At 66.0% G+C, this 57,501-nt stretch carries 53 protein-coding genes (2 of these 53 only partly in view); 33 read left to right on the top strand and 20 right to left on the bottom strand.

Annotated features, from left to right (window positions below; all coding sequences use genetic code 11):
• The 4 genes from NX862_RS15850 to proS form a co-directional block, all read right to left on the bottom strand.
• Positions 1-293 carry the 5' portion of an ABC transporter permease gene (locus tag NX862_RS15850; RefSeq protein WP_264494910.1) on the bottom strand. The gene continues 985 nt to the left of window position 1, outside the view, so 293 of the gene's 1,278 nt are visible here — the first part of the coding sequence; the start codon lies at positions 291-293; its stop codon lies beyond the left edge, outside the window.
• 137 nt (positions 294-430) lie between these two features.
• Positions 431-1,081, bottom strand: a complete 651-nt coding sequence (locus NX862_RS15845) for a ThuA domain-containing protein (RefSeq protein ID WP_264494909.1) — start codon at positions 1,079-1,081, stop codon at positions 431-433.
• A 73-nt stretch (positions 1,082-1,154) separates the two neighbouring features.
• Positions 1,155-1,700, bottom strand: coding sequence for a VPLPA-CTERM sorting domain-containing protein (locus tag NX862_RS15840; protein ID WP_264494908.1), 546 nt, complete (start codon positions 1,698-1,700; stop codon positions 1,155-1,157).
• A 245-nt stretch (positions 1,701-1,945) separates the two neighbouring features.
• Complete coding sequence (proS, locus tag NX862_RS15835) at positions 1,946-3,283, bottom strand: proline--tRNA ligase (RefSeq protein ID WP_264494907.1); 1,338 nt, start codon at positions 3,281-3,283, stop codon at positions 1,946-1,948.
• Between the two features lie 151 nt (positions 3,284-3,434).
• Between proS and NX862_RS15830 the strand changes: the two genes are divergently transcribed.
• The 7 genes from NX862_RS15830 (at position 3,435) to NX862_RS15800 (ending at position 13,060) form a co-directional block, all read left to right on the top strand.
• The gene (locus NX862_RS15830; RefSeq protein WP_264494906.1) at positions 3,435-5,204 is read left to right on the top strand and encodes a methyl-accepting chemotaxis protein; all 1,770 of its coding nucleotides are present in this window, start codon (positions 3,435-3,437) and stop codon (positions 5,202-5,204) included.
• 1,187 nt (positions 5,205-6,391) lie between these two features.
• Positions 6,392-7,507 carry an AI-2E family transporter gene (locus tag NX862_RS15825; protein WP_264494905.1) on the top strand — a complete coding sequence of 372 codons (1,116 nt, stop codon included), beginning with the start codon at positions 6,392-6,394 and terminating at the stop codon, positions 7,505-7,507.
• On the top strand, positions 7,504-8,160 hold the full coding sequence (locus NX862_RS15820; protein WP_264494904.1) for an HdaA/DnaA family protein: 657 nt from the start codon (positions 7,504-7,506) through the stop codon (positions 8,158-8,160). The genes NX862_RS15825 and NX862_RS15820 overlap by 4 nt, the downstream gene beginning before the upstream one ends.
• Positions 8,161-8,188: 28 nt before the next feature.
• Positions 8,189-10,357, top strand: a complete 2,169-nt coding sequence (locus NX862_RS15815; protein WP_264494903.1) for an RNA degradosome polyphosphate kinase — start codon at positions 8,189-8,191, stop codon at positions 10,355-10,357.
• An 86-nt stretch (positions 10,358-10,443) separates the two neighbouring features.
• Positions 10,444-11,973 (top strand): Ppx/GppA family phosphatase, encoded by a 1,530-nt coding sequence (locus NX862_RS15810; protein WP_264494902.1) that lies wholly within the window; start codon positions 10,444-10,446, stop codon positions 11,971-11,973.
• Positions 11,973-12,578, top strand: a complete 606-nt coding sequence (locus tag NX862_RS15805; protein WP_264494901.1) for a VOC family protein — start codon at positions 11,973-11,975, stop codon at positions 12,576-12,578. Before NX862_RS15810 ends, NX862_RS15805 begins: the two co-directional genes overlap by 1 nt.
• On the top strand, positions 12,575-13,060 hold the full coding sequence (locus tag NX862_RS15800) for a GNAT family N-acetyltransferase (protein WP_264494900.1): 486 nt from the start codon (positions 12,575-12,577) through the stop codon (positions 13,058-13,060). Before NX862_RS15805 ends, NX862_RS15800 begins: the two co-directional genes overlap by 4 nt.
• 88 nt (positions 13,061-13,148) lie before the next feature.
• Here the strand turns inward: NX862_RS15800 and NX862_RS15795 are convergent, their stop codons facing one another.
• From NX862_RS15795 to NX862_RS15770, 6 genes are read right to left on the bottom strand one after another with little or no spacing between them, the layout of a single operon-like run.
• Entirely contained in the window at positions 13,149-13,724 is a 576-nt protein-coding gene (locus NX862_RS15795; RefSeq protein WP_264494899.1) for an NYN domain-containing protein, read from the bottom strand.
• A 32-nt stretch (positions 13,725-13,756) separates the two neighbouring features.
• Positions 13,757-15,103 (bottom strand): ABC1 kinase family protein, encoded by a 1,347-nt coding sequence (locus NX862_RS15790; RefSeq protein ID WP_264494898.1) that lies wholly within the window; start codon positions 15,101-15,103, stop codon positions 13,757-13,759.
• A gap of 4 nt (positions 15,104-15,107) precedes the next feature.
• Positions 15,108-15,980, bottom strand: coding sequence for an alpha/beta fold hydrolase BchO (gene bchO, locus NX862_RS15785; protein WP_264494897.1), 873 nt, complete (start codon positions 15,978-15,980; stop codon positions 15,108-15,110).
• A 1-nt stretch (position 15,981) separates the two neighbouring features.
• A complete protein-coding gene (locus tag NX862_RS15780; RefSeq protein WP_264494896.1) occupies positions 15,982-17,622 on the bottom strand; it encodes a magnesium chelatase subunit D in 1,641 nt (546 codons plus the stop codon).
• The gene (bchI, locus tag NX862_RS15775) at positions 17,619-18,659 is read right to left on the bottom strand and encodes a magnesium chelatase ATPase subunit I (protein ID WP_264494895.1); all 1,041 of its coding nucleotides are present in this window, start codon (positions 18,657-18,659) and stop codon (positions 17,619-17,621) included. Before bchI ends, NX862_RS15780 begins: the two co-directional genes overlap by 4 nt.
• Positions 18,656-19,291, bottom strand: coding sequence for a spheroidene monooxygenase (locus tag NX862_RS15770; protein ID WP_264494894.1), 636 nt, complete (start codon positions 19,289-19,291; stop codon positions 18,656-18,658). Before NX862_RS15770 ends, bchI begins: the two co-directional genes overlap by 4 nt.
• Before the next feature lie 195 nt (positions 19,292-19,486).
• On the opposite strand from NX862_RS15770, the gene NX862_RS15765 reads away from it, so the two are divergent.
• From NX862_RS15765 to tspO, 3 genes are read left to right on the top strand one after another with little or no spacing between them, the layout of a single operon-like run.
• Positions 19,487-21,028 carry a phytoene desaturase gene (locus tag NX862_RS15765; protein ID WP_264494893.1) on the top strand — a complete coding sequence of 514 codons (1,542 nt, stop codon included), beginning with the start codon at positions 19,487-19,489 and terminating at the stop codon, positions 21,026-21,028.
• Positions 21,025-22,026 carry a 15-cis-phytoene synthase gene (gene crtB / locus NX862_RS15760; protein WP_264494892.1) on the top strand — a complete coding sequence of 334 codons (1,002 nt, stop codon included), beginning with the start codon at positions 21,025-21,027 and terminating at the stop codon, positions 22,024-22,026. The genes NX862_RS15765 and crtB overlap by 4 nt, the downstream gene beginning before the upstream one ends.
• 55 nt (positions 22,027-22,081) lie before the next feature.
• Complete coding sequence (gene tspO, locus NX862_RS15755) at positions 22,082-22,543, top strand: tryptophan-rich sensory protein TspO (protein ID WP_264494891.1); 462 nt, start codon at positions 22,082-22,084, stop codon at positions 22,541-22,543.
• Here the strand turns inward: tspO and crtC are convergent.
• Entirely contained in the window at positions 22,540-23,361 is an 822-nt protein-coding gene (crtC, locus tag NX862_RS15750) for a carotenoid 1,2-hydratase (RefSeq protein ID WP_264494890.1), read from the bottom strand. The two genes, tspO and crtC, sit on opposite strands and share 4 nt — an antisense overlap.
• Entirely contained in the window at positions 23,358-24,908 is a 1,551-nt protein-coding gene (crtD, locus tag NX862_RS15745) for a 1-hydroxycarotenoid 3,4-desaturase CrtD (protein ID WP_264494889.1), read from the bottom strand. Before crtD ends, crtC begins: the two co-directional genes overlap by 4 nt.
• 99 nt (positions 24,909-25,007) lie before the next feature.
• Here crtD and NX862_RS15740 point away from each other — a divergent pair, with 99 nt between their 5' ends.
• From NX862_RS15740 to NX862_RS15675, 14 genes are all read left to right on the top strand, one after another.
• Entirely contained in the window at positions 25,008-25,865 is an 858-nt protein-coding gene (locus NX862_RS15740; protein WP_264494888.1) for a polyprenyl synthetase family protein, read from the top strand.
• Positions 25,866-26,966: a methyltransferase gene (locus NX862_RS15735; RefSeq protein ID WP_264494887.1), complete on the top strand. Its 1,101-nt coding sequence runs from the start codon at positions 25,866-25,868 to the stop codon at positions 26,964-26,966. It begins immediately after the preceding gene.
• 87 nt (positions 26,967-27,053) lie between these two features.
• Positions 27,054-27,980 carry a chlorophyll synthesis pathway protein BchC gene (gene bchC, locus NX862_RS15730; RefSeq protein WP_264494886.1) on the top strand — a complete coding sequence of 309 codons (927 nt, stop codon included), beginning with the start codon at positions 27,054-27,056 and terminating at the stop codon, positions 27,978-27,980.
• Positions 27,977-28,978 carry a chlorophyllide a reductase iron protein subunit X gene (locus NX862_RS15725; protein ID WP_264494885.1) on the top strand — a complete coding sequence of 334 codons (1,002 nt, stop codon included), beginning with the start codon at positions 27,977-27,979 and terminating at the stop codon, positions 28,976-28,978. The genes bchC and NX862_RS15725 overlap by 4 nt, the downstream gene beginning before the upstream one ends.
• A 54-nt stretch (positions 28,979-29,032) precedes the next feature.
• Positions 29,033-30,502 carry a chlorophyllide a reductase subunit Y gene (gene bchY, locus NX862_RS15720; protein ID WP_264494884.1) on the top strand — a complete coding sequence of 490 codons (1,470 nt, stop codon included), beginning with the start codon at positions 29,033-29,035 and terminating at the stop codon, positions 30,500-30,502.
• A 97-nt stretch (positions 30,503-30,599) separates the two neighbouring features.
• Positions 30,600-32,105 carry a chlorophyllide a reductase subunit Z gene (gene bchZ, locus NX862_RS15715; protein WP_264494883.1) on the top strand — a complete coding sequence of 502 codons (1,506 nt, stop codon included), beginning with the start codon at positions 30,600-30,602 and terminating at the stop codon, positions 32,103-32,105.
• Complete coding sequence (gene pufQ, locus NX862_RS15710) at positions 32,102-32,311, top strand: cytochrome PufQ (protein ID WP_264494882.1); 210 nt, start codon at positions 32,102-32,104, stop codon at positions 32,309-32,311. The genes bchZ and pufQ overlap by 4 nt, the downstream gene beginning before the upstream one ends.
• A 203-nt stretch (positions 32,312-32,514) precedes the next feature.
• Entirely contained in the window at positions 32,515-32,664 is a 150-nt protein-coding gene (gene pufB, locus NX862_RS15705) for a light-harvesting antenna LH1, beta subunit (protein ID WP_264494881.1), read from the top strand.
• A 13-nt stretch (positions 32,665-32,677) separates the two neighbouring features.
• Positions 32,678-32,863: a light-harvesting antenna LH1, alpha subunit gene (pufA, locus tag NX862_RS15700; RefSeq protein ID WP_264494880.1), complete on the top strand. Its 186-nt coding sequence runs from the start codon at positions 32,678-32,680 to the stop codon at positions 32,861-32,863.
• 62 nt (positions 32,864-32,925) lie between these two features.
• Complete coding sequence (gene pufL / locus NX862_RS15695; RefSeq protein ID WP_264494879.1) at positions 32,926-33,774, top strand: photosynthetic reaction center subunit L; 849 nt, start codon at positions 32,926-32,928, stop codon at positions 33,772-33,774.
• Entirely contained in the window at positions 33,767-34,690 is a 924-nt protein-coding gene (pufM, locus tag NX862_RS15690; protein ID WP_264494878.1) for a photosynthetic reaction center subunit M, read from the top strand. Before pufL ends, pufM begins: the two co-directional genes overlap by 8 nt.
• Before the next feature lie 10 nt (positions 34,691-34,700).
• Positions 34,701-34,916 (top strand): RC-LH1 core complex protein PufX, encoded by a 216-nt coding sequence (gene pufX / locus NX862_RS15685; protein ID WP_264494877.1) that lies wholly within the window; start codon positions 34,701-34,703, stop codon positions 34,914-34,916.
• Positions 34,917-35,155: 239 nt separating this feature from the next.
• Positions 35,156-37,069, top strand: a complete 1,914-nt coding sequence (gene dxs / locus NX862_RS15680; RefSeq protein WP_264494876.1) for a 1-deoxy-D-xylulose-5-phosphate synthase — start codon at positions 35,156-35,158, stop codon at positions 37,067-37,069.
• A gap of 110 nt (positions 37,070-37,179) precedes the next feature.
• Positions 37,180-37,758: a hypothetical protein gene (locus NX862_RS15675; RefSeq protein WP_264494875.1), complete on the top strand. Its 579-nt coding sequence runs from the start codon at positions 37,180-37,182 to the stop codon at positions 37,756-37,758.
• Here the strand turns inward: NX862_RS15675 and bchJ are convergent.
• The 8 genes from bchJ to NX862_RS15635 all read right to left on the bottom strand — a co-directional run bounded on the left by bchJ (position 37,740) and on the right by NX862_RS15635 (position 46,274).
• On the bottom strand, positions 37,740-38,279 hold the full coding sequence (gene bchJ, locus NX862_RS15670; RefSeq protein ID WP_264494874.1) for a bacteriochlorophyll 4-vinyl reductase: 540 nt from the start codon (positions 38,277-38,279) through the stop codon (positions 37,740-37,742). The two genes, NX862_RS15675 and bchJ, sit on opposite strands and share 19 nt — an antisense overlap.
• Entirely contained in the window at positions 38,280-39,902 is a 1,623-nt protein-coding gene (bchE, locus tag NX862_RS15665) for a magnesium-protoporphyrin IX monomethyl ester anaerobic oxidative cyclase (RefSeq protein WP_264494873.1), read from the bottom strand.
• A 99-nt stretch (positions 39,903-40,001) separates the two neighbouring features.
• Entirely contained in the window at positions 40,002-40,532 is a 531-nt protein-coding gene (locus tag NX862_RS15660) for an isopentenyl-diphosphate Delta-isomerase (protein WP_264494872.1), read from the bottom strand.
• Entirely contained in the window at positions 40,529-41,710 is a 1,182-nt protein-coding gene (locus NX862_RS15655; RefSeq protein ID WP_264494871.1) for a geranylgeranyl diphosphate reductase, read from the bottom strand. The genes NX862_RS15660 and NX862_RS15655 overlap by 4 nt, the downstream gene beginning before the upstream one ends.
• Position 41,711: 1 nt before the next feature.
• The gene (locus NX862_RS15650) at positions 41,712-42,992 is read right to left on the bottom strand and encodes a BCD family MFS transporter (protein WP_264494870.1); all 1,281 of its coding nucleotides are present in this window, start codon (positions 42,990-42,992) and stop codon (positions 41,712-41,714) included.
• A 1-nt stretch (position 42,993) separates the two neighbouring features.
• A complete protein-coding gene (gene chlG, locus NX862_RS15645; RefSeq protein WP_264494869.1) occupies positions 42,994-43,881 on the bottom strand; it encodes a chlorophyll synthase ChlG in 888 nt (295 codons plus the stop codon).
• Positions 43,882-43,995: 114 nt separating this feature from the next.
• On the bottom strand, positions 43,996-45,399 hold the full coding sequence (gene ppsR / locus NX862_RS15640; RefSeq protein ID WP_264494868.1) for a transcriptional regulator PpsR: 1,404 nt from the start codon (positions 45,397-45,399) through the stop codon (positions 43,996-43,998).
• 56 nt (positions 45,400-45,455) lie between these two features.
• Positions 45,456-46,274 (bottom strand): hypothetical protein, encoded by an 819-nt coding sequence (locus NX862_RS15635; protein ID WP_264494867.1) that lies wholly within the window; start codon positions 46,272-46,274, stop codon positions 45,456-45,458.
• A gap of 277 nt (positions 46,275-46,551) precedes the next feature.
• Here NX862_RS15635 and bchF point away from each other — a divergent pair, with 277 nt between their 5' ends.
• From bchF to puhB, 9 genes are all read left to right on the top strand, one after another.
• Positions 46,552-47,046, top strand: a complete 495-nt coding sequence (bchF, locus tag NX862_RS15630) for a 2-vinyl bacteriochlorophyllide hydratase (protein ID WP_264494866.1) — start codon at positions 46,552-46,554, stop codon at positions 47,044-47,046.
• Positions 47,043-48,308 (top strand): ferredoxin:protochlorophyllide reductase (ATP-dependent) subunit N, encoded by a 1,266-nt coding sequence (locus NX862_RS15625; RefSeq protein ID WP_264494865.1) that lies wholly within the window; start codon positions 47,043-47,045, stop codon positions 48,306-48,308. The genes bchF and NX862_RS15625 overlap by 4 nt, the downstream gene beginning before the upstream one ends.
• A complete protein-coding gene (gene bchB, locus NX862_RS15620; RefSeq protein ID WP_264494864.1) occupies positions 48,305-49,864 on the top strand; it encodes a ferredoxin:protochlorophyllide reductase (ATP-dependent) subunit B in 1,560 nt (519 codons plus the stop codon). The genes NX862_RS15625 and bchB overlap by 4 nt, the downstream gene beginning before the upstream one ends.
• On the top strand, positions 49,854-53,390 hold the full coding sequence (locus NX862_RS15615; protein WP_264494863.1) for a magnesium chelatase subunit H: 3,537 nt from the start codon (positions 49,854-49,856) through the stop codon (positions 53,388-53,390). The genes bchB and NX862_RS15615 overlap by 11 nt, the downstream gene beginning before the upstream one ends.
• A 13-nt stretch (positions 53,391-53,403) precedes the next feature.
• Positions 53,404-54,294, top strand: coding sequence for a ferredoxin:protochlorophyllide reductase (ATP-dependent) iron-sulfur ATP-binding protein (gene bchL, locus NX862_RS15610; RefSeq protein WP_264494862.1), 891 nt, complete (start codon positions 53,404-53,406; stop codon positions 54,292-54,294).
• Positions 54,294-54,956, top strand: a complete 663-nt coding sequence (gene bchM / locus NX862_RS15605; protein ID WP_264494861.1) for a magnesium protoporphyrin IX methyltransferase — start codon at positions 54,294-54,296, stop codon at positions 54,954-54,956. Before bchL ends, bchM begins: the two co-directional genes overlap by 1 nt.
• Positions 54,953-56,362: a PucC family protein gene (locus NX862_RS15600; RefSeq protein ID WP_264494860.1), complete on the top strand. Its 1,410-nt coding sequence runs from the start codon at positions 54,953-54,955 to the stop codon at positions 56,360-56,362. Before bchM ends, NX862_RS15600 begins: the two co-directional genes overlap by 4 nt.
• A gap of 15 nt (positions 56,363-56,377) precedes the next feature.
• Entirely contained in the window at positions 56,378-57,148 is a 771-nt protein-coding gene (gene puhA, locus NX862_RS15595; protein WP_264494859.1) for a photosynthetic reaction center subunit H, read from the top strand.
• A gap of 65 nt (positions 57,149-57,213) precedes the next feature.
• Positions 57,214-57,501, top strand: partial view of a photosynthetic complex putative assembly protein PuhB gene (gene puhB / locus NX862_RS15590; RefSeq protein WP_264494858.1) — the start only. 330 nt of this gene lie beyond the right edge of the window; 288 of the gene's 618 nt are visible here — the first part of the coding sequence; the start codon lies at positions 57,214-57,216; its stop codon lies off the right edge, out of view.

Raw genomic sequence — 57,501 nt, 5'->3', positions numbered from 1 at the left:
CGCAAACGCTCGGTCAATGCGTCGTAATCGGTGAAGCCCTTGATCAGGTTGCCATTTTCGTCGATTTGACCCGAAGGATAGATCGTGACATGGGCATTGGCCCCCAGGATCGTGTCCACGAATTCCGCGCGAAATCCGGCCCGCACCGCCAAGGTCGCCACCAGCGCAAAGACCGCGAGGGTGATCCCCAAAAGCGTGATCCAGGTCATGACCGACACCCCGCCCTCGGCACGGCGCGCCCGCAGATAGCGCCAGGCGATGAGGAATTCGAACCCCGCAAAAGGACGTGTCATGAGGCCTCCATTTCGCCGAGACCTTGGCCGCAAAGCGCGCGAAAGGTCAAGCGCGGCGCCATAAAGCCCGCGTGACCCTCGCGTTCATCTGGTCATGACCATAGCGGGCAGGCCGTCCCATCGGTCCAAATAAGCGCTCAGCGCGCCGCCCAAAGCATGCCCCTGCGCAGCATTTCGCGGGGGGCGCCATGGTCGATGACATTGGCCTGATGACCCAAGGCGTTGTAGTAGACCCGTCCTTTGCCCCAGGATTTGGTGAAGACCACCGGCATGGCCACGGGGCCATTCGCCGCATGCGGGCCCTCGACCAAGGGGAAGTCGCAGACCGCATGGACCTTCACGGCCGGGTCGACATGCAGGTAATATTGCTCGGTCTTGACGGCGAAATCGGCGATCCCGGCCACCACTTCATGCGACGAGGTCACACGCACCTGGTAGTCCACCCCGTCATTGCCCGGATGGGCCACCCATTGCGCGCCGGTCATGAATTGCCACAGCACGTCGTTGCGGAAGGCGTCGCACATGCCACCATGGCAGCCGGCAAGACCTGTCCCGGCCTCGACCGCATCGGCGACGGCCTGGGATTGCTCTTTGGCGATGGTGGACATGGTCCAGACCGGAACGATCAGGTCAAAGCTGCGAACCCGCTCCGCATCATCGAAACAGGCGAGTGTGTCATGCACCTCGACCCCAAAGCCCGCGGCCCTCAGGTCTTCGGCGAAAAGTGCCGCGACCTTTTCGGGCTGATGCCCGTCCCAACCGCCCCAAGTGATCAATGCCTGTTTCATATCTGCCTCCCTGGCTTGGGCGCAGAAGACGCGGAAACAGCAGCAAAGGCAATATGGACATGGCCCCGGCGGTTCAGGACTTCTTGCGACGGCGCAAAAGACCAAGGCCGGCAAGTGCCGTGGCGAGCAGGCCGGCGGCAGCGGGAACCGGTATGGCCTGGATGTTGAGCGTGATGGTTTCGCTGTTGCTCAGGGTGGAGACATAAGTGCCCTTGACCAGTCCGAGGCTTGCATAACTTCCAAGGAAGGTGGCCGTGCCGCCAAAGGCGCTGCCGCTGACGTAAGTATTGGAAACGCCGAGCACGTTGTTGGAAAAAATCGCGAGAGCATCCCCCGTGGAAACACCACTCGCGATCGACGTCGAGCCAAAGCTTGGCAAGGTCCCACCCAGGAAGACGTTGACGGTGTTGTTGAAGGCAAGGATCGCACCGTAGCCGGGTCCCAGCAGGGTCCGGGGATTGGTGTCAGTCGCAGAGAAGGTCAGGCTATTGGTGTTCAGCGAGCCCGAATAGTCGAAGACGACATTTCCGCCGATCTCTGCGGTCGAGATGACCACAGAGGCCTGGGCCGGAAGGGCAAAGAGCGCGAGGCTGGCGACGAGAGATTTGATGACATTCATGGGACCAGATTCCTTGCTAACGGTCTTTACGATAACATCGGGCTTGCCATTTGTATCATGTTTTATTGGGCGCAGCCGCAAGCGGCGACCACCAAACCGCGAAGCACAACATTTGGAGAGAAATAGGGCTGATCCGTCTCGATTTCCGCCGGGCTGTCGCTTCACCCAAAGGAGAAGGGGAGGACTTGCGCCCTCCCCTTCACGCCATTTCTCCGGGACCTGCGATACCGCAAAACCCGGTTGTTTCAGCGGCCCGCGTAGATTTCCGCGATGCGGGCGACGGCGGCTTCGGGGGTCAGTTCCTCCGAGACACCCGTGCGGCGCGAAGTCAGTTCCACCACGCCATTGGCCAGGCCACGCGGCCCCACGGTGATGCGCCAGGGCAGGCCGATCAGGTCCATCGTTGCGAACTTGGCCCCTGCCCGCTCGTCGCGGTCGTCGTAGAGCGGCTCGAGGCCCTGGGCCAGCAGCGCCTTTTCCAAGCTTACACAGGCGGCATCGGCGGCCGCGTCGCCCTGCTTCAGGTTCACGATCCCCACCGGGAAGGGCGTGACACCCTCGGGCCAGATGATGCCCTTGTCGTCATGGTTGGCCTCGATGATCGCGCCCAACAGACGCGAGACGCCGATGCCATGCGAGCCCATCTCGACCGGGACCTTCTCGCCCTTGTCATTGGTGACAGTGGCGCCCATCGCTTCGGAATATTTGGTGCCGAAATAGAAGATTTGACCCACTTCGATGCCGCGGCCCACTTTGCGGTGCGCTTCGGGCACGGCGTCAAATGCCTCCGCGTCATGGGTTTCATCGGTGCGGGCATACAAAGTGGTGAACTCGGCGCAGACGCCGGCCACGGCAGTGCGGTCGTCGTAATCGACCTCGCGCGCGCCCAGTTTCAGGGCGGTGACGCGGTCGTCATAGAAGACCTCGCTTTCGCCGGTTTGCGCCAGAACGAGGAATTCATGCGTGTTGTCGCCGCCGATCGGGCCGCTTGCCGCGCGCATCGGGATGGCCGTCAGACCCATCCGCTCATAGGTGCGCAGATAGCTGACCATGTGGCGGTTATAGGCATGCAGCGCCGCATCGCGGTCGACGTCGAAGTTGTAGCCGTCCTTCATCAGGAATTCGCGGCCGCGCATCACGCCGAAACGCGGGCGCATCTCGTCGCGGAACTTCCACTGGATGTGATAGAGCGTCAGCGGCAAGTCCTTGTAAGAACTGACATGGGCGCGGAAGATGTCGGTGATCATCTCTTCGTTCGTCGGCCCATACAGCATCTCGCGGCCCTGGCGGTCCTTGATGCGCAGCATCTCTTGGCCATAGTCGTCATAGCGCCCGCTTTCGCGCCAGAGGTCGGCCGGTTGCAGCGTCGGCATCAACAGCGGGATGTGACCGGCGCGGACCTGCTCCTGGTGGACGATCTCCTGGATGCGGTTCAAGACGCGCAGGCCCAGGGGCAGCCAGGAATAGATGCCGGCGGTCTGCTGTTTGATCATCCCCGCCCGAAGCATGTAGCGGTGCGAGACGATCTGCGCCTCGGCGGGATTTTCTTTCAGGACGGGCAGGAAATAGCGCGACAGACGCATGGGGACCTCCGAGGTTTGGGCATGTTCCTATCGGGTAAGGGGGGGGCAGGCAAGCGGGGCGGGCATTAACCGGACCTCAATTTCTTTGGCTCATCTTGCAGCCTGTGGCCTGATTGTGGTGTCGGTGGAGGCTTTGGTGCAAGGTAAGAGCGTGAAATCATCCCCTGGTCTGTCGTTGCGCATGCGGTTGCGCCTGGCGGGGTTCGTGACCTTGGTCGGGTTTGCCTTCACGGCAGTGGCTGGTTACGTCGGCCTGACCCATTCCGCGGTCGGCCTGGACCATTCCTCGCTGTCGACGCGGGCGGTGATGCATTCGATGACTGGCGACATGATGCATGACGCTTTGCGCGCCGATGTTCTGACGGCCATGATCAAAGGCCCGATGGGCACGGCCGAGGCGAAGGATGCGCTGTTGGCAGAGACGGAAACGCACGGGCAAACCTTCATCACAGAGATGGCCGCGCTGAAGTCCCTGGCTTTAGATCCGGCGATCCTGGCCGAAGTCAACGCGATCGAACCGGTCGTGCAGCACTACACCAAAGTGGCGAACACCGTGGTCGCGGGCGCGCTGAAAAAATTCGGCGGCGGGGATACCGCAATGCCCGATTTCGAGGCCACATTCTCTGATCTCGAGGCGAAGATGGGGGCCTTGGGCGAACAGATCACCCGCGTGGGGGAAACGTCGCGCAACACGGCCACCGATACGATTGCCTCTTCACTGACGGCGATGCTGGCTGCGGCGGCTTTCTCGGCCTTGATCCTGATCGGGTCGAACTGGGCGCTTGGGCGGTCGATCTCGCGGCCCCTGGTCAAGGTGCGCGATGATCTGCGCGCTGTGGCCCAGGAAACGATGGGGGATCGCGCCGAAGAGGGCGCGCAGAAGTCCGAGGACGAATTGGCGGGCATCGGGCGCTATCTGGCCCTGGTGGCCGCCCGCTTGCGCGAAGCCCTGGACATGGAAGACCGGATCAGCCGTTCGCAGGCCGAGACACATTCCGTGGTGACATCCTTGTCGGTCGGCCTGTCGCAACTGTCTTCGGGCGATGTGACCCATGCGATTCATGATCCTTTCCCGGCCGAATACGAAGGCTTGCGGGTGAATTTCAACCAGACCGTGACGCGGCTGTCGGACCTGATCCGCCGGGTGATTTCCTCGTCGCGCTCGATCCGCGAACAGTCGGACGAGATCAACGCCGGGGCCGAGGATCTGTCGCGCCGGACCGAGAACCAGGCCGCCACCCTGGAAGAGACCGCCGCCGCGCTGGACGAGCTGACGACTTCGGTCAAATCGGCCGCCAATTCCGCGCGCGAGGTCGAACAGATCGTGCAATCGGCGCGCCGCGAGGCGGAGGAAAGCGGCAAGGTCGTGGGAACGGCTGTCGAGGCGATGAACGGCATCGAACGCTCGTCCGAGCAGATTTCCCAGATCATCGGGGTGATCGACGATATCGCCTTCCAGACCAACCTTCTGGCGCTGAATGCCGGGGTCGAGGCGGCACGGGCGGGCGAGGCGGGGCGTGGTTTCGCGGTCGTGGCCTCGGAGGTGCGGGCCTTGGCGCAAAGGTCGTCGGATGCCTCCAAAGAGATCAAGGCGCTGATCAGCTCTTCGTCCCAGCTTGTCGGGCGCGGGGTGGATGCGGTGGGTTCCGCGGGTCAGGTGCTGAACTCGATGGTGACACGGGTGGGCGATATCTCTCAGCTGGTGTCCTCGATCGCGGGGGCAGCGCAGGAGCAGTCGATCGGCTTGGGCGAGGTGAACCTTGGCGTGACCCAGCTGGACCAGGTGGCGCAAAAGAACGCGGGGATGGTGGAGCAATCCATGCTGGCCACGCAAAAGCTGCGCAACGAGGCCGTGGCGCTGGACACGATCATGAGCCAGTTTTCGACCGGAAGCGCCCGGCAGTTGCGCCAAGCGAGCTGAGGAGCCCGGGGCAGGAAGTTACTGGGAAACGCGGCACCGGACCTTGGGCAAGCTTCGCGTTCTGCGCCCAAGTCGCGGTGACTTCGGCGCGACAAGGTCCGCGCGCCCAAGGTCCGGATGGACGCCGCCCGCGCGCCTTGCGCATCTCGCCGCCGCCAGCTTTTGCCAAGCCCCGGTCGGTTGCAACATGCAAGCCGTGTGGATTGCCTTGCCGTCAGGCACCGCCGTGTTCGTGCGGCAGCACCAGCGCCAGGGACAAGGAAAACCCAACCCTTGAGCCGCCGCCTCTGTCTTGCAGCAGCGCCGCTTCGCCAAGGTCGGCAGATCGCCGCACCCTGCCCCGTAGACCCGTCTCAAGCCCTCGCCCCCCCCCCCGGCGCGAGAGCCCCCCCTGACCGGGCTCAGCTTCAACCACAACCTCAAGCCCGCGCACCCCCGCGCGGGAGTCACGGCTGACGGGCCTGCGAACATGGCGGGGCAACCGCCCTCGCCCGCCCGCGGTAAAGACCCGCATGACAACCGATAGAGGCCCAATCTCTATCAGCCCTCGCGCCCCAGCGCGCAAGACCCTCTGCCCCGATCAACGGCCATGGATTTCGCGACCCTTTCCCGTTTCGGCATAGGTCCCACTCACGTCAGGTCGCCAAGGTCCCCAGTCCAACCCCCCCAAAGGCGCCGCCGGCACAGGTCCTCCATCTCCGCCCGCCTCTTGGCGTCAAACACCGTAAGGGTGGTGGTCGTCCCCCGCAACGTCCCTGTTCCAGCGCGGGAACAAGGTGGTGGCGGGGGGGATCGTCGCCGTCCCCGCGACGTCCCGGCCCTCGCGCGGGAGCCGGCCTCCCCTCACCACCCGCCTGCCCAAGGCCCGACCGGCGCCCCCCGTCTTCGCCCCTTTCCCCAACCATTTCGTGGCCTTCGTGCGAGAACCGGTCGGCGGGCTGACCGCGGTTCAAGGGGATCTGCAACGTCCCGGCCCTCGCGCGGGAGCCGGCCTCCCCTCACCACCCGCCTGCCCAAGGCCCGACCGGCGGAGGCCTGCCCGGCAAAGCCACCGCGGACCACCGCCCCCGCCTGAATTCACCGCAGGCCTTGACCACAAGCCGCGGTCTTCCCATCTTCCAACCGCGCCCTTGCATCACGCCGCGCCCGAGGCGATATCTCCCCCATCGCCAACCGGAGGGCCCCAGGTGCCGATCACGCTTCACGGACGTTTCTGGGCTGTTGCCGCCCTGATCTTCTTCCTCGCCCTCTGGTATCTGGGCGAGGTCATGGCCCCCTTCCTGGTCGGCGGCGCCATCGCCTATTTCCTTGACCCCGTCGCCGACCGGCTGGAACGGCTTGGCCTGTCGCGCATCACCGCCACCACGCTGATCACGCTGGCGGCGCTTATGCTTGTCATCCTTCTGGTGCTTGCCATCATCCCGACGCTGGTGGGCCAGTTGACCGCGCTGATCAATGCCGCGCCCGAGATCTTTGCCAAGCTTGGCACCTGGCTTGTCACCCAATTCCCCGAGCTGACCGACAGCACCTCGACCATGCGTCAGACCCTGGCCGAGATCGCCCAGGCGATCCAGGCCAAGGGCGGCACCCTGGCGCAAGGCGTCATCGCCTCGCTGTTGTCCGTCGTCTCGGCGCTCTTGTTCATCGTCATCGTCCCGGTCGTGGCGTTTTACCTGCTGGTCGACTGGGACCACATGATTGCGCGCATCGACAGCCTTTTGCCCCGGGCCCATGCCCCCGTCATCCGCGACATCGCTGGCCAGATCGACCGGGTCCTGGCCGGTTTCGTGCGCGGTCAGGTCACGGTCTGCCTGGCGCTTGGCACGTTTTACGCCTCGGCGCTGATGCTGGCGGGGCTGCAATTCGGCCTGGTGATCGGCGCCATCGCGGGGGCCATCACCGTCATCCCCTATATCGGCTCGCTGCTTGGCGGCGCCCTCGCCATCGGCATCGCGCTCTATCAATTCTGGGGCGACTGGCTGCAAATCGGGTTGATCGCCGCGATCTTCGGCCTGGGGCAGTTCATCGAAGGCAATGTGCTGACCCCGCGCCTTGTTGGCAAATCGGTCGGCCTGCACCCGGTCTGGCTGATGTTCGCGCTGTCGGTCTTTGGCGGGCTTTTCGGCTTTGTGGGGATGCTGGTGGCGGTGCCGCTTGCGGCCACGATCGGCGTCCTGGCCCGGTTCCTGATCGCGCGCTATCAGGCCAGCCGGCTTTACAACGGCGACCCCGAAGACCAAACCCCCGCAGACCAAGCCCCCCAAGACCGGGCCCCCCAAGCCAAGGATGGGGACGTCACTTGAGCGGACAACTGGCCTTTGACCTTCCCGCGCTGCAGGCCTGGGCGCGGGAGGATTTCGTGATCTCGCCCGGCAATGCCCTGGCGTTGGCCACTTTGGACGCCGGCGCCTGGACCAATCGCCGCCTGGTGCTGACCGGACCGCCCGGCTCGGGCAAGACGCATCTGGCCCATGTCTGGGCCGCGGACCAAGAGACGATCTGGCTGGACCCGCGCGACCTTGGCCCCGCGCTGATGGTGCTGCCGCCCGAGGCGCGGGTGGTGATCGACGATGCCCACCGCGTCACCACCCCCGAAACGCTGTTTCATCTGTGCAACCGGCTGACCCAAGGCGCGCTTCTCATGACCGCGCCGCTGCCGCCGCGGGACTGGGGCCTGACCCTGCCCGACCTTCTGTCGCGCCTGCAGGCCTCGTCGCTGGCCCGGATCGAGCCGCCGGATGATGACCTGCTTTCCGCCATCCTGGCCAAGCTTTTTGCCGACCGCCAGGTCGAAGTGCCGCCGAACCTGATCCCCTATCTTCTGCCCCGCATGGAACGTTCGGTCGAGGCCGCCCGTCGTCTGGTGGCCCATCTTGATGCGCGGTCCCTGGCCGCCCACCGCCCCATAACCCGCGCCTTGGCCGCCGAGGTTCTGGACACTTCCCCCGAGGAATGAAACACTTGCCGCCAAAGATAGGCGCAAGATGACCCAGGCTGATTTCCTCAAGGCTCCCTTCCCCGAGCCCACCGCTTACCCCCCCGCCGAAACCGCTGGCCCGCGGCGTTTTTTCAACCGCGAGCTGTCCTGGCTGGCCTTCAATTGGCGCGTGCTGGACGAGGCGTCGAACCCCGCCGTCCCCCTGCTGGAGCGTTTGCGCTTTCTGTCGATTTCTGCCACCAACTTGGACGAATTCTATACCGTTCGTGTGGCGGGGCTGATGGCCCAGGTCCGGAATGGCAATGCGACGCTGTCCGATGATGGCCGCACGCCGTCCGAACAGCTGGTGCTGATCCACGAAGACGCGCGGCGGCTGATGGCGATGCAGCAATCGGTTTACACCAAGCTGAAGCGCGAGATGGAGACCCAGGGCATCACCATCCTGACGCGGTCGAAACTGACCGCGCGCGACCTGAAGGTGCTGGAGGAAAACTTCCTCTCCAAGGTCTTTCCGGTCCTGTCGCCCCTGGCCATCGACCCGGCGCACCCCTTCCCCTTCATCCCCAACACCGGCTTTTGTCTTGCGCTAGAGCTGGAGCGTCTGTCTGACCGCCGCAGCCTGAAGGCGCTGCTCCCGATCCCCCAGCAGATCGCGCGCTTCGTCCCCCTGCCCGGCAAACCCGGCGAACACCGGTTTTTGCCGCTGGAGGAGCTGCTTCTTCTGCATCTGGACATGCTGTTTCCCGGCTATACCGACCGCGGTCATTGCATGTTTCGGGTCTTGCGTGACAGCGATCTGGACGTCGAAGAGGAATCCGAAGACCTGGTGCGCGAGTTTGAAACCGCGCTGAAACGCCGCCGTCGGGGCGAGGTGATCCGCCTGAAACTCTCGACCGGCGCGCCGCCCGAGTTGCGCGCGCTGATCATGGAAGAGCTGGGGGTGTCCAAGAACGAGATGGTCGAGGTCCGCGGCCTTTTGGGCGTGGCCGACCTGAAACAGCTGGTCCTGTCCTCCCGCCCCGACCTGCTGTGGCCGCCCTTTACGCCGCGCGTGCCGGAACGGGTCAGCGACCACAACGGCGACATCTTTGCCGCGATCCGGCAAAAGGACATGCTGCTGCACCACCCCTATGAGACCTTCGACATGGTGGTGCGGTTTCTGGAACAGGCCGCGCGCGACCCGAATGTGCTGGCGATCAAGCAGACGCTGTATCGCACCAGTCACGACAGCCCCATCGTTTCGGCCCTGTGCGAGGCGGCCGAGAATGGCAAGTCGGTGACGGCACTGGTGGAACTGAAGGCGCGCTTCGACGAGGCCGCCAACATCTTGCAATCCCGCCGTCTGGAGCGGGCCGGCGCCCATGTGGTCTACGGCTTCATCCACCTGAAAACGCATGCGAAAATCTCGACCGTGGTGCGGCGCGAGGGAGACAACCTTGTCACCTATACCCATTACGGCACCGGAAATTATCACCCGATCACGGCGCGGATCTATACCGATCTGTCGCTGATGACCTGTGACCCGGGGCTTGGCCGCGATGCGACCAAGGTCTTCAATTACCTGTCGGGCTATGTGCAACCGCAAGGCCTGGAGAACTTGGCGATTGCGCCGATCAACCTGAAATCCAGCCTGTTGCAGATGATCGCAGCCGAGGCGGACCACGCCAAAGCGGGCCGTCCGGCAGAGATCTGGATCAAGATGAACTCGCTGTTTGAACCCGACGTGATCGACGGGCTTTATGCGGCCAGTCAGGCCGGGGTGAAGATCTCCCTCATCATCCGCGGCATCTGCGGGTTGCGCCCCGGCATCAAGGGCCTGTCCGAGAATATCCGGGTGAAATCGGTCGTGGGGCGGTTTTTGGAACACAGCCGCATCGTCTGTTTCGGCAATGGCGCGGGCTTGCCGTCGAAATCGGCGCGGGTCTTCATGTCTTCGGCCGATTGGATGGACCGCAACCTGTCGCGCCGGGTGGAGACGCTGGTGGAATGTCACAACCCCACCGTGCGCAGTCAGATCATGGGGCAGATCATGGCCGCGAACCTGGCCGATGAGGCCCAGGCTTGGGTCCTTGGCCCCGATGGCGCCTATATCCGCGACCTGAAACAGGGCGACCGCAGCCTGTTCAACTGCCATCGGTTTTTCATGGAGAACCCCTCGCTGTCGGGCCGCGGCACGGCGGGGGCCAAGGATGCGCCGAAACTGGCCGGCGCGTAGGGTGGGGTTCACCCCTCCCTACGCAATTGACCGGGCCACGCCCATGGGCCACACCTTAACCACGACGTCCAATGGAGAATCGCCTCGTGATCATTCGCAACCCGCAGGCGCATTGGGACCATTTCGGCGGCCATCTGTTTGACGACCCCAAGGTGCGGGCGCTTTCTCGGGTGGGCGTGGTCGATGTCGGTTCGAACTCGGTGCGGATGGTGGTCTTTGACGGCGCCGCGCGCTCGCCGGCCTATTTCTACAACGAAAAGATCCTGTGTGGCCTGGGCAAGGGCCTGGCCGAAACCGGCCGCCTGAACCCCGAAGGCCGGGTGCGCGCGCTGATGGCCTTGAAGCGGTTCGCGCTTTTGGCCAAGGGCATGGGGATCGAGAACATGACCGTGGTGGCCACCGCTGCCGCCCGCGAGGCCGAGGACGGTCCCGACTTTCAGGCCGAGGTTCTGGCCCAGACCGGGCTAAAGCTTTGGGTCGTCGATGGCGACGAAGAGGCGCGGTTGTCGGCTCAGGGTGTGCTGTTGGGTTGGCCCGATGCCAAGGGCGTCGTTTGCGACATCGGCGGCAACTCGATGGAGCTGGCGCGCATTTCGGGTGGCAAGGTCGGCCGGCGTGCGACCTCGCCGCTGGGGCCGTTTCGGCTGATGCAGGTCAAGGGCGGCCCCAAGGAACGCGCGGCGCATATCGCCAAGGTTCTCAAGGTCTTGGCTGATGAAGTTAAATCGGAAGGTGAGCGGATTTACCTGGTCGGCGGGTCCTGGCGCGTCATCGCCCGGCTGGATATGGAGCGGCGCAGCTATCCCCTGACCGTGCTGCACGAATACCGGATGCAGCCCAAGCAGATCCTGGACACGATCGCCTGGATCAGGTCGTCGGACCTGGCGCTTCTGCGCGCCCGCACCGGGACTTCGACCGAACGGATGGACCTGGTCCCCCTTGCCTGCGAGGTGCTGGAGCAGCTGATCGCGGTCTTGAAGCCGACCGAGTTGGACATCTCGGCCTATGGCATCCGTGAGGGCATGCTGTATGAGGTCATGCCCGAGCAACTCCGCGCCCGCGACCCCTTGATCGAGGCCGCGCGGATGGCGGAACTGACCTCCTCGCGCCTGCCCGGCACCGGGAAAAAGCTGTATGATTTCCTGTTGCCGATCTTTCCCGAGGCCACGCCCGACCGGTTGCGCCTGATCAAGGCCGCTTGCCTCTTGCATGACACGACCTGGCGCGCGCATCCCGATTACCGCGCCGAGGCCTGTTTCGACAATGCGACGCGGGCGAACCTGGGGGGGCTTGACCATCCGGGGCGGGTGTTTCTGGGGCTGGCGCTCTTGCACCGCTACAAGAATTCGCGGTCGGGCAGCCGGATGGAGAGCCTGTTTCGCCTGCTGTCGGACGATGACATCCAGGAGGCCGAGGTTCTGGGCAAGGCGATGCGCTTTGGCGCGATGTTTGCCGCGGGCGATCCGGCCGAGGCGGGCCGTCTGGACTGGAACCCGAAAAAGCGCGTGCTGGAATTGCAGTTGAATGACATGGGGCGGGATCTTTACGGCGAGGTGGCCCAGGCGCGGTTCGGCGCCTTGGCCTTGGCGCTGCGGTCCGAGGGAAAGGTGATGTGATGTTGCGGTTTGACCATATCGCGATTGCGGCCGAAAGCCTGGAGGCGGGGGTGGCCTGGGTCGAGGACCTATTGGGTCTGCGCCTGGCGGGGGGCGGCAAGCATCCCACCTTTGGCACCCACAACCGGCTGATTTCGCTGGGGGATCTTTACCTGGAAGTCATCGCGATCGACCCAGAGGCCGCCCCCCCCGGGCGGCCTCGTTGGTTTGATATGGACCGCTTTGCAGGCCCGCCGCGGATCACCAACTGGGTCTGCGAAAGCGACAATCTGGCCGCGGATCTGGCCCGGGCGCCCAAGGGCACCGGGACGCCCCTGGCGCTGTCGCGCGGCGATTACCGCTGGCGCATGGCCGTGCCCGAGGATGGCCGCCTGCCCTTTGACGGCGCCTTTCCCGCGCTGATCCAGTGGGACGGCCCCCATCCTGCGCAGGCCCTGCCCGACCAAGGGCTTCGCCTGCAACGGCTGATGATCGGCCATCCCCAAGCCGAGGCGCTGGCCCAGGCGCTGCATCTGGCCGATGACCGGGTCGAAATCGCCCACTCCCCCGTCAAGACCATGACCGCCGTCTTCGACACGCCCTTTGGCCAAAGGAGCCTGGGATGATCCGTCCCGCCACCGTGCTGGATGCGCCCGCCATCGCCGCGATCTGGAACCCCTGGATCGAGGGCTCGGCCATCACCTTCAACCCCCTGGTCAAACGCCCCGAGGATGTTGCCGACCTGATCATCGCGCGCACCACCGCGGGCCATGGGTTTCTGGTGGCCGAAGAGGGGGGCGAGATCCAGGGCTTTGGGTCCTATGCGCAGTTCCGCGCGGGCCTTGGCTATTCCCGGACGATGGAACACACGATCATCCTGGCCCCCACAGCGCAGGGCCGGGGTCTGGGCCGCGCCCTTTTGACCGCGCTTGAGGCCCATGCGACAGAAGAAGGCGCCCATCAGATGATCGCCGGCGTCAGCGCGGAAAACGCCGCGGGCATCACCTTTCACCTGGCGATGGGCTATGCCGAGGCCGCCCGCATCCGCGACGCCGGTTGGAAGTTCGGCCGCCACATGGACCTTGTCCTGATGCAAAAGTTTCTGTGACCCAGGCCCCGGGGTATACAACGGGCTAGGCAAGTGGACCCAGCGCCACAAGCGTTTTGCTGAAAGGTCGCAGGCGTTGGCCCTGCGTTCAGGCCACGCGGTCCAGGTCGACCCAGGGCCGCCCCTCGCGGAACCCGCCCAGGATCAGGCGGCCGGGCTCGTCGACCTCGGGGAAAGCCTCGGCCCAGTCGCGATAGCGGTCGCGCGTCACGATGGGCGCCTGCCTGCGCCGCGAGAGCTCTAGCAAAAAGCGGTCGGCGGGCTGGCCTTTGGGCACAACCAGCACCTGTTCGGTGGGCAAGCCCAGGCAGCGCGCCATGTAAAAGTCGTCGCGATACTGGCCGAACAGCTTGTAGCCCGCATTGGCGTCAAAAATCACGCCGGGCGTATAGCCCTTGGCGGTCAGTTCAGAGACCACCAGCTGCAGGCTGGCCAGCTGCGGCGCATTGTCCTGCCAATGCATGACGTTGGACCCATCGACCAGGACTTCGATCCGGCGCCTGCGGGGACGCTCTTTGGCCCGGCTGTCACGGGCCAGGGTCTCCCAGCGTTTGACGGGTCTGGGGCGGGCGCGACGCTCGGTCTGGCGCGGGCGGCGAAAATGATCGCGCCACAGCAGGAAGCACAGCGCCGCGAACAGCAGGATCGAAACGAGAAAAACCATGGGGAACCAAATGCTTTGCGGTCCCTTTCAACCTAGGGGTGACTTGCACTCCCGTCAACCATCCCGGTCCTGTGCCGCTGCAGCATCTGCAACAGCGGCAATTCCGCCCCCATCCGCACGCACAAAAGCGCCATGCCGCTGATCTTGCGCTGGACGAACAGCGTTTCGGCGGGGGGCAGGACCCAGGCGGCGCGGTCGGCGCCGATGCCTGTCGCCTCGGTGCGCAGGCGGGCGACAAAGCTGCGGTCGGCAAAGGCAAAAAGCGCGGGGCTGGCGGCGATATGGGCCAAAAGCACCGCGATCATCCGGTCGATGGTCGCCCCATGGCGCGCCAACAGCGCGGGCGAGGCAAAGCCCATGGCCAAAAGCGCGGCTTTGATCGCGGCAGGGTCACGGTCCAGCCCCGCCGCCATCAGCCCGCGATAGCCCGCGGCCACCCCCGGCGCCACCTCGCGCGCGGCGCCGAAATCCAGCAGCACGATCCGCCCCGTCCCCGCCTGCCAGCGGTAATTCGCGAAATTCGGGTCGGTCTGCATCAGGCCAAAGTCGAAAAGCTCTGCCAGGACCAGATCCAACAACGACTCCAGCGCCTTTTGACGGCCAGGCGCGGTCGCAAGCGACTCGATCGGACCGCCCAGGATGAAATCCATCGGCAAGACGTCGCGCGTGACCAGGGCGTCATGGGGCTGCGGCACGATGAACCGGTCATCGCCCGCCAAAAGCGCGCCATAACGCCGCATCATGGCGGCCTCGCGCAGGTAATCCGCCTCTTCGTGCAGCTGGCGTTTCGCCTCGGCCAGAAGCGGCGCGATGTCCAGACCCGCGGGCAGCAGGCCAGACATCCGCAGCAGGGTCGCCACATTGTCGATATCGGCGTCAATCGAGGCCCTAACGCCCGGATATTGCACCTTGACCGCAAGGTCGCGCCCATCCTTCAGCCGCGCCCGGTGGACCTGACCAATCGAGGCCGCGGCAATCGGCACCATGTCGAAGCTGGTGAAGTTCTGCCGCCAATCCGGCCCCCAGGCCGTCGACAGCACCTTTTGCAGCTGGCCCGCGGGCATGACATGGCCATCGTCGCGCAGCCGGGCCAGGATCGCGGTCAGCTCGGCCGGCAGCAGGTCGCCCGCATCCAGCGACAGCATCTGCCCCAGTTTCATCGCAGCCCCGCGCAGCCGCGACAGCTGTTCCGTCACCCGCAGCGCATTGGCGGGCGTCAACAGCAGGTCCGACAGCTGCGGACGCTCGCCTTTGGCCAGGCGCCGCAGCCCCTCGCCCAGAACGCCGCCCGCGACGCCGGTTGCCAGTTGACCAAAGGCCGCAAGCCGCGCAAGGCGGGCTTGGGGGACGGAGCGGGAGCGGTCGCCGGGTTTTGCCATGCGCTTAAACTGGGGCGAAAGCGGCCATTGGCAAGTGGGGCAGGATCAGGGCGGCCAGCCCATCCTGGGCCTCTTCCTGCGGCAAATGGCCGCCTTGGGGCAGCAGAGTGTAACGGCACCCGGGGATAAGGGCGGCGGCGTCCTCGGACACTTTGGGCGGCACGGCGCGATCCTGGGCCGAGGCGATCAGCCAGACCGGCACCCGAAGCGCCGGCAGGCGGGACAAAAGCGGCGCCAGTTGCCACCCCGCCATCATGGCCAAAGTCCCCGCGACATGGCCCGGGTCCTGCACCAGCGTCAGATATTGCCCCCGCCCCTCGGCATCCAGGGGCGACCCCGTCCCTGCCAGAAGCCGCGCCACGGTGGCAGGCCGCCCCCAAAGCCCCGAGGCCATCCGCGCCGCAAAGGGCGCCGCCGCCAGCGTCCGGGCGATGGCGGGGAACAGCACCGCCGCCAGCCCGTCAAAAGACCCCAGCGCCGCGTTGATGCCCACGACCTGCAGGGGGCGCATCTCGGCCAGGCGCAGCGCAATCGCGGCCCCCGCCGAATGGCCGATCACCGCGACAGGGGCCGCGCCGATATGGTCCATCAGCCGCCAAAGGTCCTCGGCCATGGCGTCCAGCGTCATGGCGTGAAAGGCGCGGCTGGCGCTGAAGCCCTGGCCCGGCAGGTCAGGGATGATGACGCGAAAGCGCGCCTGCAGCCCATCAGCCAGACGGCGGAAGGAATGGCCCGAGGCGCCGGTGCCATGCAGCAACAGCACGACGGGCGCATCCTTGGGCCCGCGCTCGACCAGCCACCAACGATGCGGCGCAAGCGTCACGCGGCGGCCGAACTCCGCTTGCGGCCAGTTTTTGGGAGGGGTCTCACGGGTCATCTCAGTCCGGCAGCGCTGCGGTCAGGGTGCGGGCCAGTGTCCCGGCCTGGGCCCGCGGCAGGGCCAGATACCGCGCGCCCATCGTGGCCGCCAGCATCGCAAGCTCCGGCTGCGGGCGCTGGCTGACATCCAGCACCAGACAGGCCAGACCCGCGGCGCGGATCGCCCTTGCGGCCTGCAGCGCATCGACCTCGGCGCCTGCGCGCCCCGGGCTCCCGGCGCGGTCAATGTTGCCGCGCCCGTCGGTCAGCACCGCCAGCATGGGCGTCATGCCGCGCCGCCGCGCCTGAAGCGCGGTCGCAAGGCCCAGGTCCAGCCCGGCGGCCAAGGGCGTGCCCCCGCCCCCCGGCATCCCCGCCAACCGCGCCTTGGTGCGCGCCAAGGACCGCGTCGGCGGCAAAAGCAGCTCTGCCCCCGTGTTGCGAAACGACAAAAGCGCCACGTGATCGCGTTTCACATAGGCCTCGGCCAAAAAGAGTTCGACCGCGCCCTTGGCCTCGGCCAGACGCGCCACCGCTGATGACCCCGAGGCATCCAGCGCAAAGATCAACAGCCGGTCGGATTGTTCAGCCCTGCGCCGGATGCGCAAGTCTGAAGGCCGCAGAAGCAGCGCCAGGGGCCGCGGGTCCTCGGCCCGGCGCAGGCTTTGCCACGGTGCCGCGGCGCGCAACGTCGCCAACAGGTCCAGCGCTGCCGGGGTCTCGGGCCGGCCAGGGCGCGCCGACAGGGGGCGGCCATGGCGGTTGCCGGATTTGACCTGACCCGCCCCCTTGCCACCCTGCGCCATCCGCGCGGGGCCTTGGGCCAACCGCTCCAGCAGGCCGGGCGGCAGTTGAGCGCGGGTGGCCGCGATGATCATGTCCGACAGCGACAGGTCCTGCGGTTCGCCCTTGGCCTCGGAGGGTGTATCGTCAGGCATATCGGGCGGCATCTCGGGTTCCGCATCGGCCTCGTCCACAGGGCGCGCGCGGTGGGACAGCGCCAGGGCCGCGGCCTCGGCCAAATGCGCCGCCGTGGCAAGGGCGACGCCGTCCAAAGCCGCAAGCGCCCGCGCCAGCGCAAGGGCCGCCAAAAGCCCGCGCAGGGGGGCAATCCCCAGGGCCTGCGCGGCCCGCACCAGATCGGCAGCGCCGCCCTGGGGCAGTTCGACCAAAGGCAGACCACGGCGGGCCGGGTCAAGGTCGGGCAGCACCAGATCTTCGGGCGGGGCGGTCGACAGGTCCAGGAATATCCCCATCCGATCCGCCAGCGCCGGGGCCAGCGCCTCGTCGGGACCCGCACTTTCGTCCAGCGCCACCAGCGCATGGCGGCCCTGATCCAGCGCCTGCGCCAGCCGCGCGGCCAGGCCCGGCCCCACGCGTTCGGCCATGGGCACGATCAACACGGCGGGGTTCGACAGGATGCCGGGTCGCGTGATCCGCCGCCCGGCCTGCAGCGTCAGCGCCAGGTCCATGCCGCCCTGCAGGGCCTCATCCTGGATCGCCGGATGGATGCGGCGCTGCGGCAAAGGCAGCGCCCCGGTCAGCGCGCCAAGCACCTGATCGCGCAAGGGCGAGGCGCGACCATACAGCCACAGCCCGCCCAAAGCGCAGGGGTCCAGCGCAAAAGCGGCCAGCGCCCGGGACAGCGGTGTCTCGGTCACGGCAGATGCTCGGCCAGGATGCGGCTGATGCGGGCGCCCTGCCCCGCCTCGTCCAAGGGGTCGCGGCGCAGGCGGTGGGTCAGGACCATCGGGGCCACGGCGCGCAGATGGGCGCGGGTGACTTTCGCAGCCCCCTCCAGCGCCGCCATGGCACGCGCGGCCTTCAGCAGCGTCAGTTCGCCGCGCAAGCCATCGGCGCCGACCGCCAGACAAAGCGTCGCGCAGTCATAGAGCACCGGCGAGGGCGCCTCGATCGCAGCAATCCTGGCGCGGGCGGCCAGGATGCGGGCGCACAGGGCGGCATCCTCGGCCCCCCAGGCGGCGGCGAAGGCTTGCGGATCGCGGTCATAGGTGTCGCGGCGGATCAGGACCTCGACACGTTCCTTCGGCTCGCGCGGGGTCGTCACCTCGACCGAGAGGCCGAAACGGTCGATCAGCTGGGGGCGCAGTTCCCCTTCCTCGGGGTTGCCTGACCCCACCAGCACAAACCGCGCCGGATGGCGGATCGACAGCCCGTCGCGTTCGACCACGTTTTCGCCAGACTGCGCCACGTCCAGCAGCAGATCGACGATGTGATCCTCCAGAAGGTTGACCTCGTCGATATACAGAAAGCCGCGATTGGCCCGCGCCAGAAGCCCCGGCTCATAGGCCTTTTCGCCGCGCGAAATGGCGCGTTCGATGTCCAGGGCGCCGACCACCCGATCTTCGGTCACGCCCAGGGGCAGATCGACCACCGGCGTCGGTTTCTTCACCAGGGTCAGGTCGGTGACGCGCGCCCAATCGGGCACCATATCGACGCGCGGAGAGTTCACCGGGCAGCCCGCCACCGCCTCGATCATCGGCAGCAAAGCGGCCAGGGCGCGCACGGCGGTCGATTTCCCCGTTCCGCGGTCGCCAAAGATCAGCACGCCACCCAAGGCGGGCTCGACCGCCGCCAGGACCAGCGCCTGTTTCATCGCCTCTTGGCCGACGATGGCGGAAAACGGATAGGTTGGGCGGCGCGAAAGGGGCGCCAGTTGCGGTGCGGCTTGCGTCATGCCGGTATCCTTTCGCAGAGGGGCGCGCGGCCGCCCCAGGTTCCGTGATCTTCCACAACCTGGAAGCGGGCATAGAGTTCCTCAGTAAACCAGCCGCCCTGACGCACCTGCGCCACGGCCGAAGCATGGGGGCCGGGGGCATGGGCAAAGCGTGTCATGGCGGCAAGGTCGGGCCAGATCGAGAACGTGACCTGGTGCAGCAGCGGCACTTCCCCGAGGCCGATCTTGAACAGAACATCGGGATTGGCGGCGATGCGGTCGCCCACTTCCGGCACGCGGGCCCAAAAGGCGGGCAGGCTGCGGGGCCGCAGGCTGGCGCGGGTCAGGACGGCAAAGGGGCCTTGCGCCGTGGGGTCAGGGGTGGCGGCAAAGGGCTGCGCCCCGCCCCAGGTGCCTCGCGCCGACAAGGGCCGCAGCAGCACCGACCAGGCCTCAACGGCGCGGGCGCGCCAGCGGGTCCAGAGGGGGGAGTTCAAACCAAGGCGGGCGGCCTCCAGGCTCTCCCACCCCGCCAGGATCGCCCAGACGCGGCCATCGGGGCGGAAGGCGAAACCATGGCCCGACCCCGCCCCGCAGAGTTTCGCGAAGGTCAGGCCGGGGGTGGCGGCAAGCGCGCCCCGGGCCAACCCCATGCGGGAAAGCCCCCAAAGCCGGGAGCCCGCGCCCTCATGGGCGAAAAGGGTCAGACTGGTGGTGGGAATGGCGCTTCCCCTCGGTTGTGTCAGATTTATCTTACAGTCCTTTTGCCGATTTGAAAGGGAAATCCCGGATTTTCCATGACGCATCGAAAGAGTTGTAAATTGAACTGGACAGTTTATCATCCAACCATGCGCCATTCCCCCACCCATCCCGACCCGTCCTCTGCCATCGTCATCGGCGCGGGGCTTGGAGGCCTTGCCGCCGCCATGCGCCTTGGCGCGAAAGGCTACCGCGTCACGGTGCTGGACAAGCTGGACCGGCCCGGCGGGCGGGGATCGTCCATCACCCAAGGCGGCCACCGATTCGACCTTGGCCCCACCATCGTCACGGTGCCGGAGGGCCTGCGCGACCTCTGGGCCGCCTGTGGCCGCGATTTCGATGCCGATGTGAAGCTGGTGGCCATGGACCCGTTCTATGAGATCCGCTGGACCGATGGCAGCCGCTTTGCCCCCCGCGCCGACGATGCCGCCAACCGGGCCGAGGTCGCGCGTCTGGCCCCCGCCGATGTCGCGGGCTTTGACAAGTTCCTGAAGGACGCCGAGGCGCGCTATCACTTCGGCTATCAAGACCTTGGCCGCAAGCCGATGCACAAGCTGATGGACCTGATCAAGGCCCTGCCCCGCTTTGCGCTTTTGCGGGCCGACCGGTCGGTCTATGCCCATGCGGCCTCTCGGGTCCGCGACCCGCGGCTGCGGTTTGCGCTGTCGTTCCACCCGCTCTTCATCGGCGGCGATCCTTTTCATGTGACCTCGATGTATGCCCTGGTCAGCCATCTGGAGCGCGCTTTCGGCGTCCATTACGCCATGGGCGGGGTGCAGGCGATAGCTTCGGCCATGGTGCGGGTGATCCAGGCCCAGGGCGGTCAGGTCCTGCAAAACCACGAGGCCGACGAGATCCTGGTGGAACAGGGCCGCGCGGTGGGCGTCAGGATGCTGGACGGGACCGAGATGCGGGCGCCGGTCATCGTGTCCAATGCCGATGCGGGCCACACCTATGGGCGGCTGTTGCGCGGCCACGACCGCCACCGCTGGACCGATGCGAAACTGAAGCGCCAGCGCTGGTCGATGGGGCTTTTCGTCTGGTATTTCGGCACCAAGGGAACGCGGGCCAAATGGCGCGACGTGGACCACCACACGATCCTGGTCGGCCCCCGCTATCGCCCCCATATCCGCGACATCTTCCAAAAGGGCCGCCTTGCTCCGGACATGAGCCTTTATGTCCATAGGCCTTCCGTCACCGACCCGTCCTGCGCCGGTCCGGGGGATGACACCTTCTATGCCCTGTCCCCTGTGCCGCATCTGGGCCACGGCGGGACCGATTGGGAGACCGAGGTAGAGCCCTACCGCCAAAAGGTGCAAAAGGTGCTGGAGGAACGCTTGCTTCCGGGCCTGGGCGATCACCTGACCGAAAGCCTGTGCTTCACGCCCAAGACCTTCGAATCGCGTTATCTCTCCCCCTTCGGCGCGGGGTTCTCGATCGAGCCGCGCATCCTGCAATCGGCCTGGTTCCGCCCGCATAACCTGTCAGAGGAGGTGCCGGGCCTGTATCTGGTGGGCGCCGGCACGCATCCCGGCGCGGGCGTCCCCGGCGTGATCGGCACGGCCGAGATCATGGCTCAGGTCGTCCCCGACGCCCCCCGTTTCGACCGTATAAGGATGGCTGCAGAATGATCGCCCCCGCCGACCTGGAAACCTGCCGCGCCATGATCCGCACCGGGTCGCGGTCGTTTCACGCGGCCTCTCACCTTCTGCCCGCCCGGGTCCGCGATCCGGCCTTGGCGCTCTATGCCTTTTGCCGGGTTGCCGATGACGAGGTCGACGAGGGCTCTGACAAGGCAGGGGCGGTCCTGTCCTTGGGCGAACGTCTGGACCGCATCTACCGCGGCCAACCGCGCGACCATGCCCCCGACCGGGCCTTTGCCGCGGTGGTGGCGGATTTCGACATGCCCCGCGCCCTGCCCGAGGCTTTGCTTGAGGGGCTTGCCTGGGATGCCCTTGGCCGGCGCTATCAGACGCTGTCGGGGGTGTTGGATTATTCGGCGCGGGTTGCGGCCTCGGTTGGCGCGATGATGTGCGTGCTGATGCGGGTGCGTGAGGCCGATGCCCTGGCCCGCGCCTGCGACCTGGGCCTTGCCATGCAGCTGACCAACATCGCCCGCGATGTCGGAGAGGACGCCCGCGCAGGCCGCCTGTTCCTGCCGCTGGATTGGCTGGCCGAAGAGGGGATCGCGGTCGATGCCTTTTTGGCCGATCCGCGCCCCTCGCCGGGCCTGGCCCGTGTCGTGGCGCGCCTGCTGCAGGTGGCCGAGGTGCATTACCGAAAGGCCGCCTCGGGCGTCAGCCGCCTGCCGCTGGATTGCCGGGCGGGGATCTTTGCCGCCGGCCACATCTATGGCGCCATTGGTCATCAGGTGGCGGCGCAGGGTCATGACAGCGTCACCACCCGCGCGCGCACCTCGGGTCGGCGCAAGCTGGCCTTGCTGGGGCTGGCGGGGGTGCGGGCGGCGCTGTCGCCGGTGCTGATGGCGCCGGCCAGGCTTCATGCGCGCCCGGCGCTGGAGGTCGATTTCCTGGTTCAGGCCGCAGCCCAGCATCCCCGCGCTTCGCGCTCGGAAACCTTGATCGGCGTCCTGGCCCAGTTGAAGGCGCAAGACCGCAATCCCGCGTGACCCCTTGGTTTGGCCAGGATTTGCGCCTATGTCCAAGGGGAAAGCGAGGTGCCCCATGGACCTGACCCTGTTCTTCACCCATCTGGCCGCTTGCGGCGCCGCAGCCACGACCGGCGCGATGTTTCAGCCCGGCACCTGGTATGAGGGGCTGAAAAAGCCAAGCTGGACCCCGCCGCGTTGGGCCTTTCCAGTGGCCTGGACGACGTTTTACCTGCTGATGAGCGCCGCCGCCGCAAGGGTCGGCGTGACCGAGGGCGCGGGTCAGGCGCTGGCCTTCTGGTCGGTGCAGATCGCCTTCAACACGCTGTGGACGCCGGTGTTTTTCGGCCTGCGCCGGATGCGGGCGGCGCTGGTGGTCATGGGCTTTCTTTGGACCTCGGTTGCGGCGACGACGGTTGCCTTTTTCGGTCAGGATATCTGGGCGGGGCTGATGTTCGTGCCCTATCTGGTTTGGGTCACGGTGGCGGGCGCGCTGAACCTGTCCGTCCTGCGGCTGAACCCCGAAGAGGCGCGCTAGGCCTTTCGCGGCACCCGCAGCGCAATCATCGGCTTTAGCCAGGGCCAGGCATAGCGGTCCAGGTCCAGGGCCTCATGCATCCCCTGCATGGTCTCGCCTTGAAGGCTGACCTCGACCGCGGCCCGCGAATAGAACGGCGCATCCAGCAGCATGGCTTTTTGGCGCGGCTTGGTGCCCGGATCGGCCCGGGTTTCGCGCGGCAAAAGCCAGCCGGTGCGCGGCAGGCGGGTCAGGGGCGGGGCGGCAATCGGCGTCACCACGCCGTCCGAGGTCTGCACCGCCAAGGCAAGCGTCGACCCATCGCGCCGCAGCCCGTCATAAAACACCACCGAGCGGTCCTTTGCGGCATAGCGCCCCCAGGTCCAGCGGCGGAAATCGGCCTCCAGCGGGCGGGCGCCGAAATTTGCATCGAAATAGCCGTGACCCTGCCAGGACTGCCCGCCCAGTTCGACCGTGATGCGGCTGACCGGGGCAAAGGGGCGCCAGATGTGGTGGGCGGCGGCGTCAAGCACGGCCTCTGTTTCGGTCACGGCCTGAGGCGTCAGGGTGATGCGGCCCTTGACGCGCCCGAACAGGGGCGGCGCCCCCGCCTCGTCGATGTCGATGACCAGCGCGCCCCCGGTCCAATGCATCCGGCTGGGGCCGATCTGCAGCGTATCGGCACTTTGGCGCAAGGCCCCCGCGCCGCGGTCGGTCATGGTGAAGCGCGGCACCCCACCGCCGCGGGTCACGACATTCAGGCAGACGTGGTTGTCCGGCCGCCCTCGCCCCGACCAATGATACCAGGGCGAAAACACCGTGCCGATGAAACCGATCACCGAGACGGCGCGCGTCCCGTCGTCCGAACATCCGTCGACATACCACCAGGCGTAACCCCCGGGCGGCGGTCTGACCCGGAAATCCGGTCCTTCCAGATCACCTCGACCGCGTGCTTGCCGGAGAGCAGCGCCATCGGCACCCCCGCCCCCGGATGCGCCCCCCCGCCCGCCAGATACAGCCCCGCCACCTGCGTCCGCGCCCCCGGACGCGAAAAGGCCGCCAGCGTCGCCTCTGGACTGGCCCCATAGATCGCCCCGCCCGAGCCCGGATAGGCCCGCGCCAGTTTGGTCGGCGTCAGAAGATGCGGCATCCCCTCGGGCGTCAGGGTCAGGCCAAAGCGCTGCAGCGCCGGAAAGGTCCTGTGACGACATGTCTCCTCCTCTGCCGCGGGGGCGGCTTGGCCTGCGGGGCCGTTCATGATGATCTCGAATCGTTCAAGCGGGCCGGGATGATGGCCGGGTAAACGGTCCTGGGCGCATAGGTAAAGCGTGGGCTGGGTGGGCATTTCGCCCCGCGCGATGGGGTCCCATTCGGCGGCGGGGTCGGCGGTGAAGAACACATTGTGATGCAGCAAAGCGCGCCCCTCGGGCCGGGCCGCCAGCGCCCAGACCCAGGCCGACAGGCTGCGCTTGGCGGCCTTGCCCGTCAGCGCCCCCCGCCCCGCGCTGCCCAACAGGCCCTGCCGCAGTGCCTCGGGGTCGCCAGCAAAGACGCAGGTCGTGGCGGGGATAAAGCGCCCGCTTTCAAGTTCGACCCCCTGCACGCGGCCTTCGTAAATGCGGATGCGGCTGGCGCGGGTGGCATAGAGCGGGCGCACCCCCAAGGCCTCGGCCGCGCGGGCCAGCGCCAGGGCCAGGGCCTGCATCCCGCCCTGGACGGCATGGACGCCCTCGGCCTCGACCCGCCAGATCAGCGCAAGCACGGCAGGCGACAGGGCGGGGGTGCCGCCGACATAGGTGGCATAGCGCCCAAACAGCTGCACCAGGCGCGGGTCGCGGAAATGTGCCTGGAGCAGGCTTTGCAAACTCAGCCCCGGCCGCAGCGCGGGCCAAAGCGCGGGCCTTTGGGCGACGGCGGCCATGACCCCCAGAACCGAGGGCCGCGCGCGCAGCAGGATCGGCGGGGCCAGCGCCTTGGCCAGCCCCTCGGCCAGGCGGTCAAAGCGGACAAAGGCCGCGGCCTCGGCCGGGCCCGCAAAGGCCGCAATCGCCTCGGCATTGGCCTCGCGTGAGGGGGTCAGGTCCAGCTGGCCGCCATCGGGCCAGAAATGGCGGGCAAGGTCGGGCAAGGCGGTCAGGGCAACCTGATCGGCCATGGACTGACCGGCCAGCGCGAAAAGTTCGGCCGCCAGATGCGGCCAGGTCAGGACCGTGGGCCCGGTCTGCGCGGGCCCCGCAGGCGTCGGCACGGCCCGCGCCTTGCCGCCCGGCGTCTCGCCCGCCTCGATCAGCGAGACCTTCAACCCCAGGGCCGCCAGCCGAATGGCCGCAGCCAGGCCCCCAAAACCCGCCCCCACCACGACCACCTGATCCTCTGCCGTGTGCATTTTGGCCCCTGTCACCCTCATCTGACAGGTTAGTGTAAATTTCAGTTTACACAAGTGCGGCCCTGCGGCACAGTTGCCTGAACCCAAGGAGGGCCGCCCATGTCCGTCGAACTGCGCATCGAACAGGCCCTGAAAGAGGCGCTGGCCCCGACCCGGACCGCGCCCCCTCGCCTGGCCGAGGCCCTGCCCTATGCCGTCTTTCCCGGTGGCGCGCGGGTGCGTCCCACGATCCTTCTGGCGGTGGCGCTGGCTTGTGGCGACGACCGGCCCGAACTGGCCAATGCCGCCGCCGCCAGCCTGGAGCTGATCCATTGCGCAAGCCTCGTGCATGACGACCTGCCCGCCTTTGACGACGCCGACACAAGGCGCGGCAAGGTGACGGTCCACCGCGCTTTTTCCGAGCCGCTGGCGATTCTTGCGGGCGACAGCCTGATCGTCCTGGCCTTCGAGACCTTGGCCCGCGCCGCCCTTCATGCGCCCGACCGCGCTTTGGGGCTGATCGGGACGCTGGCCACGCGGACCGGCGCGCCGCATGGCATCTGCGCCGGTCAGGCCTGGGAAAGCGAAACCGCGGTCAACCTGTCGGATTATCACCGCGCAAAGACCGGCGCGCTGTTCATCGCCGCGACCCGGATGGGGGCGATTGCGGCGGGCCATGACCCCGAGCCCTGGGACGAATTGGGGTCGCGGATCGGTGAGGCCTTTCAGGTCGCCGATGACCTGAAGGACGCGCTGGGAACCGAGGCCGAGACGGGCAAGCCCGCGGGCCAGGATGCGGCCCTGGCGCGGCCCAATGCGGTTGCGCGGCTGGGTGTGACGGGCGCGATGCGGCATATGGAGGACATCCTGTCTGGCGCGATCTCCTCGATTCCGTCATGTCCGGGAGAGGCGCGTTTGGCGCAATTGGTCACGGCCTATGCCCGGCGCCTGACCGGGCAACCGGTCCTGCATCCCTGAATGGACGGCGGGCACCCTGTCGCTCCCAGGCCGCAAAGCCCCTGGGTCCGTCTTGCGCTTTCGCAGCGTTTTCATAAGCTTGCCGCCCGAATCCCCCTGCTGCGCCGCTTTGCCAGGGCCGAGGGCGATGCGCTGTTCGACCTGGTTCAGGGCTTTGTGAAGTCGCAGGTCCTGATGGCGCTGGTCGATCTTGGCGTGCTTGAAAGCTTGTCCCAGACGCCCCTGGATACGGCCGAACTGTGCCACCTGACCCGGGTTCCGCCACAGCGGCTGGCCGTTTTGCTGCAGGCCGCGACCGCGCTGCGCCTGGTCACGCAGCGGCGCGCCCTGTGGCATCTGACCCCGCGCGGGGCGGCCTTTGTCACGGTGCCGGGGCTGGTGCAGATGGTCTCGCATCACCGCGCGCTTTACGCCGATCTGGCCGAGCCCGGCACCTTTTTCCGCGACGCGCCTGCCACCAGACTGGCGGCCTTTTGGCCCTATGTCTTTGGCGCGGGCCTGGCCGATCCCGACGCCCAACGCTACAGCCGCCTGATGGCGGAAAGCCAGGCCCTTGTGGCCGCCGACACCTTGGCCCAGGTCGACCTGTCGCGCGCAAGCCGTCTGATGGACATTGGCGGCGGCCATGGCGCCTTTCTGGATGCCGTGGCGCAGGCGCATCCGGGGCTTGGCCTGATGCTGTTCGACCTGCCGCAGGTCGTGGCCGGGGCGCCTGCCACGCTGCAGGCCAGCCGCCATCCGGGGTCGTTCCGCACGGACCCGCTGCCGCTTGGCGCCGATGCGATCAGCCTGATCCGGGTGCTGTATGACCATTCCGATGCGACGGTTCGCGCGCTTTTGGCCAAGGTCCATGACGCCCTGCCACCGGGCGGCTTGCTGGTGATATCAGAGCCCATGTCGGGCGGTGCGCGGCCCGATCCGGCCACCGATGTCTATTTCGCGGTCTATACCATGGCCATGCAAACCGGCCGCACCCGCAGCGCCGCCGAGATATCCGCCCTGCTGACCGAGGCCGGTTTCACCGCCATCGCCACCCCGCGCCCCGCCCGTCCCTTCGTGACAGGTGTGATCACCGCACGACGCACGCAAGCTTCCCTGTAAAAAGTGTCACTTTAAATTGACATGTTTTAATGTCAGGTTAAGATGACAGTTAGAGGGTGACATCGAGTCCCCCCAGAGGGAGGCCAGATGCAGACCCAAGCTGTCATACTTTCGGCCCCCGGCTGCATCGCACTGGACATGGCCCGACTGAAGGCCCCCATCGCCGGCGACATCGTGGTGCGGACGGCCTATTCCGGCGTCTCGACCGGGACGGAAAAGCTCTTTTGGTCCGGCACGATGCCCGCCTTTCCCGGCATGGGCTATCCCCTGGTCCCGGGCTATGAAAGCTTTGGCGAGGTCGTCGAGGCCGGACCGGAAACCGGCTTCAAACCCGGCGACTGGGTCTTTGTGCCCGGCGCGAATTGCTACACCGACCTGCGCGGATTGTTCGGCGGGGCCGCTGGCCTATTGGTCACGCAGGCCGCTCGTGTTAGCCGCCTGGACCGTGGCGCGGGGGCCGAGGGCGCGCTTTTGGCGCTGGCCGCCACCGCCCGTCATGCGCTGGCCGGTTTTGGCACGGCGCTTCCCGATCTGATCGTGGGCCATGGCACTTTGGGCCGTCTGTTGGCCCGCCTGACGCTGGCCGCGGGTGGCCCTGCGCCGACCGTCTGGGAGGTCAACCCCACCCGTCGCGGGTCGGAGCCCTATCCCGTCATCGACCCCGAAACTGACACGCGCCGCGATTACAAGGCGATCTATGACGCCTCGGGCGCCGATCTTTTGAACACGCTGATCCCGCGTCTGGCCAAGGGCGGAGAAATCGTCCTTGCCGGGTTTTACACCCAGCCCATCAGCTTTGCCTTCCCGCCCGCCTTCATGAAGGAAGCGCGCATCCGCATCAGCGCCGAATGGCAGCCCGATGATCTGGTGGCGACCCGCGCCCTGATTGAAAGCGGCGCCCTGTCGCTGGCGGGTCTGATCACCCATCGCGCCCTCCCGGGGGCCGAGGCCTATCAGACCGCCTTCACCGACCCCAACTGCCTGAAAATGATCCTCGATTGGAGCGCCGCATGACCCTGGACATCCCCAACCTGAAGGATTTCGACACGCGGTTGCGCGAAGAGGCCCATAAGGAACCTTCGCTGGAAATCCCGCATGAGGTGACGAAAAAGACCCAGATCATCGCGATCTATGGCAAGGGCGGCATCGGCAAAAGCTTCACCTTGGCCAACCTGTCCTGCATGATGGCGGAGCTGGGCAAGCGCGTTCTGCTGATCGGCTGCGACCCGAAGTCGGACACGACCAGCCTTTTGTTCGGCGGCAAGGCCTGCCCCACGATCATCGAGACCTCGACCCGGAAAAAGCTTGCGGGCGAAGAGGTCAAGATCGGCGACGTCTGCTTCAAGCGGAACGGCGTCTTCGCGATGGAGCTGGGCGGGCCAGAGGTCGGTCGCGGCTGCGGCGGGCGCGGCATCATCCACGGCTTCGAACTGCTGGAGAAGCTGGGCTTTCACGACTGGGACTTCGACTACGTGCTGTTGGACTTCCTGGGCGATGTGGTCTGCGGCGGCTTTGGTCTGCCGATTGCCCGCGACATGGCGCAAAAGGTGATCGTGGTGGCCAGCAATGACCTGCAATCGCTTTATGTGGCAAACAATGTCTGCTCGGCCGTCGATTACTTCCGCAAGCTGGGCGGCAATGTCGGCGTGGCGGGCATGGTGATCAACAAGGACGACGGCACCGGAGAGGCCGCGGCCTTTGCCAAGGCGGTGAATATCCCCGTGCTGGCGGCGATCCCTGCGGATGACGACCTGCGGCGGAAATCCGCGAATTATCAGATCGTTGGGTCCAATGCGACGCAATGGGGTGCCTTGTTCACCGAACTGTCGATCAACGTGGCCGAGGCCCCGCCGCTGCGCCCGAAACCCCTGACCCAGGACGGGCTTTTGGCGCTGTTTGACGCCGAAACCACCGGCGCGGATTTCGTGCTGGAGCCTGCGTCAGATGCCGACATGCGCGGGAAAAATGCCGTGGATCGCCCCTCGCTGGAGGTCATCTACGATCATGTGTGACCTGGAAGCCCTGGCGCGCCTGGAAGAAGCCCTTCGTCGGATCGGGGGGCGCTGATGGAAGATTTCGGATGCCACTCTGGTGCCGACCGCATGGAGGCAGAGGCCCGCGCCAATGGCAATGCCGAGGTGCTGGACCGTTTCAAGGCCGATTACCCGCAAGGCCCGCATGACAAGCCGCAATCCATGTGCCCGGCCTTTGGGTCGCTGCGCGTGGGCCTTCGGATGCGGCGGGTGGCGACGGTTCTGTCGGGAAGCGCTTGCTGCGTCTATGGCCTGACCTTTGTCAGCCATTTTTACGGCGCGCGTCGGTCGGTGGGTTATGTGCCCTTCAACTCGGAAAGCCTGGTGACGGGGAAGCTGTTTGAAGACATCCGCGACGCCGTGCATGAACTGGCCGACCCCGCGCGCTATGATGCGGTGGTGGTGACGAACCTTTGCGTGCCAAGCGCCTCGGGCGTGCCGCTGCGGCTTTTGCCGAATGAGATCAACGGCGTGCGCATCATCGGCATCGACGTGCCGGGCTTTGGTGTGCCGACCCATGCCGAGGCCAAGGATGTGCTGGCCGGCGCCATGCTGGCCTATGCCCGTCAGGAAATTCAGGCCGGCCCGGTGCCTGCGCCCGCAGCCGGCAGGTCAGACCGCCCGACCGTGACCCTGCTGGGAGAGATGTTCCCCGCCGATCCCATGATGATCGGCGCGATGCTGGCCCCCATGGGGCTGGCGGTGGGCCCCGTGGTGCCCTGCCGCGAATGGCGCGAGTTGTATTCCGCGCTGGATTCGGGTGTCGTGGCCGCGATCCATCCCTTTTACACGGCGTCCATCCGCGAGTTTCAGGCGGCCGGGCGCAAGGTGATCGGATCGGCTCCGGTGGGATATGAGGGCACGATGGCCTGGCTGGCGGCTGTGGGCGAGGCTTACGGCGTCGACCCTTCCGCCGCGCAAAACGCCTTTGGCCCGGCGATCAAGGGGGCCTTGGCCGCCAATCCGATCAAGGGGCGCATCACGGTTTCGGGCTATGAGGGCAGCGAACTTCTGGTCGCCCGCCTGCTGATCGAAAGCGGCGCCGAGGTGCCCTATGTTGGCACCGCCTGCGCGAAGAACGAATGGTCTCTGGCCGACCGCGACTGGCTGGAGGCGCGCGGCGTGGTGGTGAAATACCGCGCGAGCCTGGAAGACGACCTGGCCGCGATGGAGGCCTTCAATCCCGACCTGGCGATTGGCACGACGCCCCTGGTGCAGAAGGCCAAAGAGATGGCGCGGCCGTCGCTGTATTTCACCAACCTGATTTCGGCGCGGCCCCTGATGGGTCCGGCGGGGGCTGGGTCGCTGGCTCAGGTCGTGACTGCCGCGATGGCGGGGCGTGGCCGGATGGAGGCCATGCAGGACTTCTTTGACGGCGTGGGCACGGGCGATACCGCCGGCATCTGGGAGGGCGCGCCGAACCTGCGCCCTGACTTCCGCGCCGCACATCAGAAAAAACTGGACAAGCAGACGCGGGCTGCCAAGGCGGAGGAGATGATATGATGTCGCTTTTCCGGCTGCAGTCGCAGCTGGGGGGTTTCACACCCCCCAGACCCCCCGTGGAATATTTCCGTCAGTATGAAAGCATGGGGGTGGTCTCATGCTAGTTCAGGATCATGATCGGGCCGGGGGCTATTGGGGCGCGGTCTATGCCTTTTGCGCCTGCAAGGGGTTGCAAGTGGTGATCGACGGCCCGGTGGGCTGCGAAAATCTGCCGGTGACGTCGGTTCTGCATTACACCGACGCGCTTCCGCCGCATGAATTGCCGATTGTCGTCACGGGGCTTGGCGAAGAGGAACTGGGCCGCGAGGGCACCGAGGGCGCCATGCGCCGGGCCTGGAAGACTTTGGACCCCGCGCTTCCGGCGGTCGTGGTCACGGGCTCGATTGCCGAGATGATCGGCGGTGGCGTGACGCCCATGGGCACCAATATCCAGCGGTTCCTGCCGCGCACCATCGACGAGGATCAGTGGCAGGCCGCCGACCGCGCGATGACCTGGCTGTTCACCGAATTCGGCCAGACCAAGGGACGGATGCCGCCCGAGGCTCCGAAAGTGCCGGGCGCCAAGCCCCGCGTCAATATCCTGGGGCCGATGTATGGCGTGTTCAACATGGCGTCCGACCTGCACGAGATCCGCCGTCTGATCGAAGGCATCGGGGCCGAGGTCAATATGGTGCTGCCCCTGGGCGCGCATCTGGCCGAGATGCGGCATCTGGTCAATGCCGATGTCAATGTGGTGATGTATCGCGAGTTTGGCCGGGGCCTCGCGGAAGTCTTGGGCAAGCCCTATCTGCAAGCGCCCATCGGCATGACCTCGACCACGTCTTTCCTGCGCAAGCTGGGAGAGATGCTGGGCCTGGACCCAGAGCCCTTTATCGCGGTCGAGAAACATTCGACGCTGAAGCCCTTGTGGGATCTGTGGCGGTCGGTGACGCAGGATTTCTTTGCCACGGCCTCCTTTGCCATCGTGGCGAATGAGACCTATACCCGCGGCATCCGCGCCTATCTGGAAGAGGACATGGGGCTTCCCTGCGCCTTTGCCACGGCGCGCAGGCCCGGCGAAAAGACCAACAACGAACAGGTCCGCGCCAATCTGAAACAGTTGAAGCCCCTGGTCGTCATGGGGTCGATCAACGAAAAGATCTATATGGCCGAAATGAAGGGGGGCTTCGGGCCTCAACCGACCTTCATTGCGGCCTCTTTCCCGGGGGCTGCGATCCGCCGCCACACGGGGACGCCCTTCATGGGCTATCAGGGCGCGGTCTATCTGGTGCAGGAAATCTGCAACGCGCTGTTCGACGCGCTGTTCCACATCCTGCCGCTTGGGTCGGATATGGACTCTGCGGCGGCGACCCCGGCCACTTTGCGGCGCGACTTCCCCTGGGATGTCGATGCCCAGATCGAGCTGGACCGCATCGTCGCGACCCATCCTGTCCTGACCCGGATTTCCGCCGCGCGCAGCCTGCGCGATGCGGCCGAAAAGGCGGCATTGGATGCGGGGGCCGAAAGGGTCGTCATGGAATTCGTCTCCGGCCTGAACGGGCCGGACCAGAACAAGCAAACGGCCGCGGCAAAAGCCCCAGGCCCCACGGGAGGATCAAGATGAGCGACCAAAGCGCCGACCACCATGCGCGCACGCCGCGTTCGGAATTCACCCTTTATTACGCCCTGATCCTGGTCTTTGCCCTGCCCATCGAGGCCTTGGGCTGGCTGATCCAGGCGCTGTGGCACCGCAAGATGCCCTGCCTTGGTCCGATCGCCCGTGCGCGCCGCACCGCGACCGAGATCACGCCGATGATTTTCTGGCCGTAAAAGGCCCGGACCCCGACTTCGGGCCACTTGGCCCGATACGACCTTCCGGCCGGAAAACCGGAAGTCCCTTACTGCCGGGTCGCGCCCGTCCCGTCAGCCCCTCTCCCCCGCCGAAAAACGGGGGAAACCCTTGGTCTGGCATTCCGCCTAGGCCATGCCCCGCCGCAGGGATTGCGGTTCAGTCTGCCCATCCGGAGGATAGAATGGCTGATAAATCTGACCTGAGCTTCACAGGTCTCACTGACGATCAGGCGCAGGAATTGCACTCGGTCTACATGAGCGGGCTTTTCCTTTTCACTGCCATTGCTGTGGTCGCGCATATCGCGGTCTACATCTGGCGCCCCTGGTTCTGAGGAGGATCAAACAATGTCCAAGTTCTACAAGATCTGGCTCATCTTCGATCCCCGTCGCGTCTTCGTGGCACAGGGCGTGTTCCTGTTCCTGCTCGCGGCGATGATCCACCTCGTCCTGTTGTCGAACCCGTCCTACAACTGGTTCGACATCGCCTCGGCGAAGTATAACTACGCCCCGGCTGCGATGCCCGCCAACTAGGCTCTGCTGCGGGCGGCCGCGACCCGGTCGCCCGCGCATTTCCACATAACGAGGAGGGAGCCATGGCACTCTTGAGCTTCGAGAGAAAATACCGCGTGCCGGGTGGCACGCTGGTCGGCGGAAACCTGTTCGACTTCTGGGTCGGGCCCTTTTTCGTCGGCTTCTTTGGCGTCACGACGATCTTCTTCGCGATGCTGGGGACCATCCTGATCTTTTACGGGGCGACGCTGCAGGGCGTCTGGAACCCCTGGCTGATTTCGATCAACCCGCCGCCGGTCGAGGCCGGGCTTTCCTTTGCCCCCCTGCGCGAGGGCGGGTTGTGGCAGGTCATCACGATCTGCGCGGTCGGTGCCTTTGTGTCCTGGGGCCTGCGCGAGGTGGAAATCGCGCGCAAGTTGGGGATGGGCCTGCATGTGCCCGCAGCCTTCGGCATCGCGATCTTTGCCTATGTGACGCTGGTCGTCATCCGGCCGATCCTGATGGGCGCCTGGGGTTACGCCTTTCCTTACGGCATCTTCAGCCATTTGGACTGGGTGTCGAACACCGGCTACACCTTCGGGAATTTCCATTACAACCCCGTCCATATGCTGGCCGTCAGCTTTTTCTTCACCAATGCTCTGGCGCTTGCCTTGCATGGCGGTCTGATCCTGTCGGCGGCGAACCCCGAGAAGGGGAACGCCATGCGTTCTCCCGATCACGAGGACACCTATTTCCGCGACCTGATCGGCTATTCGGTCGGCACCCTGGGCATCCACCGTCTGGGGATGCTTCTGGCCTGCAACGCGGCCTTCTGGTCGGCGATCTGTATCGTCATCTCGGGCACGATCTGGTTCGACCAATGGGTCGTCTGGTGGGATTGGTGGCTGCAGCTGCCGTGGTGGGCCGGTATCGCAGGAGGCGTGAATGGCTGAGTATTCCAACATCTTCACCCAGGTTCAGGTGCGCGGTCACGCGGAAATGGGCCTGACCGAGAAGGTCGAGCTGCACAACCGCACCAAAACCACCGGGTTTTCCACCCTGGCCGGCTGGTTCGGCAATGCGCAACTTGGTCCCGTCTATCTGGGCACCATGGGCGTGATCTCGCTGTTTTCCGGCGCCATCTGGTTCTTTCTGGTCGGCGCCTGGTATTGGCATCAGGCCGGTCTGAACCCAGCCGTCTTCCTGCGCGACCTCTTCTGGTTCTCGCTGGAGCCGCCGGGTCCGGAATATGGCCTGGGCTTTGCGCCCATCGCCGAGGGCGGGCTGTGGCTGATCGCGTCCTTCTTTCTGCTGGTGTCGGTCTGCGCCTGGTGGGTGCGGACCTGGCTGCGGGCGCAGGCCCTGGGGATGGGCAAACATGTCAGCTGGGCCTTTGCCAGCGCGATCTGGCTGTTCCTGGTGCTGGGTCTGATCCGGCCCGTGCTGATGGGAAGCTGGTCCGAGGCGGTGCCTTACGGCATCTTCAGCCACCTGGATTGGACCAACAACTTCTCGCTGACCTATGGCAATCTGTTCTACAACCCCTTCCACGCGCTTTCGATTGCCTTCCTTTATGGGTCGGCGCTGCTGTTTGCGATGCATGGGGCGACGATCCTTGCGGTGTCGCGCTTTGGCGGCGACCGAGAGTTGGAACAGATCGTCGATCGCGGCACGGCCTCGGAACGGGCGGCGCTGTTCTGGCGTTGGACCATGGGGTTCAACGCCACGATGGAGGGCATCCACCGCTGGGCCTGGTGGTGCGCGGTTCTGGTGACGCTGACCGGCGGCATCGGGATCTTGCTGACCGGGACGGTCGTCGACAACTGGTATGTCTGGGCGCAAGTCCACGGCTATGCCCCGCTGAACTGAGGGAAAAGTCATGAACGATTACTTCAAGGAAGAGCGGTCCGCCTCGTTGACCTTCTGGGCCATGGGTCACATGGCCAAGGGGATGGGGCTGGCCTTGGCCTTCTGCCTGGCCTTGGGCCTGCTTTACGCGGTGATCTGGGGGGTGGGCCAGCTTTTGCCGGAACAGTCCAAGCAGATGCCCTCACCTTACGGCCAGATCACGACTTCCCTTCCCTTCGTGGCCTGACCCTTGGGCCGGTGGGGGCACCCTCCGGCCCATCTTTCATCCAACCTTGGCCGGGGGTTGCGTCCGGCCCATGCCTTCCCCTTGGTCGGGGGTCGCCTCCGGCCTGTCTCATCCGGGCCTTAGCCTGCCCGGTTCCGTGGCGCTTCTCACGCCCGGTTCCCTTCCCTGATGGCTTCAGGCACTTGGTGCCGCGCGGGTCGCGGCACCCTTTTTCCCCCAACCCGGACTTCTCCAAGGAGATGGCGATGACACGGTTTGCGACCTTGGACCGCATTTCGGGGCCTTCGGACATGAAGGGCCTTTCGGTGGCGGAACTGACCCGCCTGGCGGGCGAAGTCCGCGAAGAGCTGATCGAGACGGTCAGTCAGACCGGTGGCCACCTGGGCTCGTCGCTGGGGGTGGTCGAGCTGACGGTGGCGCTGCATGCCGTTTTTGACGCGCCGCGCGACAAGATCATCTTTGACGTCGGCCACCAGTGCTATCCGCATAAAATGCTGACCGGGCGGCGGGACAGGATGCTGACCCTGCGGCAAAAGGACGGGCTTTCGGGGTTCACAAAACGGTCGGAAAGCGACTTTGACCCCTTTGGCGCGGCGCATAGCTCGACTTCGATTTCCGCGGCCCTGGGCTTTGCCGAGGGGCGCCAGCTGGGGATGGCGGTGGGCGATACGGTGGCCGTGATCGGCGACGGCGCCATCACCGCCGGCATGGCCTATGAGGCGATGAACCACGCGGGCCACCTGAAGACCCGGCTTTTCGTGATCCTGAACGACAATGACATGTCGATTGCGCCCGCCGTGGGTGCGCTGCAGGCGAGTTTGAACACGCTGACCGGGCCGCTGGCGGCGTTTCGGACGCTTGCCGAGGGCGTGGAAAGCGCCCTGCCCGGCCCGATCCGCGAAGGCGCACGCCGGGCCCGGGCGCTGGTCTCTGGCCTGCCAGGCGGCGGGACCCTGTTCGAGGAACTGGGCTTTGACTATGTCGGCCCCATCGACGGGCACGACATGGGGCAACTGATGACGGTCTTGCGCGCGGTGCGGGCACGGGCGCGCGGCCCGGTGCTGATCCATTGCGCCACCGTCAAGGGCAAGGGCTATGCCCCGGCCGAGCGCGCCGATGACAAATACCACGGCGTCGCGAAGTTCGACGTGGCGACCGGTCAGCAGGCCAAGACGCGCTCCAATGCGCCCAGCTATACCGCGGTCTTTGCGGAACGTCTGGCCATGGCCGCCGCGAAAGACCCCCGCATCGTCGCCATCACCGCCGCCATGCCGGGCGGCACGGGGCTTGACCTGATGCAGCAGCGTTTTCCGAAACGCGTCTATGACGTGGGCATCGCCGAACAGCATGGCGTGACCTTTGCCGCAGGGCTTGCGGCGGCGGGGATGCGGCCCTTCTGCGCGATTTATTCCTCTTTCCTGCAAAGGGGTTACGACCAGATCGTCCATGATGTCGCCCTGCAAAACCTGCCCGTCCGCTTTGCCATCGACCGCGCGGGGCTTGTGGGTCAGGACGGCGCGACCCATGCCGGGGCCTTTGACGTGGGCTTCCTTGCCAACCTGCCGAACATGACCGTGATGGCCGCGGGCGACGAGGCCGAGTTGTGCCACATGATCGCCACCGCCGCCGCCCATGACACCGGCCCCATCGCCTTTCGCTATCCCCGCGGCGAGGGTGCCGGCGTCGACATGCCCCGCGAGGGTCAGGTGTTGGAAATCGGCCGCGGCCGCATCTTGCGCGAAGGCCCCCATGCGGCTGTGCTCTCTTTCGGTGCGCATCTGTCCGAGGCCCTGCGCGCCGCCGACCTTCTGGCGGAGGAGGGCATCGACATCACGGTGGCCGATGCGCGGTTCGCCAAGCCGCTGGACACCGCGCTGATCGACCGGCTGATCGACCAACATCCCAGCCTGATCACCGTGGAACAGGGCGCCACGGGCGGTTTTGGCGCGCTTGTCCTGCATCATCTGGCGGCCTCGGGTCAGTTGGAGCGGGGCCGCGCGATCCGCACCATGACCCTGCCCGACCGCTTCATCGACCAGGCCTCTCCGGCGCAGATGTATGCCATGGCGGGCCTGACCGCCGAGGATATCGCCCGACAGGTCCGTCTGACGTTGCAAAATCGCAAGTCCGGCACGGTTGTCAGGCTTGCTTGACAGATACAACCACATAGCGTTGGACATAGTTACAAAAGTGTAAATTCCTGAACAAAATCTGTGCAGACCTGTTATGCTGAGCAAAGCAGCAGCAAGCCGGACGCCCCCGATTGAAATTCTTGCAGACCTATTGCGTCTTGGACCGCGAGCTTCGCATCCTATGGGTGGGCGGGGACTGGGACGAGTTTGCATTGGAAAATCAGGGCCCTGCGGCGGTGGCCAATGAGGTGCTTTCGACCAAGCTGGATGACCATATCGTCGGCGAAGACACCCGCAGCGCCGTGATCGGCCTTCTGGAAGCGGTCTTCGAGACGCAAAAGGAAATCAAGCTGGACTGCCGCTGCGACTCACCGCGCCACCTGCGCCGGGTCCAGCTTTCGATCCGGCCGATGAAGGACAACCGCGTCCTGATGGTCCATGACCTGCGCGACGTGCAAAGCTTTGTCAAACCCTTTGGCAATTGGCATTACCGCCATGATGCGACGGCGGCGAAATGCTCGTTCTGCAATGCGGTGCGCCAGGATGGCGGGGTCTGGATCGCCCCCGAGGCGCTGGAGACCCATCCGACCGCCGTGCGCTATGTGATGTGCGAGACCTGCCAGGGCCAGATCGCCGAGGCCATCACCGCCGTCCGCGAAAACCGCAAACCGGCGCGCAGCCTGGTGAACGGCTACGGGCCGCAAAGCTGAAAGCGGCAGGCCGCGTGACCGCAGGCCGCGCAATGGGTTTCGGCAAAGTGCAGGTCTTTTGACACCAGCGCCTGAAACAGCCCCTGAAACACCGCGACATGCCAATGACACAGCGGATGGGACGCGGTCTCTCCCCGGATCAAAGGGTTGTCCGTCAGGCGAAACCGCCCCGGCGCCTCGACCGCAAAGGCCCCCGATCCGGCAAAGGTCCAGGCATGGCGGGCCACGGCGCGCGACAGGGCCCGGATCGCCAAGGCCCGCGGCATCAGGCGCAGGGCCAGCTTGGCCGGGGGCGGAATCCGGTGCGCCAGGATATAATCGGCCGTCCGCCGCCCCGCCTCGGCCAAAAGCGCCGCCGCCTGGGGATCGGTCGCACGCAAGCCCGCATGCAGCGCGCGGGCGGGCTCTTCGGGCATCAGGCCATGGTCGGGCGGAGCCGAGATCCCAAGCCGCGCCAGAACCCCCGGCTGCAGCAAGGGGATCAGCTGCAAGACGGCATTGGGGCCGATGAGGGCGGACATTCACTCCTCCATCTGCTGATCGCCGCCGCCACATGCCAGAACCGGTTCGCGGTGGCGGGCGCGGGCCTGATCCTTGACCGCCGCGCGCCGCTCTGCCGCGCGGGCGGCACGGCTGGCCGCGGTCTCCCAATCGGCGGCAGGCAAGGCGCTGCGGCTTTCGTCAAAGTGGAAATCGACCGATCCCTTGGACTGCGGCCCCCAGTAGTTGTTCTTGCCCAGGTCATAGAAGCTGCGCTTGAAACCCGCGCGCAAAAAGGCCCAAAGGCAGCCCAAAAGATAGCGCCGCCGAAAGCCCGACCCTTTCCAGGGATAGTTGAACAGCGCCTTGCGGCTGTAAAACCGCCGATAGTTGTTCATGACGCCGTCCAAAAGCTCGCCCCGCGTCATGGCGGCGGGTTTCATGATCGGGGTCACGAAGTTGTATTTGCTGAAGTCGTGGATTTCGACCTGGTCCTTCAGGTCCTGGAACAGCGGCGTATAGGGCCAGGGCGTATACATGGCCCAATTGGCGAGGTCGGGTTGCCAATCCCAGGCCATCTGGAACGTCTCCTCCAGCGTCTGCGGCGTCTCATTGTCCAGACCCACGATGAATTGCGCTTCGACCAGGATATCGGCCTCCCGCAGCAGCCGCACCGCCTCTTTGTTCTGCGCGACGGTGGTTTCCTTGTTGAACAGGTCCAGCTTCAGTTGCGCCGCAGCCTCCGTGCCCAAGGAGACATGGACCAACCCCGCGCGCCGGTAAAAGGACAGCAAGTCCCGGTCGCGGTAAATGTCCGTCACCCGCGTGTTGATGCCCCATTTGATCTTGTCGGGAAGGCCGCGGTCGATCAGCTCTTGGCAAAAGGCGATGAATTTCTTGCGGTTGATGGTCGGCTCCTCATCCGCCAGGATGAAGAACCCCACCTGGTGATCGCGCACCAGCCGTTCGATCTCGTCCACCACCTTCTTTGGATCGCGCACCCGGTAGTCGCGCCAGAACTTCCACTGGCTGCAAAAGGAACAGGTGAAGGGGCAGCCCCGCGCCATGTTCGGGATGGCCACGCGGGTGTTCAAGGGAATGTAGATATAGCGCTTCCAGTCCAGGATCGACCAATCGGGGTCGAGGCTGTCGATGTCCTTGATCGTGGGCGCGGCCGGCGAGGAGACGACCTGTTCGCCCTCGCGCCAGGCCAGGCCCTTGATCGCCGCCCGCGCCTGCGGCCAGCGGCCCTCGGCCACGGCCAGGCAGAGCGCCTGCAAGATTTCTTCGCCCTCGCCGCGGACGATGACATCGACCCAGGGCGCCTCGGTCAGGACCTGTTGGAACATGAAGGTCGCGTGGATGCCGCCCAGAACCCGGAGCGCTTGCGGCAGGTGGTCGCGGGCCAGGGCCAGGACCGCTTCGGCCGCATAGATCGAGGGGGTGATGGCCGTGACCCCCACCAGGTCGGGCGCCACCGCCGTCATGCGGGCGACCAGATCGGCTTCGGACAGGTTTTCCGTCATCGCGTCGATGAAATGGATGTCGTTCAGCCCCACTTTGCGCAGCGCGCCGGTGAGATAGGGCACCCAGGCCGGTGGCCAGGTTCCCGCAATCTCGGCCCCGCCCGAGCGATAATTGGGATGGACAAAGAGGATACGCATGATGGCCTCCTGACTGGTGTCAGGAAAGGGTATCAGCCAGGCGGAAGGGGGATTTGATCCAGGTCAAATAAGGGGGAAAACCGTCAACTAAAGTTGACACTATCGCCCAAGGATCTGAGCCCGATGCTGGGACAGATAGATCCGCAGCCAGGGGGTGAAGCGCGCGGGCTCGGCCGCGATTTCGGCGTCCAAGCGGTCAAGATCGACCCAGGCGGTCGCTTGGACCTCGTCGGGGTTCAGCGCAAGGGGCAAAGCCTCGGGCGCATCGGCCACAAAGACATCGACCAGCTCGTGTTCGATCAGATCGGGCGGCACTTCGGCGCGGTATTCGACCTGGCCCACCGGACGCAGGGTCAGGCCTTCGATCCCCAGCTCTTCGGTCAGGCGGCGGGTGGCACAGGCCAAGGGCGGCTCGTCCCAATGCGGATGGGTGCAGCAGGTGTTGGCCCAAAGCCCGCCCGAATGGTATTTGCCCAAGGCGCGCTGCTGGATCAGGACCTTGGCCCCCGACAGCACAAAGACCGACACCGCCGGATGGCGCAGCCCCTGACGATGGACGGCCAGCTTGTCCAAAGGCTGCAACCGCCCCTCGACCCAGGCCGGGATCAGATCCTTGACCGCGATATTCATGACCCCATTCCAGACCATTCGGGTCTCACCAGCCCCATCAGATGCATGAGGTTCTTGACCCCGATCTTCAGATGGGCGAGCGGGCGCGTTTTGACAAGCCGCTTGTTCATATAGGCGTCAAAGGTCAGGCGTTGCACATCCAAGTCGTGACACAGGCTGACAAAGCGTTCGCGGCGGTCGTCGGATTTGTAATAGGCATCCTGCATCGACCGCAAGACCTTGAAAACCATACCATGTTCGGACATGAACATCGACCGCGCCAGGGCCAGATCGCGCGCGCGACCGCTGCGCAAAAAGGCCTGGGCCGCGGTGGCCGCAGCCCTGCCCCCGGCCATGGCATAGAAGATCCCCTCGCCCGAAGAGGGCGCCACGACCCCCGCCGCATCGCCCGCAAGCACCAGGTCGCGGCCATTGTCCCAGCGGTCCAGCGGGCGCAGCGGGATGGGCGCGCCCTCACGCCGCAGGGTCTTGCACCCCGTCAGTCCCGACGCGGCGCGCAGATCGGCGGTGGCCTGTTTCAGGTTCACCCCATCCACCCCCGTCCCCATGCCGACCGAAGCCGTCGCACCATGCGGAAACACCCAGCCATAAAAGTCGGGCGAGATGCGCCCGTCATAGATCACATCGCAGCGCCTGGGGTCATAGGTCCCGGCCTGGGGGGCCTCGATGATCTCGTGATAGGCGATGACATAGGGGATGTCGCGGCCGCCCGGCACCTCGGCGCGGGCCACATCAGAGCGCGCCCCATCGGCGCCGATCACCACGCGGGCCGCAGAGCTGCGCTCGACCCCCGATTTGTCGCGCCAGATGACCTGGGTCTTCTCGCCACGTTCGATGCGCAGGAAGGTGCCGGTCAGACGGCTTGCGCCCTGCATGGCGGCCCTTTCGCGCAGGAATTCGTCGAAATGCTCACGGTCGACCATGCCGACATAGCCGCCCTCGATGGCGATATCGACCGCGCGACCCTTGGGCGAGACCATGCGGGCGGTCGTCACCTTGGCCACGATCAACCGGTCGGGGATGGCGAAATCGGCGATGGCACGCGGCGGGATGGCGCCGCCACAGGGTTTGATCCGCCCCGCCCGGTCCAGAAGTGCGACCTTGAAGCCCGCGCGGGCCAGATCCTCGGCTGCCGTGGCGCCGGAGGGGCCGCCACCGATCACGAAAGCGTCAAACATCTCATTCTCCTGGAACAGCGATGGGGCGACGTTCGGGCCCGCTATTGGGTCGCGTGATGACCTGGGCGGCGAGTGCCGCGGCGGCCACGAAAAGCCCGGCCTCGGCCAGGAAGACCAGGCCAAAGGCTTGCGGGGCGGGCAGGATCAGGCGCAACAGATCGGCCGCGGCCGCCCCCATCAACCCGCCAAACCCCGCCGCAATCGCCTGCGCCGCACCCCAAAGCCCCATGCGGGTGCCCTCGCGGCCGGGGCGGCCCTCTCCGGCCAGCTGCATCATCGAGGCGATGGCCGCGACCGAAAAGACGCCGTTGAAAAACCCCATGGCGACGACAGCGGGGGTCAGGTTCAGGCCCACTTGCCCCAAGGCCGCGACCGCAGCCACCGCCAGCGCCGAGCCCAGGCAACCGCCGATCACCCAGGCCCGCAGCGTGCCGAACTTCAGCCCCGAGGCCAGGATACCCACGGTCAACATGCCGACAAAGACACCGCCATGTTGCGCGCCCGACAGGCCGGTGGATTGGCCGGGGCTAAAGCCGAAGACCAGGCCGGCATAGGGCTCAAGGATCAGCTCTTGCAGGAAATAGGCGGTCATCGACAGGAAGACAAAGCCGGTGAAGCCGCGGGCGGCGGGGTCGGACCAGACCTCGCGCAGGGCGGGCCAGAAGGGTGTGGCCTCGGCCGGGCGCATCGGGATGCGGGCCTCGATGCCGCGGACGGCCAGGGCCGAAAGTGCGACGGCGATGGCGCCCACCGCGGCCACGATCTGCAGCAGGCGGGCGGGGGAATAGGGGTCGATCAGCTTGCCCACGACGCCCGCGGTCACGGCGATGCCGAAGATCATCATCAGCCAGGTCGCCATGGCGGCGGCGGGACGGCGCGCGGGGGCGGCTCCGGCGGCCAAAAGCGCCAAAAGCGCGGTTCCCGCAGCGCCAACCCCGCCTCCGATGCAGGTGTAAGCCAGGATGGACAGGGCAAGACCCGGCCAAAAGGCGGTCTGCATCACCACAAGGCCAAGCGCGGCGGCAAAGGCCCCCAGCGCCAGCGCCCCCATCCCGCCCAGGATATAGCGCGTCCTTTGCCCCTTGGTGTCGGACCGAAAGCCCCAATTCGGCCGGTTCATCTGCACCGCGTAATGCAGCGCAACCAAAAGCCCCGGCAGGGCTGCGGCGACACCCAGTTCCACCACCATCAGCCGGTTCAACGTCGAGGTCGTCAGCACGATGACCGACCCAAGCGCCATCTGCACCAGGCCCAGGCGCAGGATTTGCAGCCAGTTCAGCATGTTACAGGCCCCTTATCGCGAAAGCCGTCACCATCATGCCGGTGACGTAAAGGACGATCCCGGTCCCGTTATACCAGGGCGCCTTGGCCTTGGGGTCGCGCAAAAGCACCCGCATGGCCAGGATTTGGAGGACCAAAAGCGCCAGGACCGCCAGCCCATGCGAGGGCTTGCCCCAGATCATCAACAGCGCCACGACCAAGGCTTGCGCCAGGGCCATGACCGTGCAGGCGACCTTGGCGGCCACTTCCGGGCCCAACGTCACCGGCAAGGACCTGACGCCATGCAGACGGTCGCCCTCCAAAGCCTTGAAATCGTTCAGCGTCATGATGCCATGGGCGCCAAGCGCATAGATCAGCGCCAGGATCAGGGTTTCAAACCGCGGCACGGCGCCCAGAAGGACCGCGGCCCCGGTGAACCAGGGCAGCCCCTCATAACTCAGGCCCACCAGACCCGGCCCCAGCCAGCCCGACCGCTTCAGCCTGATGGGCTCGGCCGAATAGGCCCAGGCCGCCAGGACGCCCACAAGCGTCGCCCAGAACCCCCAGGTGCCCAGCAGCGCGCCAATCCCCAAGGCCAGGACCGACATGGCCAGCGCGATCCACAGGCCCCAAAGCCCCGGGATACGGCCCGAGGGGATCGGCCGATGCGGCTCGTTCACGGCATCGACATGACGGTCGCACCAGTCGTTTGCCGCCTGAGACATGCCGCAGACCACCGGCCCCGCCAGCACCATCCCCAGCACCACGGTCCCCCAATTCATCGGCACCCCGGCCGAAACCGAGCCGCACAGATAGGCCCAGATCGGCGGAAACCAGGTGATCGGCTTCAGCAGCGTCAGGACCGCGCGTGGGTCAGGTGTCAGGCGGGGAGGGGCGGTGAAAGTGTCCATGTGTCAACTAAACATGACACACCGGAGTCGCGCAACTGGTTTCACGACCCAAGGCAGGCGCAAATGAAAACGGCCCCCGCAGGGGCCGTCGTTCCGGTCAAGCCCTGGCCCGCGCTATTCGTTGCCGGCCTTGGCCAAAAGCCCGAACTTGCGCAGTTTCACATACAGCGACTGCCGCGACAGGCTCAGCAGCTCCGCCGCCGCCGCCCGGTTGTTGCCGGTCAACTCCAAAGCCGCCTCGATGCACATCTTTTCGATGATCTCGGTGGTTTCGGCGACGATCTCTTTCAGCGCCGAATAGCCGACCAACTGCATGACATTGCGCAAGCCCTCGTTGCCGACCGAGCCCGCGGGAAGCCGCATGCCTTCCGCCGCCGAGGCGTCGCGGATGATCAGCCCCACCACCCCCTGCCCGCGGTCCTGCAGATAAGAGGCCGACATCTCGACCGCGATCTGGCCCCCGAAATCGGTGTTCAACCGGGTGGCATAATGGCGCAAGCGGCCGACCCGCTTGACGTTTTCCAGCAGAACCTTGAGGTCGGTTTCCCCGCGCGACAGGAAATCCGCCAGCGACCGGCCCACGACGGCGGCCGTGTTGGGAATGTCGGTCAGGTTCAAGAAGGCCTCGTTCGTGGCCTTGATCACCCCGTCGCCGTCCAAAAACACCATGCCGTCGACGCCGGTCTGAAACAGCCGGTTCAGCGCGCTGCCCAATTCGTCATGCTGGGCGCGGGCATCCTCGGACAGGTCGATGCGGCACATCAACAGCTTGTCGCCCGCCGCCCGAAACAGCGTCGGCGCCACCTGGATGCGCTTGCGCGTGCGACGGACCGAAAGTTCGACGGTGCCCGGGGTCTCGGCCGTGGCGGCACGGGTCAGACTTTCCAGGAACTCGCCGCGGCGGCGCCCCTCGAATTCCTGGGCTGCGGGGGAGTCGATCAGATCCCCCCGCGCGGCCCCGATCATCTCCAGTGCGGCCTTGTTGGCATCGACGATCCGCCCCGTGGTGGTCGAGATGATGACGATGGGGGCGCCGTTGGCCTCCATCAGCACGCGGTAGCGCGTCTCGATCTCGCGCCCGGCCTCGTGGTCGCGCTGCAATGCCAATTGCGCCTCGATCAGGCGTTGCTGAACCTCGGCCATGGGGCGCAGGTCGCGGCCCAGCAAAAGCACCGCCCCCCGCCCGCCAAGCCGCGTCAGCGTATAGCGCATCGGCAGATCAACGCCCGAAGAGGGGTCGTGGTTCAATTCCAGATGAAAGGGCCCGATGCCGGGATCAGCCAGCCGGGTTTCCAGCTTGCGCCGGCTGTCGCGGGCGAAAAGGTCCAGCAGCGGCTTGCCCCGCCACCCGGCCACGGCCAGCGCCACATGGGGCATGCCCGTCGCATCCAGCACCGTCAGATCCGGTGAAATGGTCAGCGATATGTCGAAGGCTTGCGATACCGCCTGGAAAAGCAGGTCTTGCGGAAAGTCCTGCAACTTTCCGGCATCCATCGTCTCTGCGTTGTCCGAGGTCACATCAGTGCCTTTCTTTCAATCGTCCCATTTGCCTAGTCCGTCTCTCCATCCCCTCGTCAAGTCTTTTGTTCTGCCTTCACGTTAAAATGGGCCAAAGCCTCCTCCAAGACATTGGTCACCAGATCGGCCCCGGTCAGGTCCATCAGGTTGGGCGTGTCTTCGACCGCAGCGCCCCCAAGGGCAACCGGCAGCCCCCCCTTGCCCAAAGTCCGCAGCGCGCGCACCAAAACAGCGCAGCTTTCGGCCTTTTCGCGATGCGACAGCGTCACCATGGCGCCGACAAAGCCCCGCGTCGCCACCAGCGTCGCAAGGTCGCTGAGCGCGGGCCCGATCCGCAGGCAAACCGAAACGCCGAGATGGCGCATCCGGCAGGCCAGAACCGAGGCGCCCAGCGTATGCTGCTCTCCGGGCGGCACGATCAACAGAACCGAAGGGCGCCCGGCCACTTCGGCATCATCGCCCTTCCACTCTCCGCCGACCTCGCGCAGAAGATCGGTCAGCCGCGCCACGCCCATGGTCACATCCATGAAGCTGCGCGTGTCGTCCTGCCAGCCCTCGCCCAGCCGCCTTGCGGCCTCGGGGATATAATCGCAGACCAGCGCAAAATCGGTCACATGGGCTTGGCGCAACTGCTCGACGGCCCCCGCCAGCGCCGGGTCCGGGCCACAGGCGGCAGAGGCCAGTTGGTCGACCAGATGATCCAGCACGCGCAGGGCTCCCGATTTCCTGGATGCGATCAGTCGGTGGATCACCTCGAAAGCCAAGCCCTCGGTGCAGCGGGTGGGCCGCTCGACCGTGGTGTCTTCACAGATGGTGCCGACGTCGCGCATGACGACCCTGAGGGAAAGCTCCCGCAGGCCAGTCATGACTAGCATGCAAGAGAGGTGAAAGGAAATCCGTCCTCTTGCCCAACATGACACATCAGTCGGGGCAAAATGTCCACCAAAATAGACATATTGCTGAAACTTTGCCACGGCCGGACGGGTATTCGTTCTATATCATAGACTTAAGACAAACTGCCTGCCCGTCACCCGCGACAGAAGGCCGCAATCCCCCGCAGGGCGCGCTGCAGGTTGTGTAAGTTTAGGTTGACAGTTCATCGTTCCCCGTTAACTTGATCGTAAGGACACTGTCAGGGGGAGGCGGCCTTTCATGTCGGTGACACAAGCGAAAACCAGCCTTCGGACGCAAGCAGCACCTCGCCCGCTTTACACGGCCGATCAAAGGGCCCGGCGGGATGCGACGAAATGGACCCTGGTTCAGGGGATTCTGGCGCCGCTGCAATTCCTGGCCTTTGCCGTCTCTTTGGCCCTGGTGGTCTGGTATCTGGCGACCGGTCAGGCCTATGACGCGGCCACGGCCTCGATCCTGGTGAAAACCGCGCTTCTGGCCACGATCATGGTGACGGGCGCCATCTGGGAAAAGGTCGTGTTCGGCCAGTATCTCTTTGCGCCCGCCTTCTTTTGGGAGGATGTGTTTTCCTTTGCTGTCATAGGCTTGCATGGCGCCTATGTCATTGGCCTTGCGACCGGGATGGCGCCTGTGACGCTGATGTGGGTGGCCCTGTCCGCCTATGCCGCCTATGCGATCAACGCGACGCAATTCATCTTGAAACTGCGCCAGGCGCGGTTGGGAGGTCTGGCATGAGCCTTGATCTTCCCACCGGCTGCCGCGACGTCCCCGTCCTGAAAGAGCGCGGCCAGCGCGAGGTTTTCTGCGGATTGACGGGAATCATCTGGCTGCACCGCAAGATGCCTGATTCCTTCTTTCTGGTCGTCGGCTCACGCACCTGCGCCCATCTGTTGCAGGCGGCGGCGGGCGTGATGATCTTTGCCGAGCCGCGTTTCGGCACCGCGATCCTGGAGGAAAAGGATCTGGCGGGTCTGGCCGATGCCAATGTCGAACTTGACCGCGAGGTGGCCCGCCTGATCGCGCGCCGTCCCGATATCCGGCGGCTGTTCCTGGTGGGCTCTTGCCCGTCCGAAGTCATCAAGCTGGACCTGGCCCGCGCGGCCGAACGGTTGAACGCCCAACATGCGGGCCGGGTTCAGGTGCTGAACTACTCCGGTTCCGGGATCGAGACGACCTTCACCGAGGGCGAGGATGCGGCGCTGGCCGCCATGGTCCCCGCCCTGCCTGCGACCGAGGCGGCCGAATTGCTGTTGGTCGGCGCCCTGCCCGATGTGGTCGAGGATCAGATGGTGGCGCTCTTGACCGCGATGGGGATTGGCCCGCTGCGGTTGCTGCCCGCGCGCCGGGTCGCAGATACCGCCGCCGTGGGCCCGAACACCCGTTTCGCCCTGGTGCAACCCTTCCTCGGCGCCACCCATGCGGCGCTTTTGCGGCGGGGTGCGCAGCATATCGCCGCCCCCTTCCCCTTTGGCGAAGAGGGCACGACCGCCTGGCTGCGCGCCATCGCGACCTCTTTCGGCGTGACGGATGCGGTCTTTGACGCCGTCACCGCAGCCCCCCGCGCCCGCGCCCGCAAAGCGGTGGCCGCCGCGACAGAGACCCTGCGCGGCAAGTCGATCTTCTTCTTTCCCGACAGCCAGATGGAAATTCCCCTGGCCCGCTTCCTCGCCCGCGAATGTGGCATGCGGCCCTTGGAGGTCGGCACCCCCTATCTGCACCGCGAGCTGATGGGGCCGGAACTGGACCTTCTGCCGCAGACAGTGCTTTCGGAAGGCCAAGATGTCGACCTGCAGCTGGACCGGTTGGCGGCCGCGAAACCCGACCTGACCGTCTGCGGCCTTGGCCTGGCCAACCCACTGGAATCCCAAGGCTTCACGACGAAATGGGCCATCGAACTGGTCTTCTCGCCGGTGCATTTTTACGAACAGGCCGGCGACCTCGCGTCGCTTTTCGCCCGGCCCTTGCGGCGCAAAACCTTGCTGGAGGGCCAAAGATGAAGCTGACGCTTTGGACCTATGAAGGCCCGCCCCATGTCGGCGCGATGCGCGTGGCGACCGCGATGGAGGGGCTGCATTACGTGCTGCACGCGCCGCAGGGCGACACCTATGCCGACCTGCTGTTCACGATGATCGAACGGCGCGGCGCGCGGCCTCCCGTCAGCTATACGACCTTTCAGGCCCGCGACCTGGGCGCCGATACGGCGGGGCTGTTCAAGGACTCGGTCCGGGCCGCACATGACCGGTTCCGGCCTCAGGCGATGATCGTCGGCGCCTCTTGCACCGCAGAGCTGATCCAGGACGACCCCGGCGGCCTGGCCGAGACTTTGGGTCTTGATTGCCCGGTGATCCCCTTGGACCTGCCCTCTTACTCGCGCAAAGAGAACTTTGGCGCCGACGAGACCTTCTTGCAGATTGTGCGCCACCTGTCGCGCCCCCAAGCCCGGACCGAGGCGATCACCTGCAATCTTCTGGGCGCGACCGCTTTGGGCTTTCGCCACCGCGATGACGTGACCGAAGTGACCCGGGCGCTGGCCGCCATGGGGATCAAGGTCAATGTCTGCGCGCCCTTGAACGCGACGCCGGCCGATATCGCCCGGATGCCCGCCGCCCATTTCAACGTGCTGCTTTACCCCGAAACCGGCGAAAGCGCCGCCCGCTGGCTGGAAAAGACCCATGCCCAGCCCTATACGAAAACCATCCCGATCGGCGTCGGCGCGACCCGGGATTTTCTGGCCGAAGTGGCTGAAATCACAGGGCTTTCGCCGCGCATCCCTGAGGATGGCTTGCGGCTTCCGTGGTGGTCGGCCTCGGTTGACAGCACCTATCTGACCGGCAAGCGGGTCTTCATCTTTGGCGATGCGACACACGCCATGGCCGCGGCCCGCATCGCATCGCAAGAGATCGGCTTTACCGTCGTGGGCCTGGGCTGTTTCAACCGCGAATTCGCCCGGCCGATGCGGGCCTTGGCCACACAGATGGGCCTGACCGCGCTGATCACCGATGATTACCTGGAGGTCGAAGCCGCCATCGCCGAAGCCGCCCCCGAGATGATCCTTGGCACCCAGATGGAGCGTCACATGGGCAAGCGCATGGGCATCCCCTGCGCGGTGATTTCCGCGCCGGTCCATGTCCAGGACTTTCCGGCCCGCTATGCGCCCCAAATGGGCTTTGAGGGCGCCAATGTGATCTTTGACACCTGGGTGCATCCGCTGGTCATGGGGCTGGAGGAACATCTTCTGACCATGTTCCGCGAGGACCCCGAGTTCCACGACGGCGCCGGGGCCAGCCATCATGGGGCCAAGGCCACAGCCCGTCCGGAACCCGTGGCGCCCGTGGACCCCTCGGGGCTCTGCCCCGAACCCCGGAATATTTCTATCAGTATGAAAGACGAGACCCAGCACTGGACTCCTGCGGCCGAGCGCGAGTTGAAGAAGATCCCCTTCTTTGTCCGCCCCAAGGCGCGGCGCAACACCGAAGCCTACGCCACCAGCAAAGGCGTCACCGCCATCACCGTCGAAACGCTTTACGAGGCCAAGGCCCATTATGCGCGATGAGATGACCCCCAAAGCCTATCGTTTCGTCATCCTGACGCTGGATGCCCATGCGGCGGGTCCTGCGCTGCGGGCCGAGGCGCGGTTGGCCTCCGATCTGCCGGGCCTGGTCGTCACCATCCATGCCGCCGCCGAATGGGCCGAAAACCCCGCCGCGCTGGACCGGGCGCGCGAGGACATCGCCCGCGCCGACATCATCCTGGCCAACCTTTTGTTCATGGAAGAGCATATCCTTCCGATCCTGCCCGATCTTGAGGCCGCAAGGCCGCGGGTCGATGCTTTGGTCGGCATGATCTGCGATCCGCAGATCGTCAAACTGACCCGGATGGGCGATCTGGAGATGGGCAAGCCCGACAGCACGGTCATGGGGCTGTTGAAAAAGCTGAAGCCCGCCAAGGGGAATTCCGCCGAATCGGGCGAGCGTCAGATGGCGATGCTGAAACGTCTGCCCAAGATCTTGCGCTTTTTGCCGGGCAAGGCGCAGGACCTGCGCGCCTGGTTCCTGTCGATGCAATATTGGCTGGGCGGGTCGGACGAGAATATCCGCGAGATGATCCGCTTTTTGGTCGGGCGCTATTCCGGCAACCGGGATTGGGCGCGCATCAAGGCTCAGGCGCCGGTCGACCATCCGGATGTGGGGCTTTACCATCCCGATATCGCGGGCCGCGTGACGACCGATCCCCAGGCCCTGCCTCGGCCGCGGGTGCCCAAGGCGACGGTCGGGCTGTTGATGCTGCGGTCCTATATTCTGGCGGGCGACACGGCGCATTATGACGCCGTCATCACCGGGTTCGAGGCGAAGGGCATGGCGGTTCTGCCGGTCTTTGCCGCGGGACTGGACGGGCGGCCTGCGATCAGCGCGCATCTGGCCGGGCGCATCGACGCTTTGGTCTCTGTCACCGGGTTTTCGCTGGTGGGGGGGCCTGCCTATAACGACAGCGCCGCCGCGGTTCAGGTTCTGGCCGATCTGGACGTGCCCTATATCGCCGCACATCCGCTGGAGTTTCAGACGCTGGGCCAATGGGGCGACAGTTCGGGCGGGCTTTCGCCCATCGAAACGACCATGCTGATCGCCCTGCCCGAGATCGACGGCGCGACCAATCCCACGGTGTTCGCCGGGCGTCACGGGGCCGAGGGCTGCGATGCTTGCGCCCGCCGCTGCCGGCCCGAAGGCGTGCTGGCGCGGTCCATGGCGCCCTGCCACGAACGCATCGAGGCCCTGGCCGACAAGGTCTTGCGGCTGGCCTTGCTGCGGCGCAGTCAGGTGGCCGAGCGCCGCGTGGGCATCGTGCTTTACGGCTTTCCGCCCAATGCGGGGGCTGCGGGCACGGCGGCCTATCTGGGGGTCTTTGAAAGCCTTTTCAACACTTTGCACGCCATGGCCGCCGAGGGCTACGCCCTGACGCCCCCCGACAGCGTGGCGGCCTTGCGCGAAGCGGTGCTGGGCGGCAATGCCAAACGCCATGGCCAGCCGGCCAATGTTGCCGTCACCATTCCCGCCGCAACCCTGGTCGCGCGCTGCCGCTGGCTTGGGGATATCGAGGCCGCCTGGGGTCCTGCGCCGGGCCGCCACCAGACCGACGGGCGCGGCGTGCATGTGCTGGGCGCGCAGTTCGGCAATGTCTTTGTCGGTCTTCAGCCGGTCTTTGGCTATGAGGGCGACCCGATGCGGTTGCTGTTCGAAAAGGGCTTTGCGCCCACCCATGCCTTTGCGGCCTTTTACGCCTGGCTGCGCGAGGATTTCGCCGCCGATGCCCTACTGCACTTCGGGATGCATGGCGCGTTGGAGTTCATGCCGGGCCGTCAGGCGGGCGTGGGCGGGACCTGCTGGCCCGACCGGCTGATCGGCAACCTGCCCAACATCTATCTGTATGCCGCCAACAACCCCTCCGAGGCGACTTTGGCCAAGCGGCGGTCAAATGCGGTGACGGTGTCGCATCTGACGCCGCCACTGGCGCGGTCGGGCCTGTATAAGGGCCTGGCAGAGCTGAAGGATTCGCTGCAGCGGTATCGCGCCCTGCCCCCCGACGACCCCGAGCGCGAGGGCCTGGGCCAGACGATCACCGAACAGGCCAAGGCGGTCGATCTGGTGGGCGCGCCCGATACGCTGTGGTCCAAACTGCTGGAGACCGAAGGCGCGCTGATCACCGACGGGCTGCATGTGCTGGGGGCGCCGATGACGCCCGAGGCCCGGGCCGAGATGGTCTCGCTTATGCCGGGCGATCCGGTGGCGGCCGATCTGGCGCTGCAACAACAGACCGAGATCCCGGCGCTTTTGCGCGCTCTGGGGGGGCATTTCACCAAGCCGGTTCCGGGCGGCGATCTGATCCGCAGCCCCGAGATCCTGCCGACGGGCCGCAATATCCACGCCTTTGACCCGTTCCGGATGCCCACCGCCCATGCTCTGAAGGACGGCGCCGAACAGGCCCGCCGCCTGATCGACGCGCACAAGTCCTTGCCTCATGCCGTGGCTTTGGTGCTTTGGGGCTCGGACAGCATCAAGTCGGATGGCGGGCCAATTGCGCAGGCCCTGGCCCTGATGGGCGCGCGGCCGCGGTTTGACAGCTATGGCCGGTTGGCGGGCGCCGACCTGATCCCCTTGGCCGAACTTGGCCGCCCGCGCATCGACGTGGTCATCACCCTGTCGGGCATTTTCCGCGACCTTCTGCCCTTGCAAACCCGGATGCTGGCCGAGGCGGCCTTCAAGGCGGCCAGCGCCGATGAGCCGCTGAGCCAGAACTTCCTGCGCGCTCATGCTTTGGAACAGATGGCAGAGCTGGGTTGCGATCTGGAAACCGCCAGCCTGCGGGTGTTTTCCAATGCCGAGGGCGCCTATGGGTCGAATGTGAATGTGCTGGTGGGCTCGTCGGCCTTTGGCGCCGAAGACGAGCTGGCCGACGCCTATGAAAGCCGCAAGGGCTTTGCTTATGGCGTCAAGGGCAAGCCCCAGGCCCAACGCGCCCTGCTGGGTGCGGCGCTGGCCAAGGTCGACCTGGCCTATCAGAACCTGGAATCGGTCGAACTGGGCGTGACCACGGTGGACCATTATTTCGACACGCTGGGCGGCATTGCCCGGGCTGTCCGCCGCGCTCGGGGTGGGGTGGAAACCCCGGTCTATATCGGCGACCAGACCCGCGGCGCGGGCGTCGTGCGCACGCTGAAGGATCAGGTCGCGCTGGAAACCCGCTCGCGCAGTTTGAACCCGCGGTATTTCGAGGGCCTGTTGCGCCACGGCGCAGAGGGCGTGCGCCAGATCGAGGCGCAAGTGACCAACACGCTGGGCTGGTCGGCCACGACATCTCAGGTGGAACCTTGGGTCTATCAACGCCTGACCGAAACCTTTGTGGCCGATGAGGCGATGCGCCGCCGCCTGTCGGAGCTGAACCCCGAGGCCTCCAACCGCATGGCGCAAAAACTGCTGGAGGCTTCGGACCGCAACTATTGGCAACCCGATGCCGCAACTTTGGCCGCCCTGCATCAGGCGGCGGACGAATTGGAAGACCGCCTCGAAGGGGTGGCCGCCGAATGAAAAGGAATGCGCGATGAGAGACGAAATCCCAATCCTGCGTGGTCTGGACGGCGAAGGCTCTGTTCAGGTTCATCAGGACGACGCGGTCCAGATCGGCGGGGCGCAGGTCTTTTCGGTCTATGGCAAGGGGGGGATCGGGAAATCGACGACCTCGTCGAACCTGTCGGCCGCCTTTGCCATGATGGGCAAGCGCGTCTTGCAGATCGGCTGCGACCCCAAGCATGACAGCACCTTCACGCTGACCGGCCGCCTGCAGCCCACGGTCATCGACATCCTGAAGGACGTCGATTTCCATGCCGAAGAGCTGCGGCCTGAAGATTACGTCTCGATCGGTTTCGGTGGCGTGAAATGTGTCGAGGCGGGCGGTCCGCCTGCGGGCACCGGCTGCGGCGGCTATGTCGTGGGCCAGACGGTGAAACTGTTGAAGCAGCATCACCTTCTGGAAGACACCGATGTCGTGATCTTTGACGTTCTGGGCGATGTGGTCTGCGGCGGCTTTGCGGCGCCCTTGCAACATGCCGACCGCGCCGTGATCGTGACGGCCAACGACTTTGACAGCATCTATGCCATGAACCGCATCATCGCCGCCGTCCAGGCCAAGTCGGCGAACTACAAGGTGCGGCTTGCGGGCTGCATCGCCAACCGCTCTCATGAGACCAACGAGGTCGACCGCTATTGCGACCGCGTCGGCTTTCGCCGTCTGGCCCATATGCCCGACATCGACGCGATCCGCCGTTCGCGCCTGAAGAAGAAGACCCTGTTCGAGATGCCCGACGCGCCCGATATCAACGCGGCCCGCGACGGTTACATGGCCATGGCCCAGACGCTGTGGGCCGGGACCGAGCCTCTGGCCCCCGCCCCCCTGCCCGACCGCGAGATCTTTGAGCTTCTGGGGTTCGATTGATGGACAGCTACACCCTGACCCGCGCCCGGGTCGAAGACTACTTCGACCGCAAGGCCACCCATATCTGGGACCGCCTGACCTCGGAGGCCAAAGTGTCGCGCATCCGTCAAACGGTGCGCGAGGGGCGTGACCGGATGCGGGCGCTGATGCTGGGGCAGTTGCCCGCCGACCTGACCGGGATGCGGGTGCTGGATGCCGGCTGCGGCACCGGGCTGATGACGGCGGAATTGGCCTTGCGCGGGGCCAAGGTCGTGGCGGCCGATATCTCGCCCAAGCTGATCGCCATCGCGGCCGACCGACTGGACCCCTCGCTGCGCAGCAAAGTGCGGTTTCATGCCGGCGACATGACCGACCCCAAGCTTGGGTCCTTTGATCATGTGCTGGCCATGGACAGCCTGATCTATTACCGCCCGGCGGACCTTGGCGCAGCACTTGAACGTCTGGCGCTGCGTGCGCCCCGCATCACCTTTACCGTGGCGCCCCGGACCCCCTTGCTGATGGTGATGTGGAACCTGGGCAAGCTGGTGCCTGGGGCTGACCGCTCGCCCCGCATGGTGCCCCATGACCACCGCAGCCTGTCCCGTGACATCCCCGGGCTGTCGCGCATCGACCGGATCACAAGCGGCTTTTACATCTCGGAATGTCTGGAGGTCGCCCGATGATCCTGCGTCCGCATCATGTTGCCAAACTGGGTGCCGCCTGGATGCCCTTTGCCGATGCGGCCTCGGAGGGGTTGCCCCTGGGCCAACTGATGCGGCTGGCGCTGTTCCAGCTGTCGGTCGGCATGGCGCAGGTGCTGATGCTGGGGACGCTGAACCGGGTGATGATCGTCGAATTGCATGTGCCGGCCACCCTGGTCGCCCTGATGATCGCCATTCCCGTGCTGGTCGCGCCCTTTCGCGCGCTGATCGGCCACCGGTCGGACCACCACCGCAGCGCCATCGGCTGGAAGCGGGTGCCCTACCTGTGGTTCGGCTCTTTGTGGCAGATGGGCGGCCTTGCGGTCATGCCCTTTGCGCTGATGGTCCTGTCGGGCGATCAGGTCCGCGGCCCGGAATGGGCGGGGCCTGCGCTGGCGGGGGTCGCCTTTCTGATGACCGGCATCGGGATGCATATGACGCAGACCGCGGGCCTGGCCTTGGCCTGTGACCGCGCCAGCGACGAGACGCGGCCCCGCGTCGTGGCCGTGCTTTACGTAATGTATCTGTGCGGCATGGGGATTTCGGCCCTGGTCGTGGGGTTCCTGTTGCGCGATTTTGCCCCCCTGACGCTGGTCCGCGTCGTGCAGGGCTGTGGGTTGGCCACGCTGATCCTGAACGTGATAGCCCTTTGGAAACAAGAGAAAGTCCGGCCGATGACCAAGGCCGAACGCGCGGCCCCCATGCCCTCGTTCACGGCGGCCTGGGCCGACCTTGCGGGCCAGACCGGCGTGATCCGGCTTTTGGCGACGGTCGTGCTGGGGACCTTGGCCTTCAACATGCAAGACGTGCTGCTGGAGCCCTATGGCGGGCAGATCCTGGGCCTGTCGGTCGCCAAGACCACGCTGTTGACCGCGCTGTGGTCGCTGGGGGCGCTGGGTGGCTTCTTTTACGCCGCAAGGGCGCGGGGAGCCGATCCGTTCCGGCTGGCGGCGCTTGGGCTGGTGGCGGGGCTCGCGGCCTTTTCGGCGGTGATCTTTGCCGGCGCGCTGGCCTCGACCGGGCTGTTTTTCGCCGGAGCCTTTGCGATCGGTTTTGGCGCCGGCGTCTTTGGCGTCGCCATGCTGGGCGCGGCCATGACGCTGCCGGGGGCGGCGGGGCTGGCCATGGGGGCCTTTGGCGCCGCCCAAGCCACCGCCGCGGGCCTGGCCGTGTTCTGTGGCGGCGCGCTGCGTGACGGGGTGCAGCACCTGGCGGCCCTGGGCTGGTTCGGCCCCATCGGCACCCCCGCGCTGGGATATACATTCGTCTACCACCTTGAAATCGGGCTGATCTTTGCGACGCTGATCGTGATGGGTCCGCTTGTCCGCCTAAGGCGCCTGACCGCGCCCCCCGCCCAAACCCTGAACCTGACCGAATTCCCCACCTGAACCCGGGAGACCCCCATGCTTGGTGTTACCTTCTTTGGAAATTTCGACCTCGCCAGCCTTGCGATCTGGGCCTTTTGGGCCTTCCTTGCGGTGCTGATCTATTACGTGCAGACCGAGAACATGCGCGAAGGCTATCCGCTGGAGACCGAAGACGGTCGCGCAGCCGCCAACCAGGGCCCCTTTCCGGTGCCCAAGCCCAAGACCTTTACCCTGGCCCATGGCAAGGGGACCGTCACCGTGCCCTCGGCCGAAAACGAGGCCGCCCATCGCCGCAATGACCTGGCGCTGGAGCGCACGGCGGTGTCCGAAGGCTTCCCCCATGCGCCGACGGGCGATGGCCTGCGCGACGGGGTGGGCCCGGCCTCCTGGGTGCCGCGGCGCGACGAGCCGGAAATCGACGCCCATGGCAATGTGAAGATCCAGCCGATGAGCCGGGTCGAAGGCTTTATCGTCTCGGCCGGGCGTGACCCGCGCGGCCTGCCCGTGCAGGCGGGCGACCTGGAGGTCGTGGGCCGGATCAGCGACATGTGGGTCGATGTCCCCGAACAGCTGGTGCGTTACCTGGAAATCACCCTGAACTCGGGCGCGCGCCGCCTGGTGCCGATGCCCATGGCCCGCATCTGGGCGGATCGTGTGCGCGTCATGTCGCTGCCCTCGACCCGTTTCGACGAGATCCCCGGCCAGCAAAGCCAGACCTTCGTGACCAAGCTGGAAGAAGACAAGATCAGCGCCTTTGTTGCCGGCGGTGAGCATTACGAGGCCGCCAATCTGAAGCACGGCTTCTGACGACAGCCCGACCCGGCGTGCGCCCACGCCGGATCGGGTTCAACCCTGACCAAGGAGGGTTCGCAATGGCGGACCGTGACCACGACTTCGACTTCGAACCGGCACCCGGACTGCCGGCCCCCCTGCCGAAAGGCGAAACGATCCTCTGGCAAGGCCAGCCCGACCGCAAGGCCCTGGCCCGCGAGGCCTACAAGGCCAATTGGGTCCTGGGCTACATGATGGTCCTGGTCCTGTGGAAGGGCCTGGCCGCCTGGTCGGATGGCCTTCCGCCGCTGGCCGTGGCCCTGCCCTATCTGGTCCTGGCCCTGGCGGCCTGGGGCATTGTTCAGGGCCTGGCCGCGCTGCAGGCCCGG

The organism is Stagnihabitans lacustris (assembly GCF_025950525.1).
Lineage (GTDB): Bacteria > Pseudomonadota > Alphaproteobacteria > Rhodobacterales > Rhodobacteraceae > Stagnihabitans.
This window is presented reverse-complemented; position numbering and strand designations above follow the sequence as displayed.

Coding starts and splice junctions, on each gene's coding strand:
- bchO (WP_264494897.1), bottom strand. CDS start 15,980: ATGACCCGTGAGACCCCTCCCAAAAACTGGCCGCAAGCGGAGTTCGGC.
- bchY (WP_264494884.1), top strand. CDS start 29,033: ATGGAAGATTTCGGATGCCACTCTGGTGCCGACCGCATGGAGGCAGAG.
- chlG (WP_264494869.1), bottom strand. CDS start 43,881: ATGGACACTTTCACCGCCCCTCCCCGCCTGACACCTGACCCACGCGCG.
- bchZ (WP_264494883.1), top strand. CDS start 30,600: ATGCTAGTTCAGGATCATGATCGGGCCGGGGGCTATTGGGGCGCGGTC.
- bchC (WP_264494886.1), top strand. CDS start 27,054: ATGCAGACCCAAGCTGTCATACTTTCGGCCCCCGGCTGCATCGCACTG.
- NX862_RS15765 (WP_264494893.1), top strand. CDS start 19,487: ATGCGCCATTCCCCCACCCATCCCGACCCGTCCTCTGCCATCGTCATC.
- pufM (WP_264494878.1), top strand. CDS start 33,767: ATGGCTGAGTATTCCAACATCTTCACCCAGGTTCAGGTGCGCGGTCAC.
- NX862_RS15845 (WP_264494909.1), bottom strand. CDS start 1,081: ATGAAACAGGCATTGATCACTTGGGGCGGTTGGGACGGGCATCAGCCC.
- bchF (WP_264494866.1), top strand. CDS start 46,552: ATGTCGGTGACACAAGCGAAAACCAGCCTTCGGACGCAAGCAGCACCT.
- NX862_RS15635 (WP_264494867.1), bottom strand. CDS start 46,274: ATGCTAGTCATGACTGGCCTGCGGGAGCTTTCCCTCAGGGTCGTCATG.
- NX862_RS15625 (WP_264494865.1), top strand. CDS start 47,043: ATGAGCCTTGATCTTCCCACCGGCTGCCGCGACGTCCCCGTCCTGAAA.
- pufA (WP_264494880.1), top strand. CDS start 32,678: ATGTCCAAGTTCTACAAGATCTGGCTCATCTTCGATCCCCGTCGCGTC.
- NX862_RS15655 (WP_264494871.1), bottom strand. CDS start 41,710: ATGTTTGACGCTTTCGTGATCGGTGGCGGCCCCTCCGGCGCCACGGCA.
- bchB (WP_264494864.1), top strand. CDS start 48,305: ATGAAGCTGACGCTTTGGACCTATGAAGGCCCGCCCCATGTCGGCGCG.
- bchI (WP_264494895.1), bottom strand. CDS start 18,659: ATGACGCAAGCCGCACCGCAACTGGCGCCCCTTTCGCGCCGCCCAACC.
- NX862_RS15725 (WP_264494885.1), top strand. CDS start 27,977: ATGACCCTGGACATCCCCAACCTGAAGGATTTCGACACGCGGTTGCGC.
- pufX (WP_264494877.1), top strand. CDS start 34,701: ATGAACGATTACTTCAAGGAAGAGCGGTCCGCCTCGTTGACCTTCTGG.
- NX862_RS15740 (WP_264494888.1), top strand. CDS start 25,008: ATGTCCGTCGAACTGCGCATCGAACAGGCCCTGAAAGAGGCGCTGGCC.
- NX862_RS15805 (WP_264494901.1), top strand. CDS start 11,973: ATGTTGCGGTTTGACCATATCGCGATTGCGGCCGAAAGCCTGGAGGCG.
- NX862_RS15735 (WP_264494887.1), top strand. CDS start 25,866: ATGGACGGCGGGCACCCTGTCGCTCCCAGGCCGCAAAGCCCCTGGGTC.
- crtB (WP_264494892.1), top strand. CDS start 21,025: ATGATCGCCCCCGCCGACCTGGAAACCTGCCGCGCCATGATCCGCACC.
- bchJ (WP_264494874.1), bottom strand. CDS start 38,279: ATGTCCGCCCTCATCGGCCCCAATGCCGTCTTGCAGCTGATCCCCTTG.
- pufQ (WP_264494882.1), top strand. CDS start 32,102: ATGAGCGACCAAAGCGCCGACCACCATGCGCGCACGCCGCGTTCGGAA.
- NX862_RS15800 (WP_264494900.1), top strand. CDS start 12,575: ATGATCCGTCCCGCCACCGTGCTGGATGCGCCCGCCATCGCCGCGATC.
- pufB (WP_264494881.1), top strand. CDS start 32,515: ATGGCTGATAAATCTGACCTGAGCTTCACAGGTCTCACTGACGATCAG.
- NX862_RS15790 (WP_264494898.1), bottom strand. CDS start 15,103: ATGGCAAAACCCGGCGACCGCTCCCGCTCCGTCCCCCAAGCCCGCCTT.
- pufL (WP_264494879.1), top strand. CDS start 32,926: ATGGCACTCTTGAGCTTCGAGAGAAAATACCGCGTGCCGGGTGGCACG.
- dxs (WP_264494876.1), top strand. CDS start 35,156: ATGGCGATGACACGGTTTGCGACCTTGGACCGCATTTCGGGGCCTTCG.
- tspO (WP_264494891.1), top strand. CDS start 22,082: ATGGACCTGACCCTGTTCTTCACCCATCTGGCCGCTTGCGGCGCCGCA.
- crtD (WP_264494889.1), bottom strand. CDS start 24,908: ATGCACACGGCAGAGGATCAGGTGGTCGTGGTGGGGGCGGGTTTTGGG.
- NX862_RS15770 (WP_264494894.1), bottom strand. CDS start 19,291: ATGGGGTTGGCCCGGGGCGCGCTTGCCGCCACCCCCGGCCTGACCTTC.
- NX862_RS15840 (WP_264494908.1), bottom strand. CDS start 1,700: ATGAATGTCATCAAATCTCTCGTCGCCAGCCTCGCGCTCTTTGCCCTT.
- bchE (WP_264494873.1), bottom strand. CDS start 39,902: ATGCGTATCCTCTTTGTCCATCCCAATTATCGCTCGGGCGGGGCCGAG.
- NX862_RS15660 (WP_264494872.1), bottom strand. CDS start 40,532: ATGAATATCGCGGTCAAGGATCTGATCCCGGCCTGGGTCGAGGGGCGG.
- NX862_RS15615 (WP_264494863.1), top strand. CDS start 49,854: ATGCGCGATGAGATGACCCCCAAAGCCTATCGTTTCGTCATCCTGACG.
- bchL (WP_264494862.1), top strand. CDS start 53,404: ATGAGAGACGAAATCCCAATCCTGCGTGGTCTGGACGGCGAAGGCTCT.
- bchM (WP_264494861.1), top strand. CDS start 54,294: ATGGACAGCTACACCCTGACCCGCGCCCGGGTCGAAGACTACTTCGAC.
- NX862_RS15600 (WP_264494860.1), top strand. CDS start 54,953: ATGATCCTGCGTCCGCATCATGTTGCCAAACTGGGTGCCGCCTGGATG.
- NX862_RS15795 (WP_264494899.1), bottom strand. CDS start 13,724: ATGGTTTTTCTCGTTTCGATCCTGCTGTTCGCGGCGCTGTGCTTCCTG.
- NX862_RS15815 (WP_264494903.1), top strand. CDS start 8,189: ATGACCCAGGCTGATTTCCTCAAGGCTCCCTTCCCCGAGCCCACCGCT.
- proS (WP_264494907.1), bottom strand. CDS start 3,283: ATGCGTCTGTCGCGCTATTTCCTGCCCGTCCTGAAAGAAAATCCCGCC.
- NX862_RS15650 (WP_264494870.1), bottom strand. CDS start 42,992: ATGCTGAACTGGCTGCAAATCCTGCGCCTGGGCCTGGTGCAGATGGCG.
- puhA (WP_264494859.1), top strand. CDS start 56,378: ATGCTTGGTGTTACCTTCTTTGGAAATTTCGACCTCGCCAGCCTTGCG.